The sequence below is a fragment of the Devosia sp. YR412 genome (genome assembly GCF_900110945.1).
In the GTDB taxonomy this organism is placed as follows: domain Bacteria; phylum Pseudomonadota; class Alphaproteobacteria; order Rhizobiales; family Devosiaceae; genus Devosia.
Genome location: NZ_FOFL01000001.1, coordinates 963,426 through 1,020,611, shown reverse-complemented (window position 1 = coordinate 1,020,611; position 57,186 = coordinate 963,426). Strand labels below are relative to the sequence as shown.

Sequence of the window (57,186 nt, the reverse complement as noted above, 5' to 3'; positions counted from 1 at the left end):
GGTTCGCCAGCGATGAATTTCGTGCCGGGCACTATTGCGGCCGACGGGCAATCGGTGCGGTTGGAGTTGGAAGGCAATCCGGTGCTGCCGCTAGGTCGAACGATGGAGGTCGGCCGCCAGGTAATGGTGGGTCTGCGCCCCGAGCATCTTGTCATCGCCGAGGGCGGCGACGTCGCCCTGCAATTGCCGGTGGCGGTCGTGGAGTCAACCGGCTCGATGACCTATGTGGCGACGAACACAACGCCAGAGCTGACGGTGGTCGAGACACGCCGCACCCATCTGCAGGCTGGAAATACCATCGGGATCACTATCGATCCCGGTCATATCCACATGTTCGATCCCACGACAGGCCTCGCCATCTAGGAAAGCAGCCAGAAAGCAGCAATGCCCGACTGGCCGGCCCACTATCTAACGAGCAAGGCTCGGCGGCCGTCAGTCTTCCGTCCTTTCGTCAACGCGCCACCAATTTTCGTTGCCCCCGCGACCTAGCCGCCGTGGTTGATCATCACATGCCGGACGGCGGTATAGTCCTCCAGCGCATAGGACGACATGTCCTTGCCATAGCCCGACTGTTTCAGCCCGCCATGCGGCATTTCATTGACCAGCATGAAGTGGGTGTTGATCCAGGTGCAGCCATAGCGCAGGCGCGCGGCGGTCTGCATGGCCTTGCTGACATCGCTGGTCCAGACCGACGAGGCGAGGCCATAGTCGCTGTCATTGGCCCAGGTGATGGCGTCTTCCGGGTCCTTGAAGCGGGTAATGGAAACCACGGGGCCGAACACCTCGCGGCGGACGATTTCGTCCTCCTGGGTTGCGCCGGCAATCACCGTGGGCTGGAAGAAATAGCCGCGCTCGCTGGCCGGCTTGCCGCCGGTGGTGATGGAAATATGCGGCAGTTCGGCGGCGCGTTCGACAAAGCTCGCCACCCGGTCGCGCTGGCGGCGCGAGATCAGGGGCCCGATTTCGTTGAGCGTATCGTCGGGATCGTTGAGCTTGATGGTGGAGACGGCAGAGCTGAGGTCGGCCACCAGCCGATCGTAGATCTTGTCGCCGGCATAGATGCGGCAGGCGGCCGTGCAGTCCTGCCCGGCATTGTAGAAGCCGAAGGCGCGCAGGCCGGTTACGACAGACTCCAGATCGACGTCGTCATAGACGATCACCGGCGCCTTGCCACCCAGCTCGAGATGGGTGCGCTTGACCGATTTGGCGGCAGCCTGCAGCACTTTCTTGCCGGTCGCCACGTCGCCGGTGATCGAAATCATGTCGATCCCCGGATGGTTGATCAGCGCATTGCCTACCGTATCACCACGACCCAGCACCAGGTTGACCACGCCCTCGGGCAAGATGTCGGCCATGGCGCGGATCATCTTGAGCGCGCTCAGCGGCGTTTGCTCGGAGGGTTTGAACACCACGGTATTGCCGCCGGCAATGGCCGGGGCGAGCTTCCAGGCCATCATCATCAGCGGATAGTTCCACGGTGCAATGGAACCGACCACGCCGATCGGATCGCGGCGGATCATCGAGGTATGGCCGGGCAGATATTCGCCCGACACGGTGCCGGTCATCGAGCGGACCGCGCCGGCAAAGAAGCGGTAGCAGTCGACGATGGCGGGGATTTCGTCATTGATCACGGCATTGATCGGCTTGCCGCAGTTGAGTGCTTCGAGCGCCGCATAGCCGGCCGAATCGCGCTCGATGGCATCGGCAATGCGCAGCAGATAGCCCGAGCGCTGACCCGGCGTGGTGCGAGACCAGGTGACGAAGGCTTTCTTGGCCGCCGCCACCGCCCGGTCGATCTGGTCGAGCGAGGCCTCGGGAAGCTTGAGGATTTCGGCGCCGGTCTTTGGGTTGAGGATGATCTCTTCGATTTCCGTGCCGGCCTCGAAAGAAGAGCCGATCAGCATCTGTGTGTCCAAGAAAAGTCCTCCTCGTTATTTGCCGCTGCCGGCGATCTGGTCGCCGTCGCGGGTCAGGTAAAAGGCCAAGAGAATGGGAATGGTGGTCACCAGCACCACGACGACGGCCACCACATTGGTCACCGGGCGCTGGCGCGGTCGCACCAGTTCCTCGAGCATCCACAGCGGCAGGGTCTGCTGCTGGCCGGCGGTAAAGGTGGTGACGATCACTTCGTCAAAGCTCAGCGCAAAGGCCAGCATGCCACCGGCCAGCAGCGCCGTGCCGATATTGGGCAGAATGACGTAGCGGAAGGTCTGGAACTGGTCGGCGCCGAGGTCCATGGAGGCTTCGATCAGCGAGCCCGAGGTGCGGCGGAAGCGGGCGACGGCATTATTATAGACCGTCACCACGCAGAAGGTCGCGTGACCCACCACGATGGTCCAGAAGGAAAAGGGAATGTCGGTCATACCAAAGGCCGAGCGCAGCGCGATGCCGGTGATGATCCCGGGCAAAGCGATCGGCAGGATGACCAGCAGCGAAATCACTTCCCGGCCGAAGAACTTGCTGCCCGACACCGCGGCGGCGCAGAGCGTGCCCAGCACCAGCGCGATGGCGGTGGAAATGGTCGCGACCTGCACCGACAGCGTCAGCGCTTGCCAGACATCAGTTCGGCCCCAGGTGACGCCGAACCATTGCAGCGTGAAGCCCGGCGGCGGCCATTGATAGGTCCGCTCCTCGGTGGTGAAGGCATAGACAAAGATCAGCAGCAGCGGCGCGATCATGAAGACCAGCCCAGCACCGGCGGCCAGTTTCAATCCCCAGGGGGCGCGGGGAGCATCAGAGCGCATCGAAGGCCCCCTTGCGCTGCGCCATCCAGAGATAGAGGCCCATGATGACGATCGGCACCACTGAGAAGGCGGCGGCCAGTGGGATATTGCCGGCGGTGCCCTGATGGGCATAGACCGCCTGGCCGATGAACAGCCGCGACGAGCCGACAATCTGGGGAATGATATAATCGCCCAAGGTCAGCGAGAAGGTGAAGATCGAGCCGGCGATGATCCCGGGCAGCGCCAGCGGGAAGATGACATGGCGGAAGGTTTGCCACGGCGTGCCGCCGAGGTCGGATGAGGCGTCGGTCAGATTGACCGGGACCCGCTCCAATGCCGCCTGCGTCGGCAGGATCATATAGGGCATCCAGACATAGACAAAGACCAGGAATGTTCCGGTATAGCTGATCGACAGCGATCCCCCGCCCACTACCGGCAGTCCGAGATAGGCCTCCAGCGCGCCGGTCAGGTGCAGCTGGGCGAAAATCCAGTTGAGAATGCCTTCCTTGGCGAGGATCAGCTTCCAAGCATAGATCTTGACCAGATAGCTCGACCACAGCGGCAGCATCACCGCGAGATAGAACATGGCCTTCCATCTGCCGCGCACATAGCGCGCCGCCATATAGGCGATGGGAAAGGCAATCACCGCCGAGGCCAGCGTCACCGCCATGGCCATCAGCACGGTGCGGATGATGATGTCCAGATTGGCCGGGCGGAACAGCTCGCCATAGGTCTTCAGCGTCAACACGTCATAGTCGACCATGCCGGAAAATTCGTCGATGGCGTAAAAGCTCTGCATCAGCAGCGCCACGAGCGATCCGACATAGATCACGCCCAGCCAGAGCAGCGGCGGCACCAGCAGCAGGAAGACCAGCAGCTTTGGCCGGCGCCAGAACAGGTCGGACAGGCCGGTCAGCGGCCCGCGGCGATGCTCGAGAAAGGCGCTTGATGCTGCGCTCATGGCGTATCGTCCATGCGATGCAGCGCGGAGGGATCAAAGTCCACGGTGACCACGCTGCCCTCCAGCGGTACACCGGCGCCCGACGGCAGCACGGCATGCAGACGCTGGCCGCCGAGGTCGACGGTAATGCGGGTGGTAGCGCCGAGATAATTGCGCGCAACGACCGTGCCTGTCAGGTCCGGTTGGCCGGCGCCTGCCGTGACGGTGATGGCTTCGGGCCGCAGGCTGGCCCAGCTCGCTTTGCCCGTCGTACGCGCCACGAAATCGGGCGGCAGCACATTGGACGAGCCGACGAAGTCGGCGACGAAGCGGGAGGCCGGCTTGAGATAAATCTCCTCGGGCGTGCCCACCTGCATGATCTTGCCAAGGTTGAACACGGCGATCCGGTCGGCCATCGACATCGCCTCGCCCTGGTCGTGCGTGACGAAGATAAAGGTGATGCCCAGCCGCTTCTGCAGGCTTTTCAGCTCCTCCTGCATCTGCTCGCGAAGTTTCAGATCCAGCGCACCGAGCGGCTCGTCGAGCAGCAGCACCTTGGGCTGATTGACCAGTGCCCGCGCCAGGGCCACGCGCTGGCGCTGGCCACCGGACAGTTGCCCCGGCCGACGCATGCCATAGCCGGCAAGCTTGACCATATCCAGCACCGCCTCTGCCTGGCTGTAGCGCTCGGCAACCGGCACTTTGCGCAGCATCAATGAATAGGCGACATTGTCGATGACGTTGAGATGGGGAAACAGCGCATAGTCCTGGAACACGGTGTTCACATTGCGCTTGTAGGGCGGTACGCCCTCGGCCCGTTGGCCGAAGATCGACAGCTCCCCCGAGCTCGGTTGCTCGAAGCCGGCAATCACCCGCAGGCAGGTGGTCTTGCCCGAGCCCGACGGTCCCAGCATGGCAAAGAACTCGCCTTCGGCAATATCGAGGTCAATGGCGTCGAGCGCCAGCACCTCGCCGAAGCGCCGCGTAATGGCTTTGAGGGAGACAGCGGTAGTCATGTCTGGTCAGTGCCCCAACCTGGGCCCCGTTGCCGGGAGCAATGGATATGCCGGTCAACCTGTCCGGTCGTCAGCGTCGGCGGCAAGCCGGGGTGAGGGAGGGCCCTCACCCCGAGGTCTTTAACGTCCGCCGATCACCCCGACATAGTCGGAGACCCAACGGTAATAGGGCACGCATTCGCCCGTCGAGCATTGGGTCGTCGGTGTGCGCCAGAAGCGGATCTTGTCGAAGTTCTCATAGCCATTGGTGGCGCAGCCGGTGTCGCCGAGCAACGCATTGCCCGTGCAGGCAGCCGGCACCGACGGCACCGTGCCGAACCAGGCTGAAACGTCGCCCTGCACCTTTTCGGAGAGCGAATGTTCCATCCACATATAGGCGCAGTTGGGGTTGGGGCTGTCGACATGCAGCATGGTCGTATCGGCCCACCCGGTGATGCCTTCCTCGGGGAAGGTCGAGTCGACCGGTGCGCCGCCGGCCTTCAGCACGTTGACCATGAAGGGCCAGGAGCTCGATGCGACCACGCCTTCATTGGTAAAGTCGTCCATCTGGATGAAGGCATCGTGCCAATAGCGGCCGACGAGGCCACGCTGCACGCGCAGCAGGTCTAGCGCCGCCTTGTACTGGTCTTCGTTGAGCTCGTATGGGTCGGTGATGCCCAGCTCTGGCTTGTGCGTCATCAGGTAGAGCGCGGCATCGGCCACATAGATCGGGCCGTCATAGGCCTGTACGCGGCCGGCATTGCTCTTGCCATCGGGCAGGGTGGTTTCTTCGAACACCACATTCCAGCTGGTGGGCGGCGTGTCGCCGAACACTTCGGTATTATACATCAGCACATTGGCGCCCCAGACATAGGGTGTGCCATAGTGTACGCCGTCCACCGTGTGCCAGGCGGCGCTTTCCAGCCGTGGGTCGATCGTCGACCAGCTCGGGATCAGCGCGGTGTTGATCGGCTGCACGCGGTCGCCGGCGATCAGCCGCAGCGAGGCATCGCCCGAGGCGGTGACGAGGTCGAAGCCACCTTCATTCATCAGCGCGACCATTTCGTCGGAGGTGGCGGCTGTCTTGACCGAGACCTTGCAGCCCGAGCTTTCCTCGAAGCTGGTGACCCAGTCATAGGCCGGATCGGTTTCGCCGCGTTCGATATAGCCCGCCCAAGCGACAATGCTGACCTGGCCCTCGCCGGCGCCCAGCGTCTGCAACATTTCCTGTGCCGTGACCTGGCCCGTAAACAGCACCGCCATCGAGAGCGCGGTACCTGTCCTCAGTATCGATGTCATCGAAGTCTCCCTGTTCCAGAACGTCTCCGACCGCCCTTTCGGGTGGGTCGCGCTCGGGAGCGGGCGCGGAGCGCAAAGCTCCCTCAACAGGAGCTTATGGCGCTCGGTAACTTTCGCAAATGCATTGTTTAGAATGGTCCTATCGGAAAAACCGATACCACATCAGGACCGGTTGCGAGCATGTTGTGCCTGGGCCATGGCGATGAAGTCGCGCGCCGCCCGCGGCAACTGCGATCCCTTGCGCCATACCATGCCCACCTGGACAACCGGCAGCGACCCCGAAACGTCGCGGCTTTCGATCCGGTCGCCTTCCAGCGACCAGGGGCGATAGATCAGGTCGGGCAGGATGGCGAGGCCCGCCCCGGTGGCGACGAGACTGCGGACGGCCTCGACCGAGCGTGTGCGGAAGGCCACATGCGGTCGTGCCCCAAGAGCCGACAGCAGCTTGCCGGTATTCTCCTCGGTCTCGTCCACCGTCAGCATGATCAGCGGCTCTTTGGCGATATCGCCTATTTCGATGATCTCGGCCCCGGCCAGCCTATGTCCCAGTGGCAGCCACAGCCGATAGGGCGAGGTCTCGAAGATTTCGGCCTGCAGCGCCACGCGGTCGCGCATGTTGGAAATGACCATCACGGCAACGTCGAGCTCGCCGCCAATCAGCAGGTGTTCGAGATAATCTCCATTGTCCTCGATGGCCGTGACCTTGACCGAAGGCTGGGCGCGACGATAGCGCGCCAGAAGGTCGGACAGGATATAGCCGGCGACCAGCGAGGTGACGCCCAGCTGTAAAGTGCCGCCGGTTGGTTGGGTACTTTCGCCAAAACTGCGGCGCGCATCGGAGACGTTGCCAAGGATGCGCGCGGCATGGCGATAGAACTGGTGCCCGCGATTGGTGATCAACAGGCCGCGCCGGTGCCGCTCGAACAGCGCGACGCCCAAGTCATCCTCGAGGTCCTTGATGGCATCGGTTACCGCCGACTGGGACACCGAAATGGTATGCGCCGCGCCAGAGACAGTGCCGGCCTCGCAGACCGCCACGAAATACTGGAGCTGACGCAGGGTGAATGCCAAGCAGGGTGCCTTGTCGAACCTAGGCCACGATCATTGACCGGGCCTGTTGCCAAAGCAAGGGCCGGCCCGGTCTTGCGTCACTGCAAGACCCGGCCGCATCATTCTGCCTACTTCGCCAGCATCTGCTGGAAAGCGTAATAGGTTTCCTTGGGCTGGCGATCCAGCGTCTTCGGGTCCATGCCAACAATGCCGAACTTGGGCGTGAAGCCTTCGGCCCATTCGAAATTGTCGATCAGCGTCCAGGCGATATAGCCACGCAGGTCGGCGCCCTGCTTCTTGGCTTCGACCATGGCCGCAAAGTGCCGGTCGAAGAAGCTGATGCGCTTGGCCTCGTGGGTTTCCGAGGCGCCGTTTTCGGTGACATAGATCGGCAGGCCGGGATAGCGGTTGGAGACGCGGACCAGGAATTCGGTCAGCGCTTCAGGGATGACTTCCCAGCCGACATTGGTCTTTTCCAGCGGGCCGCGCGCCTGGGTGAAGGGGAAGACCGGCACCTTGGGATCGGCGGTATAGAGGAAGCGTGTGTAGTAATTGACGCCGACCCAGTCGAGCGGCTGGTTGAGCGTGGTCATGTCGTCGCGCCAATTGGCCGGCAGATGCGGTTCGAGAATCTTGGTGACTTTTTCCGGATAGCTGCCCTTCAGCACGCCATCGAGGAAGAACTGGTTGAAGATGGCGTCGCCCAAGGCGGCCGCTTCGACATCCTCGGGCTTGTCGCTGGCCGGGTCGCACTTCTCCATGTTGACCACGATGCCAAGGTTGTTGTTGGTGCCAACCTCGCGCATCGCCTTGATGCCGAGACCATGGGCCAAGAGCACATGGTGCATGGCGCGGGCGGTGGCGCGGACGTCGCGATAGCCAGGGGCGTGCGCGCCAAGGAAATGGCTGAGCACGGTGATGCACCAGGGCTCATTGAAGGTGGCGATGCTTTCCAGCCGCGAACCAAACTTTTCGGCGGCAAAAGCGGCATAGTCGGCAAAGGCCGATGTCGTGTCGCGGTTCATCCAGCCGCCGCGGTCCTGCAGCGCGCTGGGCAGGTCCCAGTGATAGAGCGTGCCCAGCGGCTTGATATTGCGCTCCAGCATGCCGTCAATCAGCCGATCATAGAAGTCGACGCCCTGCTGGTTGATGGCACCGGTGCCCTGGGGGATCAGGCGCGACCACGAAAACGAGAAGCGATAGGCATCGAACCCGCCGTCGCGGATGATGTCGAGATCTTCTTCCCAGCGGTTGTAGTGGTCGCAGGCCACATTGCCATTGTCGAAATTGCGCGTATTGCCAGGGGTGTTGGCAAAGGTGTCCCAGATCGAGGGGCCACGGCCATCGGTCTGGCCGCCTTCGATCTGATGGGCCGCCATGGCGACGCCGAACAGGAAATCGGGGCCGAAATCGGCGCGCTTGTGGGTAAACATGGGCAGTCCTTCAATAGCTGGGCCGGGCTGGGCAGGTATGGCAAGGCTCCCCGGTTATTCACCGGAGAGCCTGCACGCAATCCAAAGGGAGGTATGGACCGCGGGATCAGTTAAGGATCAGGCGACCTTGGCGATCAAGGCCTTGAGCTCGTCCATTTCGCTGGCCGTCAGGTCGGTCAGCGGCGGGCGAACCGGGCCGGCCTTGCGGCCGCGGGCTTCGAGGCCCGCCTTGATGATCGAGACGGCATAGCCCTTCTTGCGGTTGCGCAGGGCCACCAGCGGGAAGAAGAAGTCCTTGAGGATCTGGTCGGTGGTCGCCTTGTCATTGGCGCGCAGGGCCGAATAGAATTTCTGCGCCAGCTCGGGCACAAAGTTGAACACAGCCGAGGAATAGGTGGTCACGCCGGCCGAGAAATAGGCTTGGGCATAGAGCTCATGTGTCGGCATGCCGCCGATATAGACCAGCCGATCGGCCAGCTTGGTGGTGATCTCGATGACGCGATCGACCTCGCCATGACCGTCCTTGAAGCCGATCAGGTTGGGGCACTGGTCGCATAGGCGCTGCAGGCTCTCGGCGCTGAGGATGATATTGTCGCGATTGTAGACCACCACGCCGATCCCGACGGAATCGCAGACTGCCTTGACGTGCGCGACGAGGCCATCCTGCTCGGCAAACATCAGATAGGGCGGCAGCAGCAACAGGCCATCGGCGCCGGCGGCTTCGGCAGCCTTGGCCATTTCCACGGCCATGGCCGTGCCATAGGCCGCGCCACCGACGATCGGGGTGTTGGTGGACGTCTGCCGCGCCACCTTAGTGATATGCGCGACTTCGCTTGGGGTCAGCGAGAAGATTTCGCCGGTGCCGCCGGGGGCGAACAGGACCGATGCCTTATAGCCATCGAGCCAGTCGATATGGGCGCGATAGGCGTCCTCATCGAAAGCCAGGTCCTTGGTGAAGGTCGTGACGGGAAACGACAGCAGCCCGCTACCAAGTGCAACCTTGAGTTCGGATGGGTTCATGACGGTGGTCCTAGACTAGAAGAAAATGAGGGGCTCAGTAGGTATCGAGGGCCTGCAGCAGCGCGGCCGTGTAGCCATAGCAATAGGCAAAGGCGACGCCCTGCGGGTCGCGGCCGGCAATGGCGGGCACGTGATCGGGCATGATCATGTATTGATAGCCGACTTCCTTGTAGATCTTCAGCGACGCGGCCATGTCCATGTCGCCTTCATCGGGGAAGGTTTCCATGAAGCTGAGCTTCTTGCCGCGAATATTGCGGAAGTGCAGGTTGAAGATCTTGTTGCGGCTGCCGAACCAGCGGATCACGTCAGCGATCTCTTCGCGCGGATTGTCGAGCATTTCGCCGACCGTGCCCTGGCAGAAGTTGAGCCCGTGATAGGGGCTTTCGTGCATGGTCACGAACTTCTTGAGACCGTCCACCGTGCCGAGCACGCGGGTGACGCCCTTGTAGCCGGGAGGCGTATAGGGGTCATGCGGATGGCAGGCGAGGCGCACCTTGTTGCTCTCGGCAACTGGCACGACGCGCTCGAGGAAATAGTCGATGCGCTCCCAGTTTTCCTCTTCCGACAGCACGCCGGCCAGACCCGGCGCAGCGTCCTGGTCCGTCTTGTCCCAGCGGAACGAGGCATTGAGCGAGCCGCCGCGGCCCAGCTCGTCAGGCGTGCGCGGAATGCCGATCAGGTTGAGATTATACTTGGCGGCCGGAATGCCGGCTGTGGCGCAATCCTGGATCAGCTTGCAGATCGCGTCGATCTGGCGATCGCGATCCGGGCCGGCCAGCAGGATGTCGGGATAGGTCGCGGTTTCGATAGGGCTCGACGGCAGCGGCAGCTGGATCATGTCGAGGATCAGGTCGAAGCTTTCGACCTTCTCGCGCAGCGCCTTGAGGTCGTCGAGCGTCCAGGTGCCCAGCTTGGTATAGGGGTCCTGGCAGATATGCTTGATGCCAAGCTGTGACCAGACGCGGTAATCGTCGTCTTCGCGGGCTTGAAGCTGGGTCCCTACATACATGGCATCCTCCTGATATGAGGTATGACATAATATGAATATTCGAGAGATGTCGAGAGGGCTTTGCGGATTTACCTCTTACCTAAGAGGTCTGGCGCACTACCGCGCCAGGCGGCGATAGCGCTTCTGGCTGCCCAGCAGATGCTCGCGCATGGCGGCGCGGGCGGCTTCCGGATCCTGGTCGGAAATGGCGTTCAGAATCCGCTCATGTTCGGCCACCACGCCTGCCAGATAGGCCGCGTCATTGGCACTCGGCAGCGTCGGAAACTGGCTGCGCGGAATCGCCCGCGGCCCAAAGCGGTTGAGCGCATCGACGAAGTAGCGGTTGTTGGTCGCAGCACCGATCGCGGTATGAAATGCGAAATCGGCCTCTGCGGTCGGCTCCGACTGGGCGACTCGGCGATCCATCTCCATATGCGCCGTGCGGATGACATTTTCTTGTTCAGCAGAGCGACGATAGGCAGCGATCGCTGCCGCTTCCGTCTCCACCGCCATGCGGAATTCCAGCATTTCCAGCGTCTGCGGAATGCTCTGGATTTCCCCCGGAGTCAGGTCGATCAGCACCTGCCGGCCCTGTTCGGCGACAAAGATTCCCTTGCCCTGAATCGGCGTCACAAAGCCTGCCGCCCGCAGCTCCGCAATCGCCTCGCGCACCACCGTACGGCTCACCCCAAACTGGATTTCCAGCTGCGGCTCCGTCGGTAGCTGCGCCCCGACGGGCAGCGCCCCCGAGTCGATTCTGCGGCGCATTTCATCGATGACGCTTTGCGCCAGGCGCGGGCGCCTGCGGCTAACCACTTGTTCCATAGTCCCTCATCCCTCAACAAGAGTCGGTATGCCCACACCCTATTGCCATCGGCTTGGAAACGCCATAATCATAATACGACATACAACCGACATGCTATGGCGGGTATGGTACAAGACGGAGGAGTCTTTATGAAGCAGTTTTCCAAGCGCCTGTTCGCCGGCGCAACATTCGCCTTTATGATGTCGGTATCCCCGCTCGCCTTTGCCGCGACGCCCAATGACCAGCTGGTCATCGGCACCTCGCTGGCGCAGGTCCTGTCGCTCGATCCCCAGCAGGGCACCGAGGTCAAGACCCAGGAGATCCTGGCCAATGTGTACGACCGCCTCGTCTCGTTCGATGGCGCCACCAGCGAGCTGCAGCCGCAGCTGGCCGAGAGCTGGGAGATCGACGAAACCGGCGTGACCTTCCACCTGCGCGACACCACCTTTGCCTCGGGCAATCCGGTCACCGCTGCCGACGTCGTCTTCTCGCTGACCCGCCTGTTCAAGCTCGACCAGTCGGCTGCCGCCGGTCTCAAGACCTTCGGCTATAACAAGGACACCGTCGAGACCCTGGTCACCGCCGTCGACGACAAGACCGTCCGCATCGAGCTCACCGACTCCATCGTCGGCGAAGCCCTGCTCTATCGCCTGTCGGGCGGCGTCGGCAGCGTGGTCGATAGCGTCGAAGTGCTCAAGCATGTCGCTAACGACGACTACGGCAATGAGTGGCTGCGCACCAATACCGCCGGTTCGGGTCCTTTCACCCTGCGCCGCTGGTCCCCGAATGATCTGGTGCTGCTCGAAGCCAACCCGACTTTCTGGGGGGGCGAATCGGCGCTGAAGCGCGTGCTGTTCCGTCACGTGCCGGAAAGCCAGGCCGCGCGCCTGATGCTGGAACGCGGCGATATCGATATCGCCAACGCCCTGACCGCTGCCGACGTGCGCTTCTTCGATGGCAAGGAAGGCTTTGTCATCGACCAGGTCAAGACCGGTGGCTTCTATGTGCTGGCGATGAATGCCGGTCACGAAGCCCTGTCCAACCCGCTGGTCCGCCAGGCGATCGCTTACGGCATCGACTATGAGGGCATCGGCCAGACCATTCTCGGGCCATACGGCCAGGCGCGCAACGTGCCGGTTCCGGCCGATTGGGAAGGCGCTATCGAGAACCCCGATTGGTCGTTCCAGCCGGAAAAGGCCAAGGAACTGCTGGCCGAAGCCGGCTACCCCAATGGCTTCTCGCTGACCATCAAGACCATTGCCCAGGCACCACGCGTCGATCTGGCCACCGCGATCCAGGCCAATCTGGCCGAGATCGGCATCAACCTCAGCGTGCAGCAGGGCAATGGCGCCGACATCGTCGCCGCCCACCGTGCCCGCGATTTCGACCTGCTGCTGCCGCAGAATTCGGCTGCCGACCCGACTGCTCTGGGGGCGTTGGACAATTTCACCAACAATCCGGACAATTCGCTCGAAGCCAATAATGCCGGCAATTTCGTCTGGCGTTCCGCCTGGGACATCACCGAAATGAACGCCCTGCGCCAAGAAGCCAATCGCGAGCGCGATCCGGTCAAGCGCGCCGAGCTGGCCGTCAAGCTGCAGGAAATGTTCGTCGCTTCGAGCCCCGCCGTGCTGCCGCTGTTTGAACGCTTTGAACCCATCGTGGTCAATGCGCGCGTCCAGGGCTATAGCGGGCATCCCTGGTCCCTGACGCGCGTCAACGCCGTCACCAAGACCGACGCAAACTAAAGCTGAACGGCCGATCATGAAGGAATTTAGTGTAATCGAGCTCGCCAAGCGCGTCGGGCAGCTGCTGGTCAGCCTGTTCGCCCTGCTTGTCGTGACCTTCGTGATCGGCCGTCTGCTGCCGACGGACCCGGTGGGTGCGATCGTCGGTGAACTCGCCGATCCCGCGACCTTTGCCGCCATGCGCGCCCGCCTAGGTCTGGACCTGCCGGTCTACCAGCAGTTCTGGATCTATTTCACCTCGTTGCTGCAAGGCGATCTGGGCACTGCCGTGCTTACCGGCAATCCCGTGGTGCAGGATCTCAGCGCCGCCTTCCCGGCGACGCTGGAACTGGCGACGCTGGCCGTCATCATTTCCACCCTGCTTGGCGTGCCACTCGGGATGATGGCCGCCTTCTTCCGCGACAGCTGGATCGACAAGTTAGTGCGCGTGCTGTCGCTGGTCGGCCATTCCATTCCGGTGTTCTGGTTCGGCATTGTCGGCCTCGTGATCTTCTATGCCACCCTCAACTGGGTCGGTGGACCGGGCCGTGTGGACGTCTATCTCGAAGGCCTCGTCGAGCCGAAGACCGGGCTGCTGCTGATCGACAGCCTGCTCGCCGGCGACACCGAAGTGTTCTGGAACGCCGTCTATCACATCATCCTGCCGGCCTGCATTCTGGCCTATTCGGCCATGGCCTATATCACCCGCATGACGCGCAGCTTTACCCTGGAACAGCTCAACCAGGACTATGTGATCGCCGCCCGCGCCAAGGGTGCTTCCAACTGGCGCATTGTCTCGGGCCATCTGCTGCCCAATATCGCCGTCCAGCTCATCACCGTGCTGGCCATCGCCTACGGTGGCCTGCTCGAAGGCGCCGTGGTCACCGAAGTGGTCTTCTCCTGGCCCGGTATCGGCCAGTACATGACCAATGCGCTGATGATCGGCGACATGAATGCGGTCGTCGCCGCCACGCTCATCATCGGCATCATCTTCATGGTCCTCAATTTCCTGTCCGATCTGGCCTATCTCCTGCTCGATCCGCGTACCCGTGAGGCCACCACATGAGTGCCGCCCAGACCGCTCCCGTGCGTTCCAAAGCCTTCCTCGCCGCCTCGCGCCTTGGTGCCGGCTTCGGCACTTCCCTTGCCAAGCTGAGCCGCGAACCGCTCGGCATGTTCGGCTTTATCGTGCTGGCCGTGCTGATCGTCGTGGCGCTGTTCGCGCCGCTGATTGCGCCCTTCAGCCCGACGGCACAGAACCTGCCCAATGCCCTGCAGGCCCCGAGCTGGACCCATTGGGCCGGCACCGATGAATTCGGCCGCGATATTCTCTCACGCCTGATCTATGGAACCCGCATCACCGTGCAGACGGTGTTTGCCGTGACCATCATCGTCGGCCCGATCGGCATGCTGATCGGCATTGTCGCCGGCTTTGTCGGCGGCCGCACCGATGCCATCCTGATGCGCATCACCGATATCGTGCTCTCCTTCCCCTCGCTGATCCTGGCACTGGCCTTTGCCGCCGCCCTTGGCGCAGGCCTCGAAACTGCCATCATTGCTATCTCGCTGACGGGCTGGCCACCGATCGCCCGCCTGGCCCGGGCCGAAACGCTGCTGGTGCGCAACACCGACTATGTCGCCGCTGCCCGTCTCTATGGCGCGTCACCGCTGCGCCTGCTGTTCCGCTATATCGCCCCGATGTGCATTCCCTCGGTCGTCGTGCGCCTCACCATGAACATGGCCGGCATTATCCTGACCGCAGCTGCCCTCGGCTTCCTCGGCCTTGGCGCCCAGCCGCCGGCCCCGGAATGGGGCGCGATGATTTCGAGCGGCCGCAAGTTCATGCTCGACAATTGGTGGGTTGCCGTCATGCCGGGCGTCGCCATCCTCATCACCAGCCTTGCCTTCAACCTGGCGGGCGACGCTCTCCGCGACATTCTGGATCCCCGCCATGACCGTTCCTGATCCCATCCTCACGGTCCGGGACCTGACGGTCCGCTTTGCCCGCTCGTCGGTGAAGGCGGTCAATGGCGTCAGCTTCGATCTCGGCGCCGAGCGCCTGGGCGTGGTCGGCGAATCCGGTTCCGGCAAGTCGACGGTCGGCCGCGCGCTGATGCGCCTGCTGCCGCCCTCTGCCACCACAGAAGCCAGCCAGCTCGATTTCGAGGGCGCCCCGCTCCTGACCCGCAGCGAACGCGAGATGCGTCGCCTGCGCGGCAATGACATGGCCCTGATCATGCAGGATCCGCGCTATTCGCTGAACCCGGTCTTGCCGATCGGCAAGCAGGTGGCGGAAGCCGCCATGCTGCATTTCAAGCTGGGCAAGAAAGACGCCTATGCGCGGGCGGCCGACATGCTCGGTCGCGTCCGCATTGCCGATGTCGCCCGCACCATGGACCTTTATCCGCACCAGATTTCGGGCGGCATGGGCCAGCGCGTGATGATCGCCATGATGCTGCTGGCCAAGCCACGGCTGGTGATCGCCGACGAGCCGACCTCGGCCCTCGACGTCAGCGTGCGCGGCGACGTGCTGCGCCTGCTCGACGATCTGGTGCGCGAAAACAATTCCGGCCTGCTGCTGATCAGCCATGACATCCGCATGGTCGCCGCCTTCTGCGAGCGCATTCTCGTCATGTACAAGGGCGTCGTGGTGGAAACGCTGACCAAGCTCGAAGACGCCCAGCATCCCTATACCCGCGGCCTGATCGCGGCCATGCCCGATCCGCGCAATCCGGTGCGGCGCCTGCAGGTGCTGGATCGCAAAGCCATCGACGCCGTAGGAGTCCAGCCATGATCGACGTAAAGGACCTTTCGGTCGCCTTCGGTCAGGGCGAGGCGCGCAAGCAGGTCGTCAAATCGGTATCGCTGTCGGTGGCAAAGGGCGAGACCCTGGGCATTGTGGGGGAATCTGGCTGCGGTAAGTCCACCGTGCTGCGCTCACTGGCTGGTCTCGACCGCCATTGGGAAGGCGAGATCAAGCTGGCCGGCACCGCCGTCGCCAAGACCCGCACCCGTGAACAACTGCTGCTCGCCCAGATGGTGTTCCAGGACCCCTATAGTTCCATTCACCCGCGTCACCGTATCGAACGCGTGCTGGTCGAACCGATGCAGTCGATGAAGCGTGGCGATGGCTGGGACAAGGTCGGCCCGGCGCTCGAGCAGGTAGGCCTTCCCGCTGCATTCGCCGAACGCTTTCCGCATGAACTCTCCGGCGGCCAGCGCCAGCGCGTGGCCATCGCCCGGGCGCTGATGCTTGAGCCTGAAGTATTGCTGCTCGACGAACCGACCTCGGCGCTTGACGTCTCGGTGCAGGCCGAAGTGCTGAACCTCCTCAGTGACCTGCGCGAGCAGCGCAATCTCACCTATGTGCTGGTCAGCCACGACCTCGCCGTCATCGGCCATATGTGCGACCGCGTGCTGGTGATGAAGGACGGCAGTTTCGTCGATGAGTTGACCCGCGACGACCTCAAGCACGGTCGCACCCATTCCGACTATGCCCGCGAACTGTTTGCTGCGAGTTATCTCTGACTTGGATGGGGCGCTTGACGCGTCTAGCGCCCCATGGTGACGACGCCGCGCAGCAATGTGCCCTGACGCAGCTTGTCGAAGCCGGCGTTGATGCTGATGAGCGGCATGATCTCCGATAGCAGGCGATCGACCGGCAAGATGCCGCGCTGATACATCCGCACGAAGCGCGGAATATCACGCGCCGGCACGCAGGAGCCGAGATAGGAGCCGCGCACGGTCTTTTCCTCGGCGACCAGATTAACCGCGGGAATGGGAAATACCGCCGTCGGGGCAGGCAGGCCGCCCGTCGTCAACTGCCCGCCGCGCTTGGCGATCTGGTAGCCAAGTTGCAGGGCATGCACCGAACCGGCCAGCTCGATGGCGTGATCGACGCCGCCATGCGTGGCGGTCTTGATCGCCTCGGCGACGCCATCGGTGCCGGCAAGGAAAACATCGGTGGCGCCCATGGACAGCGCCAGATCGAGCTTGTCGCGGGACAGATCGACGGCGACGATCTGTTCGGCACCAGCCGCTTTTGCACCCAGCAGCGCGGCCATGCCGACCCCGCCGAGGCCGATGACCGCCACCTTGTCGCCGGGCGAGACATTGGCGCCGTTGAATACCGCGCCAACGCCGGTCAGTACCGCGCAGCCAAACAGCGCTGCATGCTCAAAGGGCAATGAGCGGTCGATCTTGACCAGCGACTTGCGCGAGACCGTGGCATATTCGGCAAAGGCCGAAACGCCGAGGTGATGGTTGAGATCATGCGCCTGCTCGCTGAGACGGCGTTCGCCCGACAGCAAGACACCGGCACCATTGGCGGCGGCACCCGGCACGCAAAGCGCCGGTCGGCCATCGGAACAGCATTCGCAGCTGCCGCAGCTGGGCACGAAGACGAAGACAACATGATCACCGACGACCAGGTCGTCGACGCCGGGCCCCAAGGCTTCGACGACGCCGGCCGCCTCGTGACCAAGCACCATGGGCAGCGGACGGGGCCGGTTGCCGTCGATGACCGAAAGATCGGAATGGCAGAGGCCGGCTGCCATGACCTTGACCAGCACTTCGCCCTGGCTTGGGGCCGCGAGATCGATCTCGGCAATACGCAGCGGCTTGGACTGCGCATAGGGGGCCGGCAGGCCGGACTGTTCGAGAATGGCGGCACGGATTTTCATGGCCGGACTCTTACTCTGCGGCGGTTGCGTAGGGCACGTCGCGGTGGCCGTATCGGCGAACGCGGATATTGGCCTGTTCGGCATGGCCGGCAAAGCCTTCCAGCATGGACAAGCGCGAACCATAGGCGCCGATCATGGCGCTGGCTTCGTCGGTGAGAATGCGCTGGTAGGTGCAGGTCTTCAGGAACTTGCCGACCCACAGACCACCGGTAAAGCGGCCGGCGCGTTTGGTGGGCAGGGTGTGGTTGGTGCCGATGACCTTGTCGCCAAAGGCCACATTGGTGCGCGTGCCGAGGAACAGCGCGCCGTAATTGGTCATGTTGGCGAGGAAATAGTCCGGGTCCTTCGTCATCACCTGCACATGCTCGAAGGCGAGCTGATTGGCGACGGCGAGCATTTCCGCATCGTCGGCGCAGAGGATGACTTCGCCATGGTCGCGCCAGGAGACGCTGGCGATCTCGGCGGTGGGCAATACGGTCAGCAGCCGTTCGACTTCGCTGATCGTCTCTCGGGCCAGCTTTTCCGAGGTTGTTAGCAGGATGGCGGGGGAGGTGGGACCATGCTCGGCTTGGCCAAGCAGGTCGGTGGCGCAGATTTCGGCGTCCACCGTGTCGTCGGCTATGACCAGAGTTTCGGTGGGGCCGGCGAAGAGGTCGATGCCGACGCGACCGTAAAGCTGGCGCTTGGCTTCGGCGACGAAAGCATTGCCGGGACCGACCAGCATGTCTACCGGGGCCAGGGTTTCAGTGCCCAGCGCCATGGCGCCGATCGCCTGCACGCCGCCCAGCACTAAGATTTCATCGGCACCGGCCAGATGCATGGCAGCCACGATGGCGGGATGCGCACCACCCTTGAAGGGCGGGGCCGCCGCGACGACGCGTTTGACCCCGGCCACCTTGGCGGTGAGCACGCTCATATGGGCCGAGGCGACCATGGGATATTTGCCGCCGGGCACATAGCAGCCCACGGCATCGACGGGGATGTTCTTGTGGCCGAGGATCACGCCGGGCTGCGTCTCGACCTCGACATCCTTGAAGGCGGCCTTCTGGTGCTTCGCAAAGCGGCGCACATTGTCCTGCGCGAAGCGAATATCGGCCAGGTCGCTGGCCGAGACCTTCGATATGGCAGCTTCGATTTCGCCTTCGGACAGCCGGAAATTGGCGGGCGACCAGTTGTCGAACTTGGCGGACAGGTCGCGCACTGCGGCATCGCCGCGTGCCTCGATGTTGCCGAGGATGGTCTCGACGGTAGAGCGAACTTTGCTATCTGCCTCGGCGCGCCCGGCGGCGGCTTCGGCAGTCTTGAGATGAGTGGCCATAGGGTCCTCCTGCGCTTTGCGCGCTTGTGGTCTTGTCAGCCGATATCGGATGCTTCGCGGCCGCGGGTGATCTGGGAAATGGTGACGGCCAGGATCAGTGCGCCGCCATTAAAGACATTGGTGACCCAGAGCGGAATGCCGAGCATGGACAGGCCTGTAATGCCGGTGGCGAGGAAATAGACGGCAACCAGCGTACCCCAGGGATTGAAGCGACCCGGCTGGATTGTGGTCGCGCCGAGGAAGGCCGCAGCAAAGGCGGGCAGCAGAAAGTTGAGGCCCGAATAGGGGTCGGCAGATCCGAGCACGCCGGCATAAAGAATGCCGGCAGCCGAGGCGAGGACGCCGGACATCACCAGCGCGCCGACGCGCACGCGGTTGACGGCAATGCCGTTGAGGCGGGCGACTTCCCGGCCACGCCCGACAAACAGCAATTTGCGGCCGAGCGGCGTGTAGTCAAAAATGTACCACATCACCAATGCCGCGGCCAAAGCGTAATAGAAGGCATGTGGAATGCCGAACAGGCGATAGCCAACGGCCGCCATGATCAGGCCGTTGTCGATGCCGCCAATGGTCGAGGAATTGGTCATCCACTGCACCGCGCCGCTCATCAGCGAGGTCGAGCCCAGCGTCACCACCAGCGATGGCACGCGGAAATAGATGATGAACAGCGCATGGAACAGCCCGACCGCGACGCCCATGGCCAGCACGATGACCAGTACCAGACCGATCGGCATATGCTGCCAGACATTGAGCACGCCAATGGTCGAGGCCGACAGCGTCAGCGTGGCGCCGACCGACAGGTCGTAGTCGCCGGCGGTGAGCGGGATGATGATCGCCAGGGCCAGCAAAGCTGCAGGCGCATAGGAGGCGAACATGATCGAGAAATTGCCCCAGTTGAAGAAGGCCTTCGGCATGACCGCGCTGAACAGGCCAATGATGATGACCCAGACCAGCAGCAGCGCTACGCGCTCGAACTGCCTCGTGTAGTTGACGGCGGGCTTGGTGGCCGGAGGGGTAGAGAGGGCGTCGGTCATGATGCAACCCGCGAGAGAGTGGAAGAGGTAGAGGCAGGCGCGGCGGTTGCGTAACACGCTTCCGAAATGCCCTCCTTGGTCAGCGCGTCGCCGGTGATTTCCGTGCAGATCTGGCCCTTGGAAAACACCAGCACGCGGTCGCAGATTTCGGCCAGCTGCTCGGCTTCGGAGCTGGCGCAGATCACCGACATGCCCTTGGCGGCAGCGGCGCGCAAAGCGGCAAATATCTGCTGGCGGGTGCCGACATCGACGCCCTGGGTGGGTTCGTCGAGCAGCAGCAGCAGCGGCGAGCGGTTCATCCAGCGCGCAATCAGCACCTTTTGGGCATTGCCGCCCGACAGCGCCGAGAGCTTGAGCCCTGGATCGTTGGGCCGGACTTCGAATTCGGCACCCAAAGTCTTGGCCTCGCGCACCATGGCGCGGTTGCGCATGAAGCCTGATTTGAAGAAGCGGCTGACGTCGGGCAGGAACATGTTGTCCACGATGGGCAGGCTATCGACACCGCTGGCACCCTGGCGATCGCCGGGTAGCAGGGCAAAGCCCATGTCGATGGCCGACTTGGGTGACAGGGCGGTCTGGGCGATCTCGGCGCCGCCATTGACCGAGATGGTACCGGAGCGCGCGGCATGGGCGCCGAACACCAAATACGGCACTTCGCCATAGCCCGAACCGATCAGGCCGGTGAGGCCGAGGATCTCGCCCTTGCCGACATGCAGATCGGAGGGCTGCAGCATCTTGCCAGAGAGGCCGGAAATGCGCGCGAAGACCGGGCGACTGGCCGGATCGCCGGACGGGCGGGCGGTTTTGGATAGACTGCGGCCGACAATCATCTTGACGATGGTTTCGTGAGTGGCATCGGCGCGGCTCAGTACACCGGCCATCTGGCCATCGCGCAGTACGGTGATGGAATCGGTGATCTCCATGACCTCGTCGATGTCATGGGAAATGAAGATGACGCTGGAGCCCGACTGGGTGATCGAGCGCACCATGGCAAACAGCTGCTCGACGCCGGCAGCAGGCAGGAATGGCGTGGGTTCGTCCAGCAGTACGAGGCCGGGGCGGCCGGTGACGGCGCGCGAGGCTTCGATTTCCTCAAAGGCGCGGACTATGGCGAGCAGGGCGCGCTGCACCGGCGTCAGCCGATCGACGCGCTCATTAGGATCGAGGTCGAGCCCGAAGCGCGACAGCGCCTGGCGGGCGGCGCGCTCCTGGGCGGGCCAGTCGATATAGAGCGACTTGCCGGAAGTCAGCGGCACCAGGCGCAGGTTTTCCAGCACGGTCAGCGAGGGAATGAGGCCCAGGTTCTGATGCACGAAGGCCATGCCGAGCCGACGATAGTCGCCCGGCTTCAAAGGCAGGCTGACGGGTTCGCCGTTGAATTCCAGCCTGCCGCCGTCATCGGGGGCATGAAAGCCGGCGAGGATCTTGACCAGGGTGGATTTGCCGGAGCCATTCTTGCCAAGCAGGCCGTGAACTTCGCCGGGCATGACCTTGAAGGAGACATTCTGCAGCGCCTTGGCGCCGCCGAAGGTCTTGGAAATATTGGACACCGACAGCACCGGGAGCGCTAGAGGCGCCCCCGGATGGCTTGTCGGATCGGCTAGAGCTTGATCCGACAAGCTGGGCATTATTCGATGCCCCACAGGGTGTGGAAGCCGGCCTTGTAGGCGTCGCCATAGCCCGTATCGAACTGGGCAGGGGTACCAGCTTCGGCAACATTGTCCTTGTCGAAGATGTAGAAGGGCACGTTGAGCGCCGTCGGAGTCGGCAGGCCGCAGGCATCGCGCAGATGGCCGTCCACCGTGGCATAGGCGATCCAGTCGAGGCTTTCACCGATATCCATATCGGCAGCGCCCTGGGCGATGAAGTCCAGCACGAACGGGGTGCCGTTGAAGGTCGCGAGCTTGACTTCACCGGTCTTGCCGGCAAGGCGGAGGGCAGGGACCACGAACTGGCTCATCGAGTCATAGATCGGGATGATGACATTGATGTCGGGATTGGCCTGCACGGCGGTCTGCACGGCCGGCTGGATCTTGGTACCCCATTCGGTGACGCCGACATTGATCTCCTGCACGATCTTGCAGTTCGGGCAGTTGGCGGCGAGCTGCTTCTTGAAGTTCTCGACCAGCGGAATGGTGGGCGGAACGTCGGTGGAGATGACCAGCGCGATATTGGCGGCGCCATTGGTCGCAACCGTGGACCAGTCGGCAAGAATGGTGCCGACTTCGCCGAAGCCGATGGTCAGCGAGCTCGACACCACGGGGTGCTGTTCAAAGCTCGGATCATAGAAGTGCGAGGTCATCACCTTGACGCCGGCAGCTTTGGCGGCTTCGAGCTGTGGCGCGACGGTGCCCGGATCGATACCCGAGATCAGGTCGATGATGTCATAGCCTTCGCGGGTGGCAAGTTCGATGCCCTGCACCCATTGCGCCGGCTGGCCCTGGTTTTCCCATTCGCGAACTTCCAGGCCCACTTCGGCACCGGCAGCCTTCATGCGGTCGATAATGCCCTTGAGGAAGGGATTGCCGCTGTTGTTGGGGATCGACATCATCTTCTTGCCGGCGGCGCAGGCCTTGGCATCGAAGGGGTCGCCCGGCGCCACGAATTCCGGCGTCGAGGTGTATTTCGCGAGATTTTCAGTGGCGCGAGCCACGCCGTCAGTCACTTCATCCGCGGAGGCAGCCCCAACCATGCCAGCAAGCATCGTCACGGCGGCCACCGATGCGAGTAGCGCACGTTTCTTCATTGAATTCTCCCTGTCCCGCACCGCCAGCCCCCCTCGGGCCACAGCAGTGCATGCGCATGCATAGTGAGCGCAAGCTTGGAAACAAGTCAATCAGCCGGGTGAAAATCTTTGGCATCTGAAGGCCTCTTTGGCACGCCACTTTTGCAGGCTAGATGCACAGGAATGCAGCATGTTTCCATTGAATCCCCGCCCGGCTGCAGCTAACGATAATGCGGGGACGGATCATTGCATGCGCATTCTAGAATCTTGCGCCCTGGAAAGAGATCGTGATGGCGCGCAAGAGCTCCAGATCAACTTCATTCGATGTGGCCGCACTGGCCGGCGTGTCACAATCAGCAGTGTCGCGGGCCTTCACGCCGGGATCCAGAATCGCCGATGAGACCCGCTCCAAGGTTCTCGATGCGGCGCTCAAGCTCAACTACGTTCCCAATTCCATCGCCAGCAGCCTGACCACCAAGCGCACCAATATCGTCGCGCTGATCATCGGCAACCTGGACAACCCGTTTTACGTGCATGTGCTGCACACGTTTAGCCGGAAACTGCAGGAGCAGGGCCGGCAGGTGCTGATCTTTACCGTCGAGCCCAATTCGGAGAGCGACGAAGCCATCATGCACCTGCTGAAATACCAGGTCGACGGGGTGGTGCTGACCGCGGCGCAGCTATCGACGCGGATGATCAGCCTGTGCCACGACCGCGGCATCCCCATCGTACTGTTCAACCGCTACATTCCGGGCTCCGATGCGTCGGGCGTGCGCTGTGACAATGTTGCTGGCGGGGCACTGATCGCCGAGGCCTTTCTTGCCGCCGGCGCCAAGAATTTCGCGCTGATCACCGGCGATCTCAAGGGCACCACCAGCCAAGACCGTGTGCGCGGCTTTGTCGGGCGTTTGCTCGAAGGCGGTATCAAGCGCAGCGAGATCGTCGAAGTGGAGGGCCATTCCTCCTATGAGGGCGCCTTCAACGCCACGGTCAAATTGTTCCGCGATCAGAACCGCACCCGGCCCGATGCGCTGTTCGGCGTCAATGACATCATGGCCATGGCGGCGATTGATGCCCTGCGCCACAGGCTTGGCCTGCGCGTGCCGGAAGACCTCATGGTCGGCGGTTTCGACGATATTCCCGAGGGTCGTCGTCTGCCTTACCAGTTGACCACGGTGCGCCAGCCGATCGAGCAGATGGTCGACGAAACGTTGGAAATCCTTCATCTCGACGATCCCACCGAACCAATCCCGCGCGGCATTGACCGGCCGATCAAGGGCCGCCTGATCTGGCGCAACACCATCCCGGTGCCAGCGGCCTATCGCTGGGACAAGGACGACAGCCAGAGCTAAAAAACGGGGCCCGAAGGCCCCGTTTCCATTTATTCCGCTGCCTGCCGTTCGGGTGGCGTATAGCCGAAGTCGAAGGCTGGCGGCTCGCCGCGCACTTCCTTGGCCGTAGCGCGATGCTTGGCTGTCGCATACACGTCCGGCTGGTTGTCCTCGGTGAGGATCACGCCGTAGGAGGTCTCGGCCTGTTCGCGCGACACCAGGCCATAGCGCACATCACGGGCAACGATACCGGCGTCGCGATCAAGCGGATCGCCCCAGCCACCGGAACCGGCGGTCTTGAACACCACGCGATCTCCAGGATTGACCTTGAGATTGTCGATCTTGGAGGGAATGCGGGTCGGCTCGGTTTCGCCGGCCTTGATCACCCATTTGCTCGACGTGCCGCCATGCAGCCCGCCATTAATGCCCCACGGCGGCACCACTTCGCGGTCGTCGTGGATCGAGACGCTGCCCGAGGCCAGCACGCGATAGACCTTCTCGATGCCGGCGCCACCACGATGCAGGCCCGGACCACCGGAATCCTGAATCGGCTGGTAGCGCTCGATCAGCACGGGATAGTAGTTCTCGATATATTCGATCGGAGTTGCCGAAAACAGCGGCCACCAGGCATGGCCATCGAAGCCATCGCCTTTGGGACGTCCAGGCACGCCGCCGAACAGCAGTTCCATCAGCTGGAAATACTTGTGGTCCTTGTCGGTGCCCGAAAAGATGAAATGCGGGCTGGTGCCGTAACCGGCCGCCATCGACAGCTGCGGTACGAATTTGCCCAGCGCGCCAGCCTGGCAGTCAAAGAAGCGCGTGTGGGTGTTGAGGCGGTTCGACAGTGCGGCCGGGAAGCGCGGATTGAGCAGGCTGCCTTCCGGCAGCACGATCTCGAAAAGGTCGTAAAAGCCTTCGTTGAACAGCACCGAAGGATCGAACGACATGATCATGTAGACGCCAAAGAAGAGTTTGCAGAGCCCTTCATGGATGTGGAAGTTGATCGGGCCCTCCGCCTGGGCGTCCGTGCCGGTCCAGTCGAACACGGCGATATCGCCGCGCCGCGAAATGGTCAGCGTCATCTTGAACGGACCATTGCCCAACCCGTCATCATCGACATAGTCGGTGAAGCTGACCGGCTCTTCCGGGATATACTTCTGGATCACCACGCGCATGGCTTCGCGGGTGCGGGCCAGCAGCATGTCGCAGGCGGTCATATAGGTGTCGCGGCCGAAGCGGTCGCAGAGTTCGCGAACGCGGGTCGAGGCGGTGCGGCAACCGGCGATCAGGGCCATCAGATCGGCCCGGTTCATGTCCGGAGTGCGCGAATTGTTGAGCATGATGTCGAGCACGCCCTGGTTGAGCACGCCCTTGTCGTAGATCTTGACCGGCGGCACGCGTAGGCCTTCTTCCCAGATGGTGCGGGCATTGGCGGGCATCGAGCCGGGTACCGAACCGCCAACGTCGACCATGTGGCCGAAGATCGACGAGAAGCCGACCAGCACCTCCTGGTGGAAGATCGGCAGCATCACGCACCAGTCGTTATTGTGCGAAATGGAGCCCTTGGAGGCATAAGGGTCATTCCAGACGAAGATGTCGCCCTCGTTGACGTCGCCGCCGAACTTTTCGACCACGGACGGGATGTAGGAGCCGAACTGGCCGACGATCATCTGGCCGCGCTCGTTGCAGATCATCGGGAATTCGTCGTGCTGCTCGCGGATCACCGGCGATAGCGAAATGCGCACCACTACGCCATCCATTTCGAAGCGGGCGTTCTTGAGGGCGTTCTCGATGATGTCGAGGGTGATCGGATCGACTTTGGTGCCGTCTGTCTTGATGCTCATGGCGCTCAATTCCCCTTCGAAACCGGCCAGATCAGGATGTTACCATGCCTGTCGATCTCGGCGTAATGCGCCGGGAGCAGCACGGTGGTGGTGTCATATTGGCGGATGATCGCCGGGCCCTCGACCCGCGAACCGACGCCCAATTTGGCGCGGTCGTAGTGCAGGGTCTCCTGCCAGGCGCCGTTGAAATAGGCCTTGGCGGTTTCGATCACCGCAGCCTTCACATCGGTGCCTGCGCCCTCGGGCAGCACTTCCTCGACCGGCTCGGTAGCGCCACGAGCGACCACGCGCATGGCGACCAGTTCGACGGGGACGGTGAAGCGCACGCCATAGAGACGTTCATGGATGTCGTGGAAATCTGCCAGCGTGCGGGTGAGGGCGCCCTTGTTGCGGACGTCTTCCGCGCTGACCGGTACAGCCACTTCAAAGCCCTGCTGCTCGTAGCGCAGGTCGAGCGAATAGGTGACGGTGGCGTCGCTATCGGCGACTTCCTGCTCGGTGAGCCAGGCCTGCGCCTTGCCGTCGAGGTCGGCAAATCGCGTCCAGACTTCCGACGGGTCGAGGCCGACGGTCGAGCGGATGTAGGTCTGGACGAACTCGTTGCGGAAGTCGGCTTCGAGGAACCCTAAGGCACAGAGCACGCCCGGATTGGGCGGCACGAGGACGGGATAGCAGCCGAGCAGTTCGGCCATGGCATTACCATGCAGCGGACCGGCGCCACCAAAGGCGACAATGCCGAATTCGCGAGGGTCGAGACCGCGCTGCACGGTGATGACGCGCAGCGCGCCGAGCATCACTTCATTGGCGATGTCGATAATGCCCTTGGCAGCATCTTCGGGCGACAGACCGATCTGCTCGCCGACACGGGCCACGGCCTTGCGGGCCCCATCCACATCGAGGGTCATGTCGCCACCGAGCAGCACCGGCGGCAGATAGCCCAGCACGACATTGGCGTCACTGACCGCCGGCTCGGTGCCGCCGCGGCCATAGGAGACCGGACCCGGACGGGCGCCAGCACTGCGCGGGCCGACGCGGAGCGAACCGGTCAGTTCCGAAACGTCGGCAATCGAGCCGCCGCCGGCACCGACGCTGCGCACGTCGAGCGTTGGCACCTTGGCCGGGAACATGCCGACTTCAGTGGAGCGGGAAATCGCAGCTTCGCCATCGATGATCACGGCGACGTCGGTCGACGTGCCGCCCATGTCGAAGGCCAGGAGCTTGGAAAAGCCCGAGCGGCGCGACAGCATCATGGTGGAGGTAACGCCGCCGGCGGGGCCGGACAGCACCGTATGCACGGGGCGTTCCGAGGCGGCCTTGGCGCTCATCAAGCCGCCGTCGGAGCGCACGATGTGGAGGCGCGCGGTGACGCCATTCTGTGCAAGGCGATCCTCGATGCGCGACAGGTAGCGCTTCATGATCGGGCGGACATAGTCGTTCATCACCGTGGTGATGGCGCGGTCATATTCGCGGAATTCGGGGAGGATTTCCGACGACAGCGAGACCGGAATTTCGGGGAAGCGCTGGGCGACGATGTCGCGCAGGGCGCGCTCATGCTCGGCATTGGCATAGGAATGCATCAGCGAGATGGTGAGCGCCTCGATGCCCGACGAACAGAGATCGTCGATCAGGGTAGTGGCAGCGGCCACATCGAGTTCTCGCACCACTTCGCCGCGCGCATTCATGCGTTCGGGAATGCCGCGCGTGTCGGCCAGCGAGGCCAGCGGATCGGGCTTGTCCATATTGATCCAGCCGAACAGCGGGCCGGGCGTCCAGGCCTTGGCCAGATGCAGCGTATATTCGAAGCCCTCGGTGACCAGAAGGCCGACGCGGGAGCCCTTGCCTTCGAGGACGGCATTGGTGGCAACGGTGGTGCCATGCAGGATCAGGTCGATATCGGAAGGCGAAATTCCCGCCTTCTCGCAGATCAGCTTCACACCCTCGACGACGCCGATCGACTGGTCTTCCGGTGTGGATGGTGTCTTGGCCTGGAAGGTGCGCTTGCCCTTCTCGTCATGCAGCAGCAGGTCGGTGAAAGTCCCGCCAACGTCTACGCCCAATCTCATGTCTCTACCCTTGTCTGCATAGTCTTCCCCGTCGCGCATGCACCCTCATCCTTTCGGATATTGCATGCGCATTCACTTGAGCATAGATTGCGCTTCGACACCTTCGCAAGTGCAAAGATTGCCGGGCTCTCCAGATTTCTTGCATGGTCATTCGGGGTGACGAGACTACACTTCATGCATAGGCTTTCTTGGTCACGGCGGCGATGAGCGCACACACACTTTACGACAAGGTCTGGCAGCAACACGTGGTCAAGCAATATGACGACGGCACCAGCCTGCTCTATATCGACCGGCACCTGGTGCAGGAGGTTTCAAGCCCGCAGGCCTTTGCCGGTCTGGTCGCTGAAGACCGGAAACTGGTGCGTCCGGCGGCTCATATTGCCGTCGCCGACCATGCCGTGCCGACGCGCCTGCGCCACTTGCCGCTGCCCGATGGGCTTGCCTCCAGGCAGGTCGCCCGCCTGCAGGAGAACTGCGCGCGCTTCGGCGTGCATTATGTCGGCATGAACGACAACCGCCATGGTATCGTCCATGTCATCGGCCCCGAACTCGGCTTCACCCTGCCCGGTGCTACGCTGGTCTGTGGCGACAGTCATACCTCCACCCATGGTGCTTTCGGGGCGATCGCCTTCGGCATTGGCGCCAGCGAGTGTGAATGCGTATTCGCAACGCAGACGCTGCGCCAGAAGAGGCAGAGGACCATGCGCGTGACGCTCAATGGCGCGCTGCAGCCGGGCGTTGCCGTCAAGGACATCATCCTGGCGCTAATCGCGCGCATCGGCACAAATGGCGGCGTCGGCCATGCCATCGAATATGCCGGCCCGGCCGTCGCTACGCTATCGATGGAAGCGCGCATGACGCTGTGCAACATGTCGATCGAAGCAGGCAGCCGCGTCGGTATGATTGCGCCCGATGCCACCACCATTGCCTATGTGCGCGGCCGCAAGCTGGCCCCTAAACCGGAGCAGCAGGCCGCCGCTGAAGCCTATTGGCTCAGCCTGGCCAGCGACGCGGATGCCGTCTTCGACCGTGAGGTCGAGCTCGATGTCTCGGCGCTGGTGCCGCATGTCTCCTGGGGCACCAATCCGGGCGAAACCGCGCCGGTCTCGTCACGGATTCCCGATCCGGCGCTGGAAGCCGACCCGGCCCGCCGCGCCAAGATGGAGCGGAGCCTGCACTATATGGCGCTGCAGCCCGGCATGCGGCTCGACGAAATCGCCATCGACAAGGTGTTCATCGGTTCTTGCACCAATGGCCGTATTGAAGACCTGCGACTGGCCGCCGAAGTGGTCGCCGGGCGGCATGTGGCGCCCAGCGTCTCCGGCATTGTCGTGCCAGGCTCGGCCTCGGTGCGGCTACAGGCAGAAGCCGAAGGGCTCGATCGGGTGTTTATTGATGCGGGCTTTGAGTGGCGCGATGCCGGTTGCTCGATGTGCGTGGCGATGAATGACGATCGGCTGCAGCCCGGCGAACGCTGCGCCTCGACCTCCAACCGCAATTTCGAAGGCCGGCAGGGGCAGGGTGGTCGCACCCATCTGATGAGCCCGGCCATGGCGGCGGCGGCAGCGGTCTCCGGCCATCTGGTCGATGTGCGCAGCCTCAAGGCAGCGTCATAGATGGAAAAGTTCGTTACGCTGACCAGTGTTGCGGCGCCGCTGCCCGAGGCTGATGTCGATACTGACATCATCTTTCCGGCACGCTTCCTGCTGCTGCTCGACAAGGTAGGACTGGGCAAGCACCTGTTTCATGAGCGCCGCCACGCGCCGGGCGGCGCCTCGACCGATTTTGTGCTCAACACGCCACCCTTCGACGCGGCGAAAATTCTCGTTGCCGATGCCAATTTCGGTTCGGGCTCCAGCCGCGAGCAGGCGGTCTGGGCGCTGTCCGATTTCGGTATCCGCTGCGTCATCGCGCCGAGCTTCGGCGAAATCTTTTATTCCAACTGCTTCAAGAATGGCGTGCTGCCGGTGGTGCTGACTGGCGAGGCGCATCGCAATGCCATGTCGGCAGCGGCCAGTGGCCAGCCCTTCGTCGTTGACCTCGAAAGCCAGACGGTGATGTTCCCCAATGGCCCGGCCGTGCCGTTCGAGATCGATCCCTATCGCAAGCGCGCGCTGATGCTGGGCCTCGACGAGATCGGCGGCATTCTGGCCGAAGACGCCGACGATATCGCCAGCTTCGAAGCCCGCCATCGTGCCAGCCAGCCCTGGCTGTTTCTCGATGATGGCCGGCTGGACCAACTCTTTGACGAAACGGAACCCTCATGAGCGAGCAAGACCTCTCCAGCAACTACAAGGGCGCCTTCGGCAAGCGCATCGGCTTCGGCAAGAAGCCGGCGCTGATCATGATCGATTTTGTGGAAGCCTATTTTGAGCCAAGCTGCGCGCTCTATGCCGGTGTCGAGGAGACCCTGGTCAGCGCCCTGCGGCTGCAGGCGGCGGCGCGGGCGGCCAATGTGCCGGTGATCTATACCAATGTCGTCTATAACAAGACGGCGCTGAACGGCGGGCGCTTCTACCAGAAGTCGATGACGCTGCACAATTTCCTCGAGGGCAGCCCGATGGGCGCCTGGCCCAGGGGGCTGGTGCCGCATGAGGACGAGCTGGTCATTTCCAAGCAATATGCCAGTGCCTTCTTCGGCACTTCACTGGCCTCGACGCTGACCTCGCTGGGCGTGGACACGCTGATCCATACCGGCGTTTCGACCAGCGGCTGCATTCGCGCCACCTGCGTCGACTGCAATTCCCATGGCTTCATCCCGATCATCGTGCGCGAGGCGGTGGGCGATCGCCATCCGGCACCGCATGAGGCCAATCTCTTCGACATGGACGCCAAATATGGCGACGTTGTTTCCGAAACCGAAACCCTCACCTATCTCCAGTCTCTAGGACAAAACGCATGAGCAAGCCCAGTCTCAAGGCCGCGCTGGCATCCGGCCAGTTCGTCGTGGCCCCCGGCATCCACGACATGATCACCGCGGTGGTTTCCAACAAGGTGGGTTTCGACTTCGTCTACGCCTCCGGCTATTGGATGACCGCCTCGGCCTATGGCCTGCCCGATGCGGGCATTGCCAGCTATACCCAGATGCTCGACCGCGTTGCCACGCTGTGCCGGACCGCCAATGCCGCGGTGATCGCTGATGCCGATACCGGCTATGGCGGGCTGCTCAATGTGCATCACACGGTGCGCGGCTTCGAAGAGGCCGGCGTCGCTGCCATCCAGATCGAAGACCAGGAGTTCCCCAAGAAGTGCGGTCATACGCCGTTCAAGCGCGTCGTGCCGATGATCGACATGGTCGAAAAGGTCAAGGTCGCCGTCGAGGCGCGTCGTAACCCGGAAACTCTGATCATCGCCCGCACAGACTCGCGCCAGACCGATGGCTTCGAAGGCGCCATGAAACGCGGCATTGCCTATGGCGAAGCCGGCGCCGACATCGTCTTCCTCGAGGCGCTGGAAAGCGAAGATGAAATGCGCGAAGCCTGCGCCCGCATTAGCAAGCCGATGATGGCCAATATGGCGGATGGCGGCAAGACGCCGATCCGCACCCAGGCCCAACTGGCCGATATCGGTTACAAGCTCGCCATCTTCCCTTCGGCCACCGGCCTTGCCGCCGCCGCCGCTGCCGAAAATGCCCTGCAGGTGCTCAAGGCCGAAGGCACGTCCAACTCGCCCAATACCAAACTGTTCAGCTTTGCCGAATTCAACACGCTGATCGGCTTCGAAGAAGTCTGGCATTTCGAGAAGCGTTGGGCTCGCCCGGCGACATCAGCCGAATGAGCCGCGTCGCCTGTATCGGCGCCGGCACGGTCGGTCGCGCCTGGGCGGTAGTCTTCGCCCGGGCCGGTTACGACGTGGCGCTCAATGATGCCATCGCGGGCGAGGTCGAGCGCACCGCCATTCCCGGCGCACGTCGCACGCTGGAGCTGCTGGCTGAAAACGGCCTACTGAGCGAAGACGTCGAGACGGTCGTGGCGCGCATCAGGCCGGCCGGCTCGATTGCAGAGGCGGTAACAGACGTCGTCTTCGTGCAGGAAAGTGTGCGTGAAGACGTCGCTGTCAAGCGCGAGGTGTTTTCCGAGATCGCCGCGCATGCGCCGGCTGATACCATTCTCGCCTCGTCGACTTCGGCCATACCGGGTTCGGATTTCCTGACCCACTTCGCCCATCCCGAACGCGCACTGGTCGTGCATCCGGTCAATCCGCCGTCGCTGATCCCGCTGGTCGAGCTCTGCGGCACCGGCACGACCTCGCCCGAGACTATCGCTGCAGCCCGGCAGCTGATGACCGAGGCGGGCATGCGGCCGATCGTGCTGAAAAAGGAGATCGACGGCTTCATCCTCAATCGCCTGCAATTCACCCTGGTGGCCGAGGCTCTGCATCTGGTCGGCGAAGGCTATTGCACGCCCGAGGATATCGACGCCGTTTTGACCTATGGCCTGGCCTTGCGCTGGGCTTCTATCGGCCCCTTCGAAGTGGCCCATCTCAATGCGCCGGACGGATTGCAAGGCTTCGTCAACCGGCTCGGCCCGATGATGCGCCAGCTTGGCGCCGCCGCCCGCACCGACTATGACTGGACCGAAGAACAGATCGCCAGCGCCCATGCGCAACTGGCCGAACGTATTCCGCTCGATACCATTGCCGACCGTCAGGCTTGGCGCGACCAGCAGATCCTGGCGCTGCGTCAGCTCAAGCAGCAGGCTCTAGGATAGAGCCTCGACCTGCGGGTGAGGGGCGCCCTGCGCCTCGCTCGACTGCGCATATTGGCTCGGCGACACGCCGGCAAATCGGGAGAAGGCCACGCTGAAGGCGCTGGCCGAGCTATAGCCGATGCGCCGGGCGATTTCCTTCATGCCGCCATCGCGACGCCGCAGCATGTCCTTAGCCAGGGCCATGCGCCAGGACAGCAGATATTCCATTGGCGCCATGCCGGTCTGCTTCTGAAAACGGTCGAAGAACACCGATCGGGACAAGCTCGCCTCGGCCGCCAGCTGATCGACGGTCCAGCCCCTGGCGGGGTTTTCATGCATCAGGCGGATCGCCATGCCGAGCTGCCGATCAGCCAGACCGCGCAGCAGGCCGGGACTTTCGAGCCCGGCTGCGTCCGAGCGCAGTGCCTCGATCAGGAGCACTTGGAGCAGCCGTTCAAGAATGATGTCTCTGGCCGGTCGATCGTCCTGCGCCTCATTGCGGATCATCTGCACCAGCGTGGTCAGCCGCGCCTGGCCGCGCACATGCAATAGGCAGGGCAGCAGCGCAAACACCAGCGTCGCGTCGGGCGAGCCGAAGGCCAGCCGGCCAACTAGCGTACGCATATTGGGCGAGCCATCTGGATCGCCATGGCGCGTTTCGTCCCCGAGCCGGGTGACGCGCAGCGGGTCGGCGCTTTCATCCTCGGCGCCAATGCTGGCCATGGTGAACTGGAAGGCGGCCGGGATCAGCACGAAGTCGTTGGCTTCAAGCACGATATCGGGCTGCCCGTTGATCGAGAGCCGTGTCGCGCCTTCCAGCACGACGGCGAAGAACGGGCTGCCATCGCCAACCCCGTCAACGCGCCAGAAGCCGGAGCCACTGGCCGCCTTGGAAAACGGCATGCTGGGCTGCAGCATCGCGACGATTTCTGCCAAAGGGTCGATCATTCGGACGCTCTCGAATGCAATCAGGATGTCTCATTATAGAAAGTCCGGCGACAAAGTTCCACATCCGCGGTGTTGGAACACAAACACACGGAAGAACACCCCATGAAAACCATTCTCATCACCGGCTGCTCGTCGGGCTTTGGCCTCGATATCGCCCAGTATTTCCTCGCCCGCGACTGGAAGGTCGTGGCCACCATGCGGACGCCGCGCGCCGATCTGCTGCCGGCATCCGAAAACCTTGTCGTTCTGCCGCTCGACGTCACCGATGACCAAAGCGTGCGCAAGGCGGTAGAGGCTGCCGGGCCGATCGACGTGTTGGTCAACAATGCCGGCATTGGCTGGTTGAATGCGCTTGAGGGCACGCCGATCGAGATAGCTCGCGCGCTGTTCGAGACCAACACTCTTGGCACCATGCGGATGGTCCAGGCCGTGTTGCCGCAGTTTCGGGCCAAGAACAGCGGACTGATCATCAATGTGACCTCGAGCGTCACGCTGAAGCCGCTGCCGCTGCTCTCGGCCTATACCGCGAGCAAGGCGGCGGTAAATGCCTTCACCGAATCCGTAGCCCTCGAACTGGCCCCATTCGGCATCACCGTGAAAATCGTGCTGCCCGGCTCGGCGCCAGGTACCAGCTTTGGCAAAACCGCCTTGGCACGGCTGCAGGGGCAGGGCGGCTTTCCCGACGTCTATGCCGAATTCGCCCACGAGGTGATTGCCGGCTTGCAAAATCCGGATGCGCCCAAGACGCTGTCGTCAGATGTGGCGGAGGCTGTCTGGCGTGCGGCGACCGATCCTTCGGCGCCGACCCGTCTGCCGGCTGGTGCCGATGCCGTCGCTCTGGGTCACTAGACAGCGTCCGACGTAACCGAAATACCGCCGCGGGCCTCGCCTGCGTCGGTCTCAGAAACTGCCGCTGCCCAATGCTTCGCGCAGCGGCAGATTGCCGGTCTGGCGCAGGTCGAGGTCGGCTTCGATATGGTCGATATGGGTCAGCAGCAGGCTGGCGGCCTGTTCGCCATCGCCCTGTTCGAGGGAGGCGAGAATATTGCCATGGTCATTGTGGCCGCAGCTCGAGGCGCCCGAGCGGCCATAGAGCGCTATGACCAGCGACGAACGGGCCACCAGTTCCTCCATGAAGCGCAAGAGAATGGCATTTCCGGCGACGCTGGCCAGCAGCAGGTGAAAATCGCCGGAGGCATGGATTTCAGCGCGGCGGGCGCTGGGGCCGCGCTCGCCGATCAGCCGGCTTTCCTCATGCAGGCGCTCGCGGAAGGTGGCGATCTCGCTGCTGGTGATCCGCTCGGCCGCGGCGCGGGCAATGCCCGGCTCGATCAGCCGGCGCGAGGCGAACACCTGGCGGGCTTCTTCCGGCGTCGGATTGGCAACGAAGGCGCCACGATTGCGCTCGGTCTTGACCAGGCCCTCGAAGGCAAGAGCCTGCAGCGCCGCGCGCACCACGGTACGGCTGACATCGAAAAGCGTGCCGACCTCGGCCTCGTTGAGCTTGGTGCCGGGTGCCAGCCGCCGATCGACGATGGCATCGCGCAAATGATCGCGGATCATCGCGGCACGGTCTTCGGCCAGCGGCAGAGTGGCAAAGCTGTGGTCGGCAAGAGTCATGAATACCCCGGATGAGCTTTACATATGCGGAATCGCCACCCAGCGGAAGTCGGAAGTCGCATACAGTCACGCCTAAGATTGCATACAATTTTGGCGCGAGCTGCGAACACGTGCTTATGAATCGAGCATTCCGAGGGTCTGCTCATAAATCGTACATAGCCGATATGTATCGATTTATGAGGCCTTACAATGGGTTGCGTGTGTCTAAAAGAATTGGCACGGCGGATGCATAGAAGAACCCGACAAACGGGGGACGCTGTATGTCCAAAGCTGCCGAGATCGACATTGCATCGGTTTCCAAGATTTACGGCAAGACCACTGCCGTGGATGCGATCAGCCTGAAAATCCCGGCCGGGAGCTATTGTTGCCTGCTCGGACCCTCGGGCTGCGGCAAGACCTCCACCTTGCGCATGATTGCCGGGCACGAGAGCGTTTCGATCGGCGATATCGTCCTGGGCAAGGATGTGGTGACCCACCTGCCGCCGGCCAAGCGCGGCACTGCGATGATGTTCCAGTCTTATGCGCTGTTTCCCCATCTCGACCTGATCGACAATGTCGCCTTCAGCCTCAAGATGGCTGGCGTCGACAAGGAAACGCGGCGGGCGCGGGCGCTCGACATGCTCAAGCTGATGCAGATGGACGCCTATGCGACACGGCGTCCGGCCCAGTTGTCCGGTGGCCAGCAGCAGCGCGTGGCGCTGGCCCGCGCACTGATCACCGATCCAGAAGCCCTGCTGCTCGACGAGCCACTCTCGGCGCTCGATCCCTTCCTCAAGATCCGCATGCGCGCCGAGCTCAAGAAGCTACAGAAGCAACTCGGCATTACCTTCGTGCACGTGACTCACAGCCAGGAAGAGGCCATGGCGCTGGCCGATATTATCGTGGTGATGAGCGACGGCCGCATCGAACAGGCCGCCAGCCCGCGCGAAGTGTTCGAGCGTCCAGCCACGGCCTTTGTCGCCCGCTTCATGGGCGATCATAATGTGATTTCCGGCAAGGTGACCGGCTCAGCCGATGGTCTCGTCAGCTTCGAGGTGGTCGGCGGTGGCAGCTTCTCCGCCTCAGGAGAGGCCAAGCCGATTGGTTCGGACGTCGATGCCGCAATCCGCACCGATCACGTGCGGATCGGCGAAAGCCCAGTCAAGGGGCTGGGGTTTGCCGGCCTCGTCTCCAATCTCGAATATCGCGGCGCCACGGTGAAACTCACCATCGAAGGCGCCGGCATTTCCGAATTCACCGCCATCATCACCGACACGGCCTTTTACGCGACGCCTGTCGCGGTGGGCGATGCGGTGCCCCTCCATTGGGACGCCGAGGACGCGATCATCCTCGGCACGCTCAATTCCTAGATCTCAGCAAAGCAAACAGGGACGTTCAGGCTATGACAGAGACAAGCAAGACCGGCATTTCGCGTCGTAACGTGCTCAAGGGTGGCGCCGCAGCTGCGGCAGGCGCCGCCATCGGCTCCGGTGTGATCACCGGCTTCCCCACCATCTGGGCGCAGAACCCGATCACCCTGCGCCAGTTCGGCACGGGCGTGTCGAACCTCAATGCCATCGCCGAAAAGTGCAAGGAAGACCTCGGCATCACGCTGGAAATGACGGCAACCGACTCCGACGCCGCTGCCCAGCGCGCCGTCACCCAGCCCGACAGCTATGACATCGCCGATATCGAATACTGGATCCTCAAAAAGGTCTTCCCGACGGGCGTGATCCAGCCGATGGATACGTCCAAGCTGACCTATTACGACAAGATCGTGCCGCTGTTCAAAACCGGCAAGCTGCTGCCCGACAGCGTCATCGCCCAGGGCACCGCGCCGCATACCGTTGGCTTTGTCGAAGCCCCCGGCGACAAGACTTTTGCCAAGGGCGAGACCGGCTGGTTCACCATGGTGCCGACCATTTACAATGCCGATACGCTCGGCATCCGCCCCGACCTGGTCGGTCGCGAAATCTCGACCTGGGCCGATATCATGGACCCGGCCTTCAAGGGCAAGACCGCCATCATCAACGTGCCGTCGATCGGCATCATGGATGCGGCGATGATCATGGAAGCCATGGGCAACATCACCTATGGCGACAAGGGCAACATGACCACCGCCGAGATCGATGCCACCATCGATTTCCTGATCAAGGCCAAGCAGGATGGCCAGTTCCGCGCCTTCTGGAAGAGCTTCGACGAGTCGGTGAACCTGATGAGCTCGGGTGAAGTTGTGATCCAGTCGATGTGGTCGCCTGCCGTCGCCGCGGTGCGCTCCAAGGGCATTGCCTGCAAGTACCAGCCCCTCAAGGAAGGCTATCGTTCCTGGGGCGGTGGTCTGGGTCTCGCCGCGCATCTGCAGGGCGCGCAGCTCGACGCGGCGTACGAATATATCAACTGGTACACCTCCGGCTGGGTCGGCGGCTATCTCAACCGCCAGGGCTATTATTCTGCCGCCATGGACACCGCCAAGGAACATATGTCGGCCGACGAATGGGGCTACTGGATCGAGGGCAAGGCTGCCACGGGCGATATCCTCGCGCCCGATGGCACGGTGATGGAAAAGGCCGGCGCCATCCGCGACGGCGGCTCGTTCGAAGAGCGCATGGGCAAGGTCGCCTGCTGGAACTCGGTGATGGACGAGGACCGCTACATGGTCCGCCGCTGGAACGAGTTCATCGCCGCCTGATGACTCCGGGTACGGCGCTGCGGCGCCGCACCCACCGCCTGCCGGGCCATGATGTCGGGGAATCCAATGAACAACCTACTCGCGCGCGCCACGCCCTATATCCAGGCCACGCCGCTGCTCGTCATCCTGGGCTTTTTCCTCGCCGTGCCCATCCTGCTGCTGCTAGTCGTCAGTTTCTGGGACTATGACTTTGCCGGCATGTATCCGGGCTTTTTCACCTTCAATTATGCCGAGACGCTGACCTCGTGGGTCACTTGGCGCACCTATGGCAATACGCTGAAATTCGCAGCCCTGGTCTGGGCCATCACCGCCTTCGTCGGCTTCTGGGTCGCCTATTTCCTGGCCTTCCATGTGCGCAGCGCGACGACGCAGATGATCCTCTTCCTCGTCTGCACCGTGCCCTTCCTGACCTCCAACATCATCCGCATGATCTCCTGGATCCCGGTGCTCGGCCGCAACGGGCTAATCAATTCGGGACTAGTCGGGGCCGATATTGTCGACCAGCCGGTGGAATGGCTGCTCTATTCCGACTTCGCGGTCGTCCTCGCCATGGTGCATCTCTACACGCTGTTCATGGTAACGCCGATCTTCAACACCATGATGCGCATCGACAAATCCCTGGTCGAAGCGGCGCGCGATGCCGGCGCAAAAGACTGGCAGATTATCTGGAACGTCATCCTGCCGCTGGCCAAGCCGGGGATCGCCATCGGCTCGATCTTCGTCGTGACGCTGGTGATGGCCGATTTCTCCACCGTGCAGGTGATGAGCGGCGGCCAGTCCGCCTCGGTGGCGCTGATGATGCGCAACCAGATGAGCCTGCTGCAATATCCGGCGGCTGCGGCCAATGCCATCGTGCTGCTGGTGCTGGTGCTGTTCATGGTCGCGGGCATCCTGCGCATCGTCGATATTCGCAAGGAGCTCTAAGATGGGTAGCGAAAAGCGCACGACCGGCTTCTACGTCCTCGCCGCCTTCTTCGTGCTGTTCGTGCTGTTTCTTTATGGCCCGCTCTCGGCGGTGTTCATCCTGAGCTTCCAGGGACCGCAGGGCGGGCTGACCTTCCCGCTCAATGGCGTCTCCTTCCGCTGGTTCCAGAACCTGTTCGAAACCCAGGCCGTGGGCAATTTCGGCGCCAGCTTCGGCCGTTCCTTCATGCTCGGCCTGCTGGTCATGTCGGCCACGGTGCTGGTCTCGCTGCTGGCGGGCCTTGCCTTCCGCCGAAAGTTTGTCGGCGCCAGCCCGCTGTTCTACCTGACTGTGGCGAGCCTCGTCGTGCCCTCGATCATCGTCTCGCTCGGCATCGGCGTGCTGTTCCAGCAATTGGGCTGGCGGCCCAACTGGTTCAGTTCCGGCTATGGCGCCCACTTGACCTGGACGCTGCCGTTTGGCGTGCTGATCATGTTCGCCGTCTTCAACCGCTTTTCGCCGAGCTATGAGGAAGCCGCACGCGACCTCGGCGCCAGCTCGTGGCAGACCTTCTACCATGTCGTCCTGCCGATGATCGCGCCCAGCCTGATCGGCGTCGGCCTGTTTGGCTTTTCGCTCAGCTATGACGAATTCGCCCGCACGCTGATGACCTCGGGCAGCTCCAACACCCTGCCGCTCGAAATCTACGGCATGACCACCAATGTCACGACGCCGGTGCTCTATGCGCTGGGCACAGTGACGACGCTGTTCTCCTTCCTCGTCATCCTCGCAACGCTCGGCATCATCCTCTTCATCGGCCGCAAGCGGGCTCGCGCATGACCCGCATTGCCGTCATCAATCCCAACACCACCGCCAGCATGACCGCCACCATCGCCCATGCGGCACGGCTGGTGGCGGCGGCAGGTACCGAGATCATGCCGGTGACCTCCAGCATGGGGCCGGTCTCGATCGAAGGCTATTATGACGAAGCCTTTGCCCTGCCAGGCCTGCTCAAGGAGATCGGCAAAGCCGAGCGCGAGGGCGCCGATGCCGCGGTGATCGCCTGTTTCGACGACACCGGCCTCGACGCCGCCCGCGCCATGGCGCGCATTCCGGTCATCGGCATCTGCGAGGCGGCGCTCGCCACGGCCGGCTTCATCGCCAAGCGCTTTACCGTGGTCACCACCATGGAGCGCTCGCGCGTGCCGATTGAAGAGCTGGCGCATCGCTATGGCATGGCCGGCCGGGCAAAAATCCGCGCCGCCAATATCGCCGTGCTGTCGCTGGAAGATCCCAATTCCAATGCTCGCGACAAGCTGCGCAACGAGATCGTCCGCGCCATCGCCGAGGACAATGCCGAGGCCATCGTGCTCGGTTGCGCCGGCATGGCCGACCTGGCGCGCACCCTGAGCCATGAATTCGGCATGCCGGTGATCGATGGCGTCGGCGCAGCGGTCAAGCAGGCCGAAGCGCTGGTGGCGCTGGGGCTTTCGACCAGCAAACGCGGCACTTATGCGCCGCCGGTCGCCAAGCCCTATGCCGGCGCCCTGGCGGAATTCGCACCTGCCTAGTGCCTGCATGCGGGGTCTGCAAAATCCTTCGGCAACCTAGTGCGTCACCCGCCGTTGAGGCTGGCCAATCCACTGGAGCATGCCATGTCCCATACGCCTTCGTCGTCCCGCCAGATCCTGCCTGGCGATTACACCAAGCTTGGCGCGAACTGGGATGGCGAGGGGACCAATTTTGCATTGTTTTCGGCCTATGCGAGCCGGGTCGAACTCTGCCTGTTCGACGAGGCCAGGGGCGCCGAGGTCGAGCGCATCACGCTGCCCGAATATACCAATGAGATCTGGCACGGCTACCTTCCAGGCGTCGGTCCCGGCACGCTCTACGGCTACCGCGTCCATGGTCCCTATGAGCCGGCGCATGGCCATCGCTTCAATGCCAACAAGCTGCTGATCGACCCCTATGCCCGCGAGCTGGTGGGTGATGTGCAGTGGTCGCCAGCGCATTTTGGCTACAATGGCGATGCCGAAGACAAGGACCTGTCGTTCAACGACGCGGACAGCGCCTCGGTGACGCCCAAGGCGCGGGTCATCGATCCGCACGGCTATAACTGGTCCAATGACCGCAAGCCCAATGTCGATTGGGCCAAGACCATTTTCTACGAGACCCACGTCAAGGGTTTCACCCAGTTGCACCCAGCCGTGCCGGAAGAGCTGCGCGGCACCTTCGAGGGCCTCGCCCAGCGCGAAGTGATCGACTACATCAAATCCACCGGCGTGACCTCGGTGGAACTGCTGCCGATCCACGCCTTCCCCGATGACGACTTCCTGCTGCAGAAGGGCCTGCGCAACTATTGGGGCTACAACACGCTCGGCTTTTTCGCCCCGGCCAGCCGCTACTACGGCCCCAATGGCATCAACGGGTTGCGCAACACCATCCGGGCCTTCCATGACGCCAATATCGAAGTCATCATGGACGTGGTCTACAACCACACTGCCGAAGGCAATGAGATGGGGCCGACGCTCTCGTGGAAGGGCATCGACAACTTCTCCTACTATCGCACCATGCCCGGTGATCCGCGCTATTACATCAATGACACCGGCACCGGGAACACGGTCAATACCAGCCATCCGCGCGTCATGCAGATGATCACCGACAGCCTGCGCTACTGGTCGGAAGACATGCATGTCGATGGCTTCCGCTTTGATCTGGGCACGATTTTGGGCCGTGAGCCCGAGGGTTTCGACCAGCGCGGGGGCTTCTTCGACGCGGTTGGGCAGGATCCTACGCTGGCGAAGGTCAAGCTGATCGGCGAGCCCTGGGATATCGGTCCCGGCGGCTACCAGGTCGGCGGCTTCCCACCCGGCTGGGCCGAGTGGAACGACAAGTATCGCGATACAGTTCGCGACTACTGGAAGGACACCGATCACACGACGGGCGATTTTGCCGCGCGCTTCACCGGCTCGGGCGATGTCTACGACCTGCGCGGACGCCGCCCCTGGGCCGGCGTCAATTTCCTCACCGCCCACGACGGCTTCACCCTGCACGATGTGGTCTCCTACAACGAGAAGCACAATGATGCGAATGGCGAGGACAATAACGACGGCCACAACGACAATCGCAGCTTCAACTATGGCGCCGAAGGCGAGACCGACGACGAAGGCATCGTCGCGGTGCGCGAACGGCAGAAGCGTAACTTTTTGGCCACTTTGTTCCTCAGTCACGGCACGCCGATGCTGCTGGCAGGCGACGAATTCAGCCGCACCCAGGGCGGCAATAACAATGGCTATGCGCAGGACAGCGAGATTTCCTGGATCAACTGGGATTTCAACGACAATGCCAAGGCGCTGACCGATTTCGTCCGCAAGCTGGTGGCCATTCGCAACCAGCAGCCGCTGATCCATCGCGACAACTGGCGCGATCAGATGAGCGTCACCTGGTACAATCCGGGCGGTGGCGAGCAGCAGGCGGCCCATTGGCTTGACGCCGGCGCCACGACGCTGGGCATCCGCCTGTCGCGCGACGATCTCAAGGGCCAGGACGGCATCTGGTGGGAGCTGGTGGTGCTGTTCAACCCCCATGACGGCGAGGTGGATTTCAAAGTGCCCAAGCGCAGCGAAGATACCCCGTGGACGGCCGCCATCGACACTGCAACCCCCGATGACGGCGCACGTTCTGTGCAAGGCGGCGAGGCCATCAAGATGGCCCCGCGCTCACTCATTCTGCTGCATTGATCGAGGAGATCACCATGGCCGAGCTGGACCACGAAAAAATCCGCGTCATCGCCTATGAACTCTGGGAGCGTGATGGCGCGCCCGAGGGCCGTGACGAGGACTATTGGCATGCAGCGGTGAAGCTGTTGTCGGACGAGGCTGCGGGTTCGCCGCCCGACGATCCGGCCTCGGAACTGCCGCTCTCGGTGATTGCACCCAGCCCGGTCAAATAGACCAGGGCTCACCAGCCGATCCATGTCCAGCGCAACACGCTTTGGCGCCCGGGTTCAGGGCGGGAACACGCAGTTCTCGCTCTGGGCGCTGGGCAAGGAGGCCGCTACCGTCGAGGTGGAAGGCAAAGGCAGCTTTGCACTGAACGCGGACGGCCATGGATATTTCAGCGCGTCGGTGCCAGATGTCGGGCCCGGCTCGCGCTACTGGTTCACGCTGGATGGTGGTAAGCGCCTGCCGGACCTCGCCTCGGCCTGGCAGCCGGACGGCAATGACGGACCATCCATGGTGGTCAATTCCGACTTCGCCTGGACCGACCAGAATTGGCCCGGCGTCGAGAGCAGCGACCAGGTGCTCTACGAACTGCATATCGGCACCTTGACCAAGGCCGGGACCTGGGCCGCCGCAGCCGAGCGCCTGACCCACCTGCGCGATCTCGGCGTCACCATCCTGCAGATCATGCCAGTCGGCACTTTCAGGGGGCGCTTTGGCTGGGGCTATGACACGACTTTGCCCTATGCACCTTACGCGCCCTATGGCACGCCGGAGGAGATGCGAGGCTTCGTTGATAGGGCCCATGCCTTCGGCATCGGCGTCATCCTCGACGTGGTCTACAACCATGTCGGCATGGGCGATCACTACCACGCCTATAGCGAACATTATTTCACCACGCGCTATGAGAACGAATGGGGCGCCGGCTTCAACTATGACGGCGAGGGATCGCGAGCGGTGCGCGACTTCATCATCGGCAATGCCGTCTACTGGATCGAGGATTTCCATCTCGACGGCCTGCGCATCGACGCCGCGCAAGCCATGTTCGATGTCAGCGAGGAGCATATCCTCACCGAACTGACGCGCGCGGTGCGTGCGGCTGCCGGCGCGCGAAAACTCTACATGCTGGTCGAAAACCAGCCGCAGGAACATCGCATGATCGACCCGCCAGCCAAGGGCGGCCACGGCATGGATGCGATGATCAGTGATGATTTCCAGCATGCCGCGCGCGTCGCCATGACCGGGCACAATGACTTCTATTATCGCGATTATCTCGGCACGCCGCAGGAGCTGGTCTCGGCGCTGAAATATGGCTTTCTCTATCAAGGCCAGCGCTCGGACATGCGCGACAAGCCCTATGGCACCTATAATCTAGCGACGCCCGCCGAGCATTTCGTGCATTTCCTGGAGAACCACGACCAGGTCGCCAATTCTCCCCGCGGCTTCCGGCTCGGCGCCCTCGCATCCGCGGCGCGATTGCGCGCCATCACCGCGCTGCTGCTGCTCGGACCGCAAACGCCGGCGCTGTTCCAAGGCCAAGAATTCGCCGCCTCCAACCCCTTCCTCTACTTCTTTGGCCTCGAGGGCGACGAGGCCAAGGCCGTTGCCGATGGCCGTCGAAAATCGCTGATCAATTTCCTCAGCGTCACCGATCCGGCGATGCAGGCAGCGCTGCCCGATCCGGCCGATCCCGAGACCCTCCACCGCAGCAAGCTCGACTGGAACGAGGCCCAGCGCCATGCCGGCATGCTGAAGCTCCATTGCGACCTGTTGTCGATGCGAAGGCTGGACCCGGCCTTTTCGCAGCGCAGCGAGCGGCGGATCGATGGCGCGGTGATTGGCGATGCGGCGCTGCTGATCCGCTACCTGACGCCCGATCCAGCCGGCCATCGCCTGCTGCTGCTCAATCTCGGGCGCGACCTGCAGATTGGCGTGCTGGCCGAACCGCTGCTGGCGCCCACCGACGGTCATCACTGGACTGTCGCCTGGTCGAGCGAGCATCCCGACTATGACGGCGGTGGTCGCGGCGCGATCGATCCGGCCCGCTTCTGGATTCTACCCAGCGATTGTGCCGTGATGCTGAAAAGCGAGCCGGATCGCTAGCCGTCTAAAGGCTTTCGGCTATGATCTCGAACGAGCGCACGCGCTTGGCGGGATCAAAAACGTCCGACACCACCATCAACTCGTCGGCACCGGTTCGCGCGACCAGGTCGGCAATGCCGGCGCGGACGGTTTCCGGCGAGCCATAGATCGAATGGGCCAGCATATGCGCCGCCTGGGCCTTTTCCGCCGGTGACCAATAAGTCTCGATGTCATCGATCGGCGGCTGGCTGAGGCCACGCGCGCCGCGGAAAATATTGGCAAAGGACATCTGCTGCGTGGTGGCAAGGCGACGGGCTTCGGCATCCGTCTCGGCGGCAATGATATTGACGCCGATCATGGCATGCGGCGCGGCCAGCTGTTCAGATGGCTTGAAGCGGCTGCGGTAGATCTCGAGCGCCGGCATCAACGCATCCGGCGCAAAATGGCTGGCAAAGGCATAGGGCAGGCCAAGCTCGGCCGCCAGCTGCGCGCCATAGGTGCTGGAGCCCAGAATCCACAGCGGCACATTGGTGCCGGCCGCGGGAACCGCCTGCAGCCGCTGGCCCTCTTCGGCGGCGGCGAAATAGGCCTGCAGCTCCAGCACGTCCTGCGGGAAATTATCCGAATTGGACAGCGAGCGGCGCAGCGCCCGCATCGTCATCTGGTCGGTGCCGGGGGCACGGCCGAGGCCGAGGTCGATGCGGCCGGGATAAAGCTGCGCCAGGGTGCCGAACTGTTCGGCGATCACCATCGGCGCATGGTTGGGCAGCATTATGCCACCGGCGCCAACGCGGATGGAGGTGGTGCCGGCCGCGATATGCGCGATGGCAATGGACGTGGCGGCGCTGGCAATGCCGGGCATGTTGTGATGTTCGGCGACCCAGTAGCGGGTATAGCCCAGGCGCTCGGCATGCGCGGCAGTGCTGCGGGCATTGTCCAGCGCGTCTTTCGGCCCCGATCCTTCGTTGACCCGCACGAGATCGAGGATAGACAGCGCAACCATGACAAGCTCCATATTATCGTATTTTGACGATATAGGGCGCCGGCTAGCGATTTACGAGGGTTGAAGCGTCGCAGGCGGACGTTTTGCTCGAAGAGGCGGCCAATGGAACGGCCGCCTCTGGATTTAGAGGATTTCGATGATCGCTTCGATCTCGACCGGAATATTGTTGGGCAGCGAACCCGTGCCCATCGAGGTGCGGGCATGCGGGCCAAGGTCCGGGAACACTTCGGCAAACAGCGTCGAGCAACCGTCGATGACGAAGGGATGGCGGGTAAAGTCGGGCGTGGCATTGACCAGCCCGAGCACCTTGACCACCCGGGCGACGCGATCGAGATCACCCAGTTCCGCCAGCATCACGGCCAAAAGGTTCAGCCCGACCATGCGAGCATGGACCTGGGCCTGCTCGGCCGAGAAATCCGCACCCACCTTGCCGGTAATCGGCGGCTCGCCGGCCACGGCGGGCGCCAGGCCCGACAGGAACAGCAGGTTGCCGGTGCGAACGGCCGGAATGAACAGGCCGATCGGCTGGGGCGCCGGGGGCAACACAATGCCGAGCGCGGCAAGGCGGGCAGCGGTCTTCGACATGCTACTTGAGATCCGAGAAGCTGGTGGCGACGAAAAGCTCGGACTGCAGATTGGTCAGGTGACCAGAACCGCCCGGCGGTGGCCAGATGCCTTCCTTGCTGGCCTGGCCACGGGCCGCGACGCGCTGCTCCACGCTGTTATAGGGCCAGATATGGACCATCTTCTGCGGGCCTTCCTCGATGGAGGCCATATTGGTCAGCAGCGGAGACATCTCATTGCGGCGGTCGATGATTTTGGCCCAGGCGGCCTCGGTATCGGCCAGGCCATTGGGCGCCAGCGTATAGGTACGGAATTCGTAGAAGGGGCCGTACGTGCCCGGCACGATCGGCTTGGCGAAGGACAGCGGTTTGAACGCCGTGCTGTTGATGCCGCCGATATACTGGCCGATGCCATAGGGATTGTCGGTCTGCATCAGCCGGGCGCGCTCGGCGGTGAGAGCCTCGACGCTGTCATACTGAGTCAGGAAGGCAAAGCGGTTGAGCGTGCCGAACTCGCAGGCAAAGGCGCCCAGCGGCGTTCCGGTGCTGGAGAAATTCTTGTAGGTTTCGGGCAGTAAAGGCATCACCGCGCCCAGCGTATTGGGCAGCAGCGACAGGATCGTTAGGTCGTAAAGCATGGTTGGTCCTGGGGATTTCATTGGCTTTCCAAACTCGCCCAATCTTGGTACACCAAAAGAATGCCAAGTGCACGCCAAAATCTGGGCGGGCGAATTTGCGGGTCAAAGGAGCACCAAATGTTCGATCTTCTGCTTGCCGGGCGCGTGGTGACGCCATCTGCCATTCTCGACAATGGCTGGGTTGCGATCACCGGCGGCAGCATTGCCGCGGTGGGCACCGGCGCCCGCCCGCAGGCAACAGAGGTTCGCGATTTCGGCACGGCATTGCTCTTGCCCGGCGCCGTTGATGGCCAGACCCATGCCGGCAGCCAGATCGGTTTTGCCGGCATGACCATGACCAGCCACGCCGCCGTGATGGGCGGTGTCACCACCATTGTCGACATGCCCTATGACCATCCGACGCCGGTGACCACTGGCGCTGTGCTGGCGGAAAAGGTCGCGGCGATCAATGCACTTTCCGTCTGCGACGTGGCGCTCTATGGCACCGTGCCCACCACGCCAAATCTCGAGCATGTCGAGGACCTGGTCGCCGGCGGCGTCTGCGCCTTCAAGATTTCCTCCTTCGAGGCCCATCCCGAGCGCTTTCCCCGCATCGGCAATTCGGCGACACTGACCCTGCTCAAGGCGCTGGAGGGCAGGGGCCTGCCGCTTGGCCTGCACAATGAAGACCAGGAGATCGTCGCCGCGACGACCAAGCAATTCATTGCCGAGGGTCGCAACAAGCCCGAGGATCACAGCGACAGCCGTCCGCCGGTGGCTGAGCTGACCGCGACCGCCAGCTTCCTCGAACTGGCCGCCTCGACCGAAGCCCATGCCCATATCGTCCATATCTCACTGGCCGACGGCTTTGATCTGGTTGCTGACTACCAAGCCCGCGGCGTCAATGCGACGGCCGAAATGTGCGTGCATTACCTGCTGTTTGACGCAGCGCCCGACATGGCGCGGCTCGGTGGCCTGCTCAAGGTCAATCCGCCGATCCGCTCAGGCGAGGTCGATCGGCTCTGGGAAATCCTCGAAAGCGGCGGCGCGACTTTCGTGTCATCCGACCACAGCGCCTGGCCGCTGGAGCGCAAGACCACGGCATCGATCTTCGACGTGGCTGCCGGCATGCCGGGCCTCGAAGCCATGCTGCCGGCCTTCTTCACCGAAGCGGCGCGGCGCAAGGGTTTTGACGCTGCCTCCCAGATGACCGCCGAATACCTCTGCCGCAAGCCGGCAGAGTTCTTTGGTCTGTCCCGGAAGGGCCAGCTGGCACCGGGCTTTGACGCCGATGTCGCCGTGCTGGCCGTCGAGCCGATGATCTATGACGCAAGGCGCAATCCGCTCGGGCCGGGCTGGAGCGCCTATGACGGCCAGCAATTCGCCGTCACGCCAGCCGCAACTTTTGTGCGCGGCCAGCAGGTGTGGGATGGCCAGTTTGTCACCGAGGCAAACGGGCTCGGCCGCTTCGTGCCGCGCGGCTAGCGCGAGCCTGACAGCCGGTCGATGATGGCGACGCGCACGCTTTCGATATGCTCGGCCATGGCATCATGCGCCCGCTGCTGGTCGCCGCTGGCGATCGCGTCGAGCAGCGAGGTGTTTTCCTCCACGCCGAACTTCGGGCTGATCGGATTGCGATAGGCGTTGAACACATGGGTGCGGCGGCGCAGGTCGCGGATCATGCCGGCGAGCAATGTATTGCCCGCCGCATCGGCAACCGCGCCATGCAGCATGTCGTCGACATCCCAGATATCGCTGAGGCTCGGCTTGGCCTGCTTGCCGAGATCCTGTAGCGCCGCGCGGATGGCGTCCATCTTCTCCTGCGGAATGCGACCGGCGGCGAGACGCGCCGCTTCAGCTTCCAGCAGCTGGCGTACATTGAGCAGTTCGACAAAGGCTTCCGTGGAAAACGGGCTCACGGTGACGCCGCGGCTCGGCTGCTTGTAAACCAGGCCTTCCGCTTCAAGTCGGCCGAGTGCCTCCCGCACCGGGGTGCGCGACGCATTGAGTCGTTCCGCCATCTTGCGCTCGACAATCACGTCGCCGGGCTGAAGTTCGCCGCGGATCAGGATGTCGATCAACTGTTCATAGACTTGCTCGGTCAGATTTGGGCGATCGCCCTGCAGCAGACTATTTGCATTCAGTGGCTCGGCAATCTCAGCCATTTTGGCGCTCCCATTTGGGTTGTTGTCATAGCCTGTGCCGCCGGGGCTTGGAAGACTTTTGGGATAGTCGCGGTATGCCATCCCACAACTAAATGCCCTCCCGAAATATGCCCGATTTCGGGGCAGCTTTATCCACTGCCGAAAATTGTACTAGCCATCGCCGCGATAGGGCTTGGCAAGCCGATCATCACACGTTAAACCTATGGTATACCAATGGCGTGCAATTCGTGCGCCAGGCACCGGGAGTGGCTTATGGCGATCAAGACCTGGCGGGCAACCAGCATTCAAATGCGCAGCGAGCGAGCCTCCCAGGCTGAAAGCGCCGAGGCCGCCCAGGCGGTGATCGCCCGCAATGTCGCAACGCTGGTCCGCATGATCGAAGAGGCCTGCGCCTCCGAGCAAAAGCCCGATCTGGTGGTGTTTCCGGAATTCGCCATGCAGGGCCCGCCGCTGCATATGAAGGTGGAAGAGTGGATTGCCCGCGCCTGTTCGTCCATCCCTGGCCCCCTGACCGCACCCCTGCAGGAGTTGGCCAAGCGCCACGGCATTTTCATTGCCGGCAATATGTTCGAAGCGCCGCCCGAATGGGCTGGCCGCTATTTCAACAGCTCCTTCCTGATAGACGATAGCGGCGAGATCATTCTCAACTACCGTCGCGTCAACACCGCGGCCTTCCCCTCGGTGCATGACTTCATGTCGCGCTATCTCGAAGTCACGCCACAGTCCGACGTCTTCCCCGTCGTCGAGACCCGTCTCGGCAAGCTGGCGCTGATTCCCTGCGGCGAAATCTCGGTGCCCGAAGTGGCGCGCGTGATGATGATGCAGGGCGCCGAAGTGATCCTGCACCCGACCAATTCCAAGCGCACCGATGCGCAGGAAGCCGCCAAGCTCGCCAGGGTTGCCGAGAACATGACCTATCTGGTCAGCGCCAATGTCGCCGGCCCGATCGGCTTCTCGCCCGACAATTCCATACCCGGCGGCCGCTCGCATATCATCGACCACCACGGCAATACCCTGGCCTTCCAGGAAGACGATGGCGAAAGCATTGCCGTCTCGGCGCTGATCGATATCGAGGCTTTGCGCCGCGATCGCCGCACCGATACCGGCCTTGCCAATCCGCTGCTACGCGCCCGCTACGAAATGTACGTGCCCTATTATGAGGCCGCACGCTTCTATCCGCCCGACCATTTCCTCGACGCCCCGATGGTGGACACCGCGCAGACCCGCGCCGCCATCGCCACGGCTCGCGCCAATATGGAACAGGCCAGTATTCTCACCCCATTGCCGCCCGGCGCTTCCGAGCCCGTGGCCCAATCTGCTCACTAGGAGATCCGAGATGATTACCGCAGAAGAAAATCAACAGCTGAGCCAGGTCGGCAAGGGTACGCTGATGGGGAATTTCTTCCGTCAGTTCTGGCTGCCGGTCTGCCTGTCGTCCGAACTGATCCAGAATGGCGACCCCGTGCGCCTGATGATCCTGGGTGAAAAGCTGGTCGCCTTCCGCGATAGCGAAGGCCGCGTCGGCGTCTTCGATCACCGCTGCCCGCATCGCTGCGCCTCGCTGTTCTTCGGCCGTAACGAATTGGGCGGCATCCGCTGCGCTTATCACGGCTGGAAGTTCGACGTCACCGGCAAGTGCCTCGATCAACCCAATCTCGAAGACAAGTCCAAGTATCCGGCCGGCACCCCGGCCATTGCCTATCGCGTCAAGGAATCGGGCGGCATCGTCTTCGCCTATATGGGCGAGCGTCAGGAAAACCCGCCGGAACTGCCAGAAATCGAAGCCATTCACGGCGAAGCCGATGACCGCAACATCGCCCTGACCCACCGCGACTGCAACTACATGCAGGCGCTGGAAGGCGATATCGACACCTCGCATCTCGGTTTCCTGCATGTCGGCGGCATCGATGGCGAAAAGCTCGACCTGTCGGATCCGGAAGTCTTCACCGTCACCGAGAAGGCGCCCAAGATCAACGTGACCGTCACCAAATACGGCACCATGTATTCGGCCCAGCGCAATGCCTTTGAAGGCACCGAGCACCATCGCTTCGCCTCCTACCTCTTCCCCTTCTGGGTCACCTATCCCGGCGGCGAACTGGACAAGGCCGTGACGGCCAATGCCTGGGTGCCGATCGACGACACCTCGACGATGATCTTCAACATCGACCTGCGTCGCGCGTCGGGTGGCGGCAAGAAGGGCTTCAAGTACAAGGACGGCACCCCCGTCGAAGGCCTGGCCCGTCCGCTTGAATACCTGCCCAACACCACCGACTGGAAGGGCCGCTGGCGCCCGGTCAAGGATCGCTCCAACGACTATGGCATCGACCGTGAATGGCAGCGCAATGGCGACAGCTATACCGGCGTCGTCGGCGTGCCGATGCAGGACCAGATGATCCAGGAATCCATGGGCTATGTCGTCGATCGCGAAATGGAGCACCTCGCTGCGTCCGACCGCATGGTGATCCTGACCCGTCGCGTCATGCTCGATGCGGCCAAGGAATATGCCGCGACCGGCAAGCTGCCCGACTTCGTCGATCACCCTGAATACGCCCGCGATGCCCGCGGCGGCGACATTGTCGTTCCCTATGGCACCGACTGGCTCGACGGCTATGAAGAGAAGATGGCCGAGGTCAAGGGCTACAAGCCCAAGATGGCCGCAGCCGAATAATGAGCGAAGGCCTCACCCTTGGATCCGGCGCATTTGCGCCGGATCCCGTGACCCACATTGAAGAAGCCGGAGCCGCCTCCGTGTCCGAACATCATACGCCGGCCGATGCCAAGGCGCTGACCATGCGCGTGGCCTCCATCACCCTCGTCGCCGAAACCATCCGTGCCATTGAGCTGGTCTCCGCCGATGGCTCGCCGCTGCCCCCATTCAGCGCGGGCGCGCATATCAATCTCAAATTGCCGGGCGATCTCAGCCGTTCCTATTCGCTGACCAATGGTCCCGAAACCACGGATCGCTATATCGTCGCGGTCAATCGCGATGCTGCCAGCCGTGGTGGCTCGGCCTATATTGCCGAACAGCTCAAGGTCGGCGACGTGCTGCCGGTCGACCCGCCGCACAATACTTTCCCGCTGGTCGACGACGCCGAAACCAGCGCCTTCTTCGCCGGCGGCATCGGCATCACGCCCATGCTGGCGATGATCCGTCGCCTCGAAAGCCTCGGCAAGCCGTGGAAGCTGTTCTATGCCGCGCGCAACCGCTCCAGCGCAGCCTTCGTGGCCGAGCTCGAAGCGCTCGATGCCGCGGCGCCGGGCCGGGTGCATTTCCACTTCGACGACGTCGAGGGCAAGGTCATGCCGCTGCTGAAGCTCGCGGTCGGCATTCCCAAGGCGGCGCATGTCTATTGCTGCGGCCCCTCGCGCATGATCGAGACCTTCAAGGCCTCGGCCGGCTGGCGCCCGGAAGACAATGTGCATGTGGAACATTTCGCCGGCACCAATGCCAAGCCCACCAGTGACTTCACCGTAGCGCTCAAGCGTCAGGGCAAGGAATTCTTCGTCAAGGCCGGCGAAAGCATCATGGATGTGCTCGAAGCCAATGGCGTGCCGGTGGCCCATTCCTGCCGCGAAGGCGTCTGTGGCACCTGTGAGACGGTCGTGCTGGAAGGCGAATGCGACCACAAGGATAATGTCCTTTCGACCCGCGAGAAGGATTCCAACAAGCTGATCATGATCTGCTGCTCCGGCGCCAAATCCGGTCGCCTGGTGCTCGATCTCTAGACGTTCCTGCCGCAAGTCCCAACTGGCCCGGTGCGCAAGCACCGGGTCTTTTTGTTTGGGGCGGTGGCTTCGGTGGCCAGTCATCACCCCACCCTCGATCCCTCACCATTCAGGGGAGGGAAGCCATCGTTTCGCGGTCTCGATCTTTCTTCTCTCTCCCCCTTGTGGGGAGGGCGGCCCCAAAGGGGTCGGGTGGGGGTCGGGCTACGCACGATCTTTCTGGTGCCCAAACGAAAAAGGGGGCCCGGAGGCCCCCTCGATCAATTCATGTGCTTGAACTTACCGCGCAATACGCCGCCAGGGCATGGCAAGCTTTTCCACTTGTTCCAGCACTGCGAAGAACACCACGCCGATCAGAATGATCAGGATGATCGCTGCAAACTGGCGCGTTATGTTGAAGCTGGCGCCGGCGACGAGGATGACATAGCCGAGGCCGGCATTGGCGCCGACAAATTCAGCAACGATGGCGCCGATCACCGACATGGCGGTAGCCAGCTTTAGGCCCGCAAAGATCGAGGGCAGGGCCTGCGGCAGGCGGAATTTCCAGAACACCTGCCAGTTGGACGCACCCATCGACTTGGCGAGATAGATCATCTCGCGACTGGCCGAATTCAGCCCCATCACCGTGTTGACCACGATGGGGAAGAAGGTCTGGAGGATGACGATGACGATCTTGGGCGTCATGCCATAGCCGAACCAGGTCAGCAGCAGCGGCGCCACGGCCACCATGGGCACCGTCTGGCTGGAGACGATCAGCGGATAGATCATCCGCTCGATCGGCCGCGAATAAACGATCAGCACGGCAAGCGGAATGCTGATCAGCACCGACAGGGTAAAGCCGAGCAGCACTTCGAACAGCGTCACGCCGGCATTGGGCAGCAGGCGATGGCCGTAGTCGATGAATTCCTGGAAGATCTGCGATGGTGCCGGCAGCATATAGGCCGGCACATTGCCGATGCGGACCGAGAGTTCCCAAAGCACGAGAATGACCAAGAGGCTCCAGGCCGAGGGCGAAACCTTGCCCAGGATACGGAGCACCGGGTTGCCGCGCGCCGCGGGCGTGGCGGTTGGTTCAGCGAGGACTGCCATGACTTAATACTCCTCCCGGAACACGCCGAGGCTCTTGAAGATGTCGGTGAGTTCGCGGGTATATTCGATGAATCGCGGGTCCTCACGCATGGCAAGGCGCCGCGGCCGCGGCAGGTCGATATCGATGATCTTCTCGATCCGGCCAGGGCGCGGGGACATCACCACCACGCGGTCGCTGAGGAAGATGGCCTCGGCGATCGAATGGGTGATGAAGAACACCGTCATGTCGCTTTCCGAGCACAGCCGCAGCAGGTCGATCTGCAACTGGTCGCGCGTCATGGCGTCGAGCGCGCCGAAGGGCTCGTCCATCAACAGCAATGGCGGCTTGTGCAACAGGGCGCGGCAGATCGAGACGCGCTGGCGCATGCCGCCCGAGAGTTCCTTGGGATAGGCATTCTCGAAATCCTGCAGCGACACCATCTTGAGCAGCTGGCGGGCGCGTTCGGTGGCCTCGCCCATGTCCGACTTGCGGATTTCGGCCTGGATCAGGATGTTCTGCAGCGCGCTGCGCCATTCGAGCAGCACGTCCTGCTGGAACACCACGCCGGCGTCGGGATTGGGCTTATCGATATGCTTCTTGCCCACGGTGATGCGGCCGGTGCTGACCGTATCGAGGCCCGACAGCAGCATCATCAGCGTGCTCTTGCCACAGCCGCTGGGGCCGAGCACCGAGACGAACTCGCCCTTCTGGATGTTGAGGTCGATATTCTGCAAGGCCTGCACGGTGCCATTGCGGGTCTGGAAAGTCTTGGACACGCCGGAAATTGAAATATGGGTTTCCTGCGTCGTTTCTGGTGCCACCGTGACGTCCATGTGCTGCTAGAGGCCTCTCGGCCAATCTCCCCTGCGGCCCGAAGGCCAGATGGAACCGGGCGGGGCTACCGCCCGGTGGTGGTCAGATCGAACGGATGGCACCGCCATCGACGCGCATCATGCTGCCGGTGACGTAGCTGGCCTGCGTGCTGGCGAGGAAGGCGACGACAGCGGCGAATTCTTCGGGCGTGCCATAGCGACCGGCCGGAATGGTCGCGGTGGATGCCTTGGCGATATCTTCCACCGGCGTGCCGCTCTTTTGTGCCTGACCGGCGTCGATCGAGGCGGTGCGGCCGGTGGCGATACGGCCCGGCAGCACCATGTTGACGGTGACGCCATCACCGGCCACTTCGCCGGCCAAGCTCTTCATGAAGCCTACCAGCGTCGAGCGCAGGGCATTGGACATCGGCAGGTGCGGAATGGGCTGCACCACGCCGCTCGAGGCGATGGTCAAGATACGACCCCAGCCGCGTTCGCGCATCGACACGATCAGGTCGAGCGTCAGCGCCACGACGGGCTGCACCATGCTGGCAAAATGGGTCGCCATGGCTTCGGTGGTGATGCTGCTCGGCGTTCCGGGCGGCGGGCCGCCGGTATTGTTGACGAGAATGTCGATAGCGCCGCCCGAGGCGCGCGCCTGCGCGGCAATGAGGCCGGCGGCATCAGGATGGGCCAGGTCGGCCACGGCAAGAAAGCAGCGGGCCTGCTGTTCGGTGGGCAGGGCGGCACGGGCTGCTTCCAGCCGCTCCGGCGAGCGGCCGCTCAGCGTCACGCGGGCGCCTTCGTTGAGCAGGGCTTGCGCCGAAGCGAGCCCCAACCCCTGGCTGGCGCCCAATACCAATGCGTGTTTGTCGTCTAGTCCAAGATACATGCGTCGCCATTCAGTCAAAAAGAGCTAGGGCGGCATCGGTCTCGATGCCGCCCGGGAGCGTGTTATTCGGCCGGCAGGAAGCTGCCGTCATAGATGCCGGCAGGGGTCAGGCCAGGCTTCATTTCGCTATATTCTTCGAGCAGCGAAATGGTCTGCAGGATGTCGGCCTCGGCGACCCAGCCATAAGGCTTGCCTTCGGAAGCAGCGGTGTGCTCGTAAGCGGGCATCACCTTGAGCTCGAGGGCGATCTGGGCTTCGTCGGAGTCGGGGCGGGCTTCCATGAAGATGGCCAGCGCCTCTTCCGGATTGGCGGCAACATCGGCCTTGCCCTTCTGCAGCGCTGCAAGGAAGCCCTTCATCAGCTCGCCATGCTCGGCCAGCCAGTCCTTGCGGACCACGACGCTCGAACCGATGATGTTGACGCCATAGTCGGCGAACAGCAGCGGCGGCGAGATCGGCTTCATTTCGGCAACCTTGTCGCCATCCGGATTGGCCCAGCCGTTGATGAAGTCGACGTCGCCATTGAGCAGGGCGACGCGGTCGCCACCACCGTTAATGACCACAACCTCGACCTTGTCCAGGTCGACATCATTGGCGGCGGCAAAAGCCTTGATCATGCCGTCTTCGAAATTGCCGGCATCGGTGCCGAGCCGCTTGCCTTCGATATCCTTGGGCGTGGTGATGCCCGAGCCTTCGAGGCTGATGATCGAGGTCGGATCCTTCTGCAGCAGGCCGGCCACCACGATCAGATCGCTGGAGCCGGAGGTCTGCTGGGCCTGGGCCACGACACCCAGACCGGCAATGCCGATCGGAAAGTCGCCGGCGCCGACGGCCTGGATGGTGCCGGTCGAGCCATTGCCGTCAACGATGTCGATATCGATGCCGGCTTCTTCAAAATAACCCTTGGCATCTGCCATGAACAGAGGCGCATCAACGCCACCGGCAATCCATGCCAGGCGCAGGCTGATCTGTTCGAGGTCCTGGGCGTATGCGCCCGTCAGGCTTGTGGCGCTCAGCATGGCGAGGCTCAGAGCCGGAGCGAAAGCGCGCAATAGAGTGTGATTCATTTGCATCCCCTAAACACCATTTTCCCGATGGCATTCGAACGGTATGCCAACGGAATATCACGTGTCAATCTGCTTTGTCGGAACATTGGGCAGTGGAATTTGCTGTCTATAATTTGTGCAATCTGGCGCGTTTTGGTGATCCTCGCTGGAGCAGCCTGCATCCGGATTACGCAGTGATGGCGCGGCGCGGCAGGGCTGCCGACAGCAATGCAATATGCGTGCCGAGATATGTCGCATCTTACGGATATCAAACAAAAAGGCCCGGAACGCGGGGTTCCGGGCCATAATGATTTTCCGAGCTTGGCTGCTTAGCGCAGGATGCCGGCCTTTTCGGCATTGGCGATTGCCTGCTGATGCACCGGGGTCAGTTCGGCATAGGTCTCGAAAGCCTTCTCGCCCAGCTGGTTGGCGGGGTAGATATCGGCCTCGGCATAATACTGGCGGTACATTTCAAAGCGCGTGCGCAGCAGGCCATTGCCCATATTGGTGTCGCGGCGGGCTGTCTGCAGGGCATCCACGTCGATGATCGCCGAGCACTCGACGCTCGGCTTGTCGCTCTTTTCGAAGGCAATGTAATTGCCGTTGAAGTCGACGATCTGCGAGTGGCCACCACGCTCGGTGTCGGAGAAGCCGATGCTGCCCGAGATATTGGTGCTGATCAGG

53 protein-coding genes (2 of these 53 running past the window's edge) are annotated in these 57,186 nt (G+C 62.8%); 25 read left to right on the top strand and 28 right to left on the bottom strand.

What is annotated here, in order from left to right:
* Window positions 1-363, top strand: partial view of an ABC transporter ATP-binding protein gene (locus tag BM045_RS04890; protein WP_092180159.1) — the end only. 705 nt of this gene lie to the left of the window's left edge; the window shows 363 of its 1,068 coding nt (coding positions 706-1,068); its start codon lies off the left edge, out of view; its stop codon occupies window positions 361-363.
* A 122-nt stretch (window positions 364-485) separates the two neighbouring features.
* On the opposite strand, the gene BM045_RS04885 is transcribed toward BM045_RS04890, so the two are convergent.
* From BM045_RS04885 to BM045_RS04840, 10 genes are all read right to left on the bottom strand, one after another.
* Window positions 486-1,916 (bottom strand): gamma-aminobutyraldehyde dehydrogenase, encoded by a 1,431-nt coding sequence (locus BM045_RS04885; RefSeq protein ID WP_092180157.1) that lies wholly within the window; start codon window positions 1,914-1,916, stop codon window positions 486-488.
* Between the two features lie 15 nt (window positions 1,917-1,931).
* Window positions 1,932-2,744, bottom strand: a complete 813-nt coding sequence (locus BM045_RS04880; RefSeq protein WP_092180155.1) for an ABC transporter permease — start codon at window positions 2,742-2,744, stop codon at window positions 1,932-1,934.
* A complete protein-coding gene (locus BM045_RS04875; RefSeq protein ID WP_092180154.1) occupies window positions 2,734-3,684 on the bottom strand; it encodes an ABC transporter permease in 951 nt (316 codons plus the stop codon). The genes BM045_RS04880 and BM045_RS04875 overlap by 11 nt, the downstream gene beginning before the upstream one ends.
* Entirely contained in the window at window positions 3,681-4,679 is a 999-nt protein-coding gene (locus BM045_RS04870) for an ABC transporter ATP-binding protein (RefSeq protein WP_092180152.1), read from the bottom strand. Before BM045_RS04870 ends, BM045_RS04875 begins: the two co-directional genes overlap by 4 nt.
* Window positions 4,680-4,799: 120 nt before the next feature.
* Window positions 4,800-5,957 (bottom strand): ABC transporter substrate-binding protein, encoded by a 1,158-nt coding sequence (locus BM045_RS04865; protein WP_092180150.1) that lies wholly within the window; start codon window positions 5,955-5,957, stop codon window positions 4,800-4,802.
* A 162-nt stretch (window positions 5,958-6,119) separates the two neighbouring features.
* A complete protein-coding gene (locus BM045_RS04860; RefSeq protein ID WP_092180148.1) occupies window positions 6,120-7,028 on the bottom strand; it encodes a LysR family transcriptional regulator in 909 nt (302 codons plus the stop codon).
* A 107-nt stretch (window positions 7,029-7,135) separates the two neighbouring features.
* Window positions 7,136-8,440: a GH1 family beta-glucosidase gene (locus tag BM045_RS04855; protein WP_092180146.1), complete on the bottom strand. Its 1,305-nt coding sequence runs from the start codon at window positions 8,438-8,440 to the stop codon at window positions 7,136-7,138.
* Window positions 8,441-8,557: 117 nt separating this feature from the next.
* Entirely contained in the window at window positions 8,558-9,460 is a 903-nt protein-coding gene (kdgD, locus tag BM045_RS04850) for a 5-dehydro-4-deoxyglucarate dehydratase (protein WP_092180144.1), read from the bottom strand.
* 34 nt (window positions 9,461-9,494) lie between these two features.
* Window positions 9,495-10,469 (bottom strand): mannonate dehydratase, encoded by a 975-nt coding sequence (locus BM045_RS04845; RefSeq protein ID WP_092180142.1) that lies wholly within the window; start codon window positions 10,467-10,469, stop codon window positions 9,495-9,497.
* A gap of 96 nt (window positions 10,470-10,565) precedes the next feature.
* Window positions 10,566-11,273: a FadR/GntR family transcriptional regulator gene (locus BM045_RS04840; protein WP_092180140.1), complete on the bottom strand. Its 708-nt coding sequence runs from the start codon at window positions 11,271-11,273 to the stop codon at window positions 10,566-10,568.
* Window positions 11,274-11,402: 129 nt separating this feature from the next.
* Between BM045_RS04840 and BM045_RS04835 the strand changes: the two genes are divergently transcribed.
* From BM045_RS04835 to BM045_RS04815, 5 genes are read left to right on the top strand one after another with little or no spacing between them, the layout of a single operon-like run.
* Window positions 11,403-13,001: an ABC transporter substrate-binding protein gene (locus BM045_RS04835; RefSeq protein WP_092180138.1), complete on the top strand. Its 1,599-nt coding sequence runs from the start codon at window positions 11,403-11,405 to the stop codon at window positions 12,999-13,001.
* A gap of 16 nt (window positions 13,002-13,017) precedes the next feature.
* Window positions 13,018-14,046, top strand: coding sequence for an ABC transporter permease (locus tag BM045_RS04830; RefSeq protein ID WP_092180136.1), 1,029 nt, complete (start codon window positions 13,018-13,020; stop codon window positions 14,044-14,046).
* Window positions 14,043-14,945 (top strand): ABC transporter permease, encoded by a 903-nt coding sequence (locus BM045_RS04825; protein WP_092180134.1) that lies wholly within the window; start codon window positions 14,043-14,045, stop codon window positions 14,943-14,945. The genes BM045_RS04830 and BM045_RS04825 overlap by 4 nt, the downstream gene beginning before the upstream one ends.
* Entirely contained in the window at window positions 14,932-15,774 is an 843-nt protein-coding gene (locus BM045_RS04820) for an ABC transporter ATP-binding protein (protein ID WP_092180132.1), read from the top strand. The genes BM045_RS04825 and BM045_RS04820 overlap by 14 nt, the downstream gene beginning before the upstream one ends.
* Complete coding sequence (locus tag BM045_RS04815; RefSeq protein ID WP_092180130.1) at window positions 15,771-16,508, top strand: ABC transporter ATP-binding protein; 738 nt, start codon at window positions 15,771-15,773, stop codon at window positions 16,506-16,508. Before BM045_RS04820 ends, BM045_RS04815 begins: the two co-directional genes overlap by 4 nt.
* Before the next feature lie 23 nt (window positions 16,509-16,531).
* Here the strand turns inward: BM045_RS04815 and BM045_RS04810 are convergent, their stop codons facing one another.
* From BM045_RS04810 to BM045_RS04790, 5 genes are read right to left on the bottom strand one after another with little or no spacing between them, the layout of a single operon-like run.
* Window positions 16,532-17,662 carry a zinc-dependent alcohol dehydrogenase family protein gene (locus BM045_RS04810; RefSeq protein WP_092180129.1) on the bottom strand — a complete coding sequence of 377 codons (1,131 nt, stop codon included), beginning with the start codon at window positions 17,660-17,662 and terminating at the stop codon, window positions 16,532-16,534.
* A 10-nt stretch (window positions 17,663-17,672) separates the two neighbouring features.
* Window positions 17,673-18,980, bottom strand: a complete 1,308-nt coding sequence (gene hisD, locus BM045_RS04805) for a histidinol dehydrogenase (RefSeq protein ID WP_092180128.1) — start codon at window positions 18,978-18,980, stop codon at window positions 17,673-17,675.
* 35 nt (window positions 18,981-19,015) lie between these two features.
* Window positions 19,016-20,014, bottom strand: coding sequence for an ABC transporter permease (locus BM045_RS04800; protein ID WP_092180126.1), 999 nt, complete (start codon window positions 20,012-20,014; stop codon window positions 19,016-19,018).
* Complete coding sequence (locus tag BM045_RS04795; protein WP_092180125.1) at window positions 20,011-21,642, bottom strand: sugar ABC transporter ATP-binding protein; 1,632 nt, start codon at window positions 21,640-21,642, stop codon at window positions 20,011-20,013. The genes BM045_RS04800 and BM045_RS04795 overlap by 4 nt, the downstream gene beginning before the upstream one ends.
* Window positions 21,642-22,760: a sugar ABC transporter substrate-binding protein gene (locus BM045_RS04790; protein WP_210184977.1), complete on the bottom strand. Its 1,119-nt coding sequence runs from the start codon at window positions 22,758-22,760 to the stop codon at window positions 21,642-21,644. The genes BM045_RS04795 and BM045_RS04790 overlap by 1 nt, the downstream gene beginning before the upstream one ends.
* Window positions 22,761-23,029: 269 nt before the next feature.
* Between BM045_RS04790 and BM045_RS04785 the strand changes: the two genes are divergently transcribed.
* A complete protein-coding gene (locus BM045_RS04785) occupies window positions 23,030-24,091 on the top strand; it encodes a LacI family DNA-binding transcriptional regulator (RefSeq protein WP_092180123.1) in 1,062 nt (353 codons plus the stop codon).
* 29 nt (window positions 24,092-24,120) lie between these two features.
* Here the strand turns inward: BM045_RS04785 and BM045_RS04780 are convergent, their stop codons facing one another.
* The gene (locus BM045_RS04780; protein ID WP_092180122.1) at window positions 24,121-25,914 is read right to left on the bottom strand and encodes a hydantoinase B/oxoprolinase family protein; all 1,794 of its coding nucleotides are present in this window, start codon (window positions 25,912-25,914) and stop codon (window positions 24,121-24,123) included.
* Between the two features lie 5 nt (window positions 25,915-25,919).
* Window positions 25,920-27,977: a hydantoinase/oxoprolinase family protein gene (locus BM045_RS04775; protein WP_092180121.1), complete on the bottom strand. Its 2,058-nt coding sequence runs from the start codon at window positions 27,975-27,977 to the stop codon at window positions 25,920-25,922.
* Between the two features lie 203 nt (window positions 27,978-28,180).
* On the opposite strand from BM045_RS04775, the gene leuC reads away from it, so the two are divergent.
* The 5 genes from leuC to BM045_RS04750 are packed head-to-tail and all read left to right on the top strand — an operon-like array spanning window position 28,181 to window position 32,686.
* Window positions 28,181-29,593, top strand: coding sequence for a 3-isopropylmalate dehydratase large subunit (gene leuC, locus BM045_RS04770; protein ID WP_092180120.1), 1,413 nt, complete (start codon window positions 28,181-28,183; stop codon window positions 29,591-29,593).
* Entirely contained in the window at window positions 29,594-30,244 is a 651-nt protein-coding gene (gene leuD, locus BM045_RS04765; RefSeq protein ID WP_092180118.1) for a 3-isopropylmalate dehydratase small subunit, read from the top strand. It abuts the gene before it with no gap.
* Window positions 30,241-30,879, top strand: a complete 639-nt coding sequence (locus tag BM045_RS04760) for an isochorismatase family protein (protein WP_092180116.1) — start codon at window positions 30,241-30,243, stop codon at window positions 30,877-30,879. Before leuD ends, BM045_RS04760 begins: the two co-directional genes overlap by 4 nt.
* The gene (locus BM045_RS04755; protein ID WP_092180114.1) at window positions 30,876-31,754 is read left to right on the top strand and encodes an isocitrate lyase/PEP mutase family protein; all 879 of its coding nucleotides are present in this window, start codon (window positions 30,876-30,878) and stop codon (window positions 31,752-31,754) included. The genes BM045_RS04760 and BM045_RS04755 overlap by 4 nt, the downstream gene beginning before the upstream one ends.
* Complete coding sequence (locus tag BM045_RS04750; protein ID WP_092180958.1) at window positions 31,751-32,686, top strand: 3-hydroxyacyl-CoA dehydrogenase; 936 nt, start codon at window positions 31,751-31,753, stop codon at window positions 32,684-32,686. Before BM045_RS04755 ends, BM045_RS04750 begins: the two co-directional genes overlap by 4 nt.
* Here the strand turns inward: BM045_RS04750 and BM045_RS04745 are convergent.
* Window positions 32,678-33,613, bottom strand: coding sequence for an AraC family transcriptional regulator (locus tag BM045_RS04745; protein ID WP_092180112.1), 936 nt, complete (start codon window positions 33,611-33,613; stop codon window positions 32,678-32,680). The two genes, BM045_RS04750 and BM045_RS04745, sit on opposite strands and share 9 nt — an antisense overlap.
* A gap of 102 nt (window positions 33,614-33,715) precedes the next feature.
* Here BM045_RS04745 and BM045_RS04740 point away from each other — a divergent pair, with 102 nt between their 5' ends.
* Window positions 33,716-34,462: an SDR family oxidoreductase gene (locus BM045_RS04740; RefSeq protein ID WP_092180110.1), complete on the top strand. Its 747-nt coding sequence runs from the start codon at window positions 33,716-33,718 to the stop codon at window positions 34,460-34,462.
* A gap of 51 nt (window positions 34,463-34,513) precedes the next feature.
* On the opposite strand, the gene BM045_RS04735 is transcribed toward BM045_RS04740, so the two are convergent.
* On the bottom strand, window positions 34,514-35,233 hold the full coding sequence (locus tag BM045_RS04735) for a GntR family transcriptional regulator (RefSeq protein WP_092180108.1): 720 nt from the start codon (window positions 35,231-35,233) through the stop codon (window positions 34,514-34,516).
* Window positions 35,234-35,493: 260 nt separating this feature from the next.
* On the opposite strand from BM045_RS04735, the gene BM045_RS04730 reads away from it, so the two are divergent.
* The 8 genes from BM045_RS04730 (at window position 35,494) to BM045_RS04695 (ending at window position 44,630) form a co-directional block, all read left to right on the top strand.
* Window positions 35,494-36,582, top strand: coding sequence for an ABC transporter ATP-binding protein (locus BM045_RS04730; RefSeq protein ID WP_092180106.1), 1,089 nt, complete (start codon window positions 35,494-35,496; stop codon window positions 36,580-36,582).
* Window positions 36,583-36,614: 32 nt separating this feature from the next.
* Complete coding sequence (locus BM045_RS04725) at window positions 36,615-37,901, top strand: ABC transporter substrate-binding protein (protein WP_092180104.1); 1,287 nt, start codon at window positions 36,615-36,617, stop codon at window positions 37,899-37,901.
* Between the two features lie 66 nt (window positions 37,902-37,967).
* On the top strand, window positions 37,968-38,825 hold the full coding sequence (locus tag BM045_RS04720) for an ABC transporter permease (protein WP_244522875.1): 858 nt from the start codon (window positions 37,968-37,970) through the stop codon (window positions 38,823-38,825).
* 1 nt (window position 38,826) lies between these two features.
* Window positions 38,827-39,645 carry an ABC transporter permease gene (locus tag BM045_RS04715; RefSeq protein ID WP_092180100.1) on the top strand — a complete coding sequence of 273 codons (819 nt, stop codon included), beginning with the start codon at window positions 38,827-38,829 and terminating at the stop codon, window positions 39,643-39,645.
* Window positions 39,642-40,376, top strand: a complete 735-nt coding sequence (locus BM045_RS04710; protein ID WP_092180098.1) for an aspartate/glutamate racemase family protein — start codon at window positions 39,642-39,644, stop codon at window positions 40,374-40,376. The genes BM045_RS04715 and BM045_RS04710 overlap by 4 nt, the downstream gene beginning before the upstream one ends.
* Window positions 40,377-40,460: 84 nt before the next feature.
* Window positions 40,461-42,545: a glycogen debranching protein GlgX gene (glgX, locus tag BM045_RS04705; protein ID WP_092180956.1), complete on the top strand. Its 2,085-nt coding sequence runs from the start codon at window positions 40,461-40,463 to the stop codon at window positions 42,543-42,545.
* Window positions 42,546-42,559: 14 nt separating this feature from the next.
* Entirely contained in the window at window positions 42,560-42,757 is a 198-nt protein-coding gene (locus BM045_RS04700) for a DUF2934 domain-containing protein (protein WP_139198701.1), read from the top strand.
* Between the two features lie 22 nt (window positions 42,758-42,779).
* The gene (locus BM045_RS04695; RefSeq protein ID WP_092180094.1) at window positions 42,780-44,630 is read left to right on the top strand and encodes an alpha-amylase family glycosyl hydrolase; all 1,851 of its coding nucleotides are present in this window, start codon (window positions 42,780-42,782) and stop codon (window positions 44,628-44,630) included.
* Between the two features lie 4 nt (window positions 44,631-44,634).
* Here BM045_RS04695 and BM045_RS04690 read toward each other — a convergent pair whose 3' ends face one another.
* The 3 genes from BM045_RS04690 to BM045_RS04680 form a co-directional block, all read right to left on the bottom strand.
* On the bottom strand, window positions 44,635-45,612 hold the full coding sequence (locus BM045_RS04690) for an LLM class flavin-dependent oxidoreductase (protein ID WP_092180954.1): 978 nt from the start codon (window positions 45,610-45,612) through the stop codon (window positions 44,635-44,637).
* 123 nt (window positions 45,613-45,735) lie between these two features.
* Window positions 45,736-46,197: a RidA family protein gene (locus tag BM045_RS04685; RefSeq protein ID WP_092180092.1), complete on the bottom strand. Its 462-nt coding sequence runs from the start codon at window positions 46,195-46,197 to the stop codon at window positions 45,736-45,738.
* Between the two features lies 1 nt (window position 46,198).
* A complete protein-coding gene (locus BM045_RS04680) occupies window positions 46,199-46,813 on the bottom strand; it encodes an NIPSNAP family protein (RefSeq protein WP_170848374.1) in 615 nt (204 codons plus the stop codon).
* 117 nt (window positions 46,814-46,930) lie between these two features.
* Here BM045_RS04680 and BM045_RS04675 point away from each other — a divergent pair, with 117 nt between their 5' ends.
* Window positions 46,931-48,277, top strand: coding sequence for a dihydroorotase (locus BM045_RS04675; RefSeq protein ID WP_092180088.1), 1,347 nt, complete (start codon window positions 46,931-46,933; stop codon window positions 48,275-48,277).
* On the opposite strand, the gene BM045_RS04670 is transcribed toward BM045_RS04675, so the two are convergent.
* On the bottom strand, window positions 48,274-48,957 hold the full coding sequence (locus BM045_RS04670) for a GntR family transcriptional regulator (protein ID WP_092180952.1): 684 nt from the start codon (window positions 48,955-48,957) through the stop codon (window positions 48,274-48,276). The two genes, BM045_RS04675 and BM045_RS04670, sit on opposite strands and share 4 nt — an antisense overlap.
* Window positions 48,958-49,209: 252 nt before the next feature.
* Between BM045_RS04670 and BM045_RS04665 the strand changes: the two genes are divergently transcribed.
* The 3 genes from BM045_RS04665 to BM045_RS04655 all read left to right on the top strand — a co-directional run bounded on the left by BM045_RS04665 (window position 49,210) and on the right by BM045_RS04655 (window position 52,683).
* Entirely contained in the window at window positions 49,210-50,283 is a 1,074-nt protein-coding gene (locus BM045_RS04665) for a nitrilase-related carbon-nitrogen hydrolase (RefSeq protein ID WP_092180087.1), read from the top strand.
* A 10-nt stretch (window positions 50,284-50,293) separates the two neighbouring features.
* Window positions 50,294-51,625, top strand: a complete 1,332-nt coding sequence (locus tag BM045_RS04660; protein ID WP_092180085.1) for a Rieske 2Fe-2S domain-containing protein — start codon at window positions 50,294-50,296, stop codon at window positions 51,623-51,625.
* 80 nt (window positions 51,626-51,705) lie between these two features.
* On the top strand, window positions 51,706-52,683 hold the full coding sequence (locus BM045_RS04655) for a PDR/VanB family oxidoreductase (protein ID WP_244522874.1): 978 nt from the start codon (window positions 51,706-51,708) through the stop codon (window positions 52,681-52,683).
* Window positions 52,684-52,962: 279 nt separating this feature from the next.
* Here the strand turns inward: BM045_RS04655 and BM045_RS04650 are convergent, their stop codons facing one another.
* From BM045_RS04650 to BM045_RS04630, 5 genes are all read right to left on the bottom strand, one after another.
* Window positions 52,963-53,772 carry an ABC transporter permease gene (locus BM045_RS04650; protein ID WP_092180081.1) on the bottom strand — a complete coding sequence of 270 codons (810 nt, stop codon included), beginning with the start codon at window positions 53,770-53,772 and terminating at the stop codon, window positions 52,963-52,965.
* Window positions 53,773-53,775: 3 nt separating this feature from the next.
* Entirely contained in the window at window positions 53,776-54,573 is a 798-nt protein-coding gene (locus tag BM045_RS04645) for an ABC transporter ATP-binding protein (RefSeq protein WP_348271228.1), read from the bottom strand.
* 94 nt (window positions 54,574-54,667) lie between these two features.
* Complete coding sequence (locus BM045_RS04640; protein WP_092180077.1) at window positions 54,668-55,456, bottom strand: SDR family oxidoreductase; 789 nt, start codon at window positions 55,454-55,456, stop codon at window positions 54,668-54,670.
* 62 nt (window positions 55,457-55,518) lie between these two features.
* The gene (locus tag BM045_RS04635) at window positions 55,519-56,523 is read right to left on the bottom strand and encodes an ABC transporter substrate-binding protein (RefSeq protein ID WP_170848373.1); all 1,005 of its coding nucleotides are present in this window, start codon (window positions 56,521-56,523) and stop codon (window positions 55,519-55,521) included.
* Between the two features lie 308 nt (window positions 56,524-56,831).
* Window positions 56,832-57,186, bottom strand: partial view of a nitrilase-related carbon-nitrogen hydrolase gene (locus BM045_RS04630; protein ID WP_092180073.1) — the final stretch only. It continues 665 nt past the right edge of the window; only the last 355 of its 1,020 coding nucleotides appear in the window; its start codon lies beyond the right edge, outside the window; its stop codon occupies window positions 56,832-56,834.

Coding starts and splice junctions, on each gene's coding strand:
- BM045_RS04880 (WP_092180155.1), bottom strand. CDS start 2,744: ATGCGCTCTGATGCTCCCCGCGCCCCCTGGGGATTGAAACTGGCCGCC.
- BM045_RS04875 (WP_092180154.1), bottom strand. CDS start 3,684: ATGAGCGCAGCATCAAGCGCCTTTCTCGAGCATCGCCGCGGGCCGCTG.
- BM045_RS04870 (WP_092180152.1), bottom strand. CDS start 4,679: ATGACTACCGCTGTCTCCCTCAAAGCCATTACGCGGCGCTTCGGCGAG.
- BM045_RS04865 (WP_092180150.1), bottom strand. CDS start 5,957: ATGACATCGATACTGAGGACAGGTACCGCGCTCTCGATGGCGGTGCTG.
- BM045_RS04855 (WP_092180146.1), bottom strand. CDS start 8,440: ATGTTTACCCACAAGCGCGCCGATTTCGGCCCCGATTTCCTGTTCGGC.
- kdgD (WP_092180144.1), bottom strand. CDS start 9,460: ATGAACCCATCCGAACTCAAGGTTGCACTTGGTAGCGGGCTGCTGTCG.
- BM045_RS04845 (WP_092180142.1), bottom strand. CDS start 10,469: ATGTATGTAGGGACCCAGCTTCAAGCCCGCGAAGACGACGATTACCGC.
- BM045_RS04840 (WP_092180140.1), bottom strand. CDS start 11,273: ATGGAACAAGTGGTTAGCCGCAGGCGCCCGCGCCTGGCGCAAAGCGTC.
- BM045_RS04835 (WP_092180138.1), top strand. CDS start 11,403: ATGAAGCAGTTTTCCAAGCGCCTGTTCGCCGGCGCAACATTCGCCTTT.
- BM045_RS04830 (WP_092180136.1), top strand. CDS start 13,018: ATGAAGGAATTTAGTGTAATCGAGCTCGCCAAGCGCGTCGGGCAGCTG.
- BM045_RS04825 (WP_092180134.1), top strand. CDS start 14,043: ATGAGTGCCGCCCAGACCGCTCCCGTGCGTTCCAAAGCCTTCCTCGCC.
- BM045_RS04820 (WP_092180132.1), top strand. CDS start 14,932: ATGACCGTTCCTGATCCCATCCTCACGGTCCGGGACCTGACGGTCCGC.
- BM045_RS04815 (WP_092180130.1), top strand. CDS start 15,771: ATGATCGACGTAAAGGACCTTTCGGTCGCCTTCGGTCAGGGCGAGGCG.
- BM045_RS04810 (WP_092180129.1), bottom strand. CDS start 17,662: ATGAAAATCCGTGCCGCCATTCTCGAACAGTCCGGCCTGCCGGCCCCC.
- hisD (WP_092180128.1), bottom strand. CDS start 18,980: ATGGCCACTCATCTCAAGACTGCCGAAGCCGCCGCCGGGCGCGCCGAG.
- BM045_RS04800 (WP_092180126.1), bottom strand. CDS start 20,014: ATGACCGACGCCCTCTCTACCCCTCCGGCCACCAAGCCCGCCGTCAAC.
- BM045_RS04795 (WP_092180125.1), bottom strand. CDS start 21,642: ATGCCCAGCTTGTCGGATCAAGCTCTAGCCGATCCGACAAGCCATCCG.
- BM045_RS04790 (WP_210184977.1), bottom strand. CDS start 22,760: ATGAAGAAACGTGCGCTACTCGCATCGGTGGCCGCCGTGACGATGCTT.
- BM045_RS04785 (WP_092180123.1), top strand. CDS start 23,030: ATGGCGCGCAAGAGCTCCAGATCAACTTCATTCGATGTGGCCGCACTG.
- BM045_RS04780 (WP_092180122.1), bottom strand. CDS start 25,914: ATGAGCATCAAGACAGACGGCACCAAAGTCGATCCGATCACCCTCGAC.
- BM045_RS04775 (WP_092180121.1), bottom strand. CDS start 27,977: ATGAGATTGGGCGTAGACGTTGGCGGGACTTTCACCGACCTGCTGCTG.
- leuC (WP_092180120.1), top strand. CDS start 28,181: ATGAGCGCACACACACTTTACGACAAGGTCTGGCAGCAACACGTGGTC.
- leuD (WP_092180118.1), top strand. CDS start 29,594: ATGGAAAAGTTCGTTACGCTGACCAGTGTTGCGGCGCCGCTGCCCGAG.
- BM045_RS04760 (WP_092180116.1), top strand. CDS start 30,241: ATGAGCGAGCAAGACCTCTCCAGCAACTACAAGGGCGCCTTCGGCAAG.
- BM045_RS04755 (WP_092180114.1), top strand. CDS start 30,876: ATGAGCAAGCCCAGTCTCAAGGCCGCGCTGGCATCCGGCCAGTTCGTC.
- BM045_RS04750 (WP_092180958.1), top strand. CDS start 31,751: ATGAGCCGCGTCGCCTGTATCGGCGCCGGCACGGTCGGTCGCGCCTGG.
- BM045_RS04745 (WP_092180112.1), bottom strand. CDS start 33,613: ATGATCGACCCTTTGGCAGAAATCGTCGCGATGCTGCAGCCCAGCATG.
- BM045_RS04740 (WP_092180110.1), top strand. CDS start 33,716: ATGAAAACCATTCTCATCACCGGCTGCTCGTCGGGCTTTGGCCTCGAT.
- BM045_RS04735 (WP_092180108.1), bottom strand. CDS start 35,233: ATGACTCTTGCCGACCACAGCTTTGCCACTCTGCCGCTGGCCGAAGAC.
- BM045_RS04730 (WP_092180106.1), top strand. CDS start 35,494: ATGTCCAAAGCTGCCGAGATCGACATTGCATCGGTTTCCAAGATTTAC.
- BM045_RS04725 (WP_092180104.1), top strand. CDS start 36,615: ATGACAGAGACAAGCAAGACCGGCATTTCGCGTCGTAACGTGCTCAAG.
- BM045_RS04720 (WP_244522875.1), top strand. CDS start 37,968: ATGAACAACCTACTCGCGCGCGCCACGCCCTATATCCAGGCCACGCCG.
- BM045_RS04715 (WP_092180100.1), top strand. CDS start 38,827: ATGGGTAGCGAAAAGCGCACGACCGGCTTCTACGTCCTCGCCGCCTTC.
- BM045_RS04710 (WP_092180098.1), top strand. CDS start 39,642: ATGACCCGCATTGCCGTCATCAATCCCAACACCACCGCCAGCATGACC.
- glgX (WP_092180956.1), top strand. CDS start 40,461: ATGTCCCATACGCCTTCGTCGTCCCGCCAGATCCTGCCTGGCGATTAC.
- BM045_RS04700 (WP_139198701.1), top strand. CDS start 42,560: ATGGCCGAGCTGGACCACGAAAAAATCCGCGTCATCGCCTATGAACTC.
- BM045_RS04695 (WP_092180094.1), top strand. CDS start 42,780: ATGTCCAGCGCAACACGCTTTGGCGCCCGGGTTCAGGGCGGGAACACG.
- BM045_RS04690 (WP_092180954.1), bottom strand. CDS start 45,612: ATGGTTGCGCTGTCTATCCTCGATCTCGTGCGGGTCAACGAAGGATCG.
- BM045_RS04685 (WP_092180092.1), bottom strand. CDS start 46,197: ATGTCGAAGACCGCTGCCCGCCTTGCCGCGCTCGGCATTGTGTTGCCC.
- BM045_RS04680 (WP_170848374.1), bottom strand. CDS start 46,813: ATGCTTTACGACCTAACGATCCTGTCGCTGCTGCCCAATACGCTGGGC.
- BM045_RS04675 (WP_092180088.1), top strand. CDS start 46,931: ATGTTCGATCTTCTGCTTGCCGGGCGCGTGGTGACGCCATCTGCCATT.
- BM045_RS04670 (WP_092180952.1), bottom strand. CDS start 48,957: ATGGCTGAGATTGCCGAGCCACTGAATGCAAATAGTCTGCTGCAGGGC.
- BM045_RS04665 (WP_092180087.1), top strand. CDS start 49,210: ATGGCGATCAAGACCTGGCGGGCAACCAGCATTCAAATGCGCAGCGAG.
- BM045_RS04660 (WP_092180085.1), top strand. CDS start 50,294: ATGATTACCGCAGAAGAAAATCAACAGCTGAGCCAGGTCGGCAAGGGT.
- BM045_RS04650 (WP_092180081.1), bottom strand. CDS start 53,772: ATGGCAGTCCTCGCTGAACCAACCGCCACGCCCGCGGCGCGCGGCAAC.
- BM045_RS04640 (WP_092180077.1), bottom strand. CDS start 55,456: ATGTATCTTGGACTAGACGACAAACACGCATTGGTATTGGGCGCCAGC.
- BM045_RS04635 (WP_170848373.1), bottom strand. CDS start 56,523: ATGAATCACACTCTATTGCGCGCTTTCGCTCCGGCTCTGAGCCTCGCC.